Genomic DNA, 57,671 nt, shown 5'->3' on the forward strand with positions numbered 1-57,671 from the left:
CCCTGCCCCGGCCGTAACCGACCAACGTCGCCACGGCCTGCCCGTTCACCCCGCACGAAACGAAGAATCGGGCATCAGGTCTCATACCACCCTCTCAGGTCCGGTATGACGTGGTCGGCTCCTTCGGTGGCCAATTGCTCAGCCGCGGTCGTTCCCGAGGCAACACCGATGACTCTCGCGCCTCCCTCCAGTCCTGTACGGACGTCCTGCAGGGAGTCACCGATGATGACGGTGTTCTCGCGGCCGAAGATGTGGTCGTACACCGCCTCAGCTCTATTCTGTGCAATGCGCACGAGGGCAGGCCGATGGGAGTCGTCGGAAGCGTAGCCTCCGATACTCATGTCGAGGTAGTCCGCAAGGCAGAAGGCGGACAGTTTAATCTCTGCGCTCGCTTTGAGGTTGCCGGTCACAATCGTCGGGACGAGCAGTCGAGACTGGTGTACAGCCGCCAGAGCCCCAACGGCGCCGGGCATCAGATGTCCCTCGCGACGCAGTGCCTCACGGTGGCGATTCAGCTGGCCGGGGAGGCGGTCAACCATCAAGCGCGCGAGGTGATCGAATTCCGATTCGGGGACCGCATTGGCGGAGAGCAGTTCTCGCACGGCATGCGGCATGGTGACACCGGTTCCTCTGGCGGGCAGCGTCTGCGCGTCGCGGCCAACTATCTCGCGAAACACCTCGCGATACACCAAGCGGTCGGTCTCACCGACGTAGAGCAGAGGCCGGTCGACGTCCCATAGCACCAGAATCATGCGAGCGCTCGCTCCTTCAGAAGTTCCTGGCCCCGGTCGAGGAACATACGGACAGGGGCTGCGCTGCCGAACTGGCGCGCTTCGCGCAGCATCGAGCGCAGATGTTCGTCGAGCCGGGCGGACCGGATGCCGTCCACCATGGTGAGCACTTCGTGTCCGGTAGCGGCACCGGTGTCGGCGTCGCCCGCGCGCATCTGAGCCGTTGCTGCGCGGGTGAGGAACTGGGCCCTGGTCCGGGTTTCTTCACGGCTCAGGACGCCGCGAGCTGAAGCGAAGGCGGATGCGGCTTCGGCTGGACGGCCCAGCTCGAGGAAGCAGCTGCCTCGCTGGCCGAGGATCTCACCCGGATTGATCCAGTACAGCCAATGCGGCTCATCCTCACCGCGCCCCTTTGCACACAGGGCATCTGCTTCTTCGAGGGCTGCCAGAGCGTGCCGTTCTTCTCGCAGTCGAGCGTGACCTCGCGCTTGCCGCGTGAGGAGCATGGCGTGCAACGCCGGCACGTCCTGGTCGCTGATGCTCTGGCGTGCTGTCCGAGCAGCAGTGACTGCCTCGCGAGGATCGCCGACCGAGTAGCCGTGAATGGCCAGGAATGACAGTGCACCGGCGCGGAGCCTTGAGTCCCCTGACGCGTGAGCCGCACGCAGTGCACCCAGGAAGAGCCGTTGTGCTTCGTCGTGCTTGCCGCCGTCGAACGAGTACCACCCTGTCTGAATGGCGGTGTCCGCGGTCACTGCTGCGAGTCGGCGGCCTGTCCGCTCGTCGAAGGTTCCGGTCTTCATCAGACCCAGCAGGACCTGCAGGTGTTTCCTGGCGGTGCTGGCCAGGGTTCCGCTGCCGCTGCTCGCGTCCAGCTGCCTCAGTGCGTCAGTGGTGGTCTGCAGTGACGTGAGCAGAGGCATGGTCACCCGCGTTCCGTCGCGGGTGTCTGCGGCCAGCGCCTCCATAGGGGCGATGGCCGACTGCAGGACATATTGGGTGAGACCGGCTCCGCTCAAGGCGGTCAGCACGCTTCGGAGCTTCATGGGACCTCCGACAGCCACTTCAAGTGACGTCACCATACGATCCGCCGTCCACGGCATCGCCGGGTCCAGCGCCTCCGAGGCCGCTGTCTGGTCCCGGCCTGTAAAGGGTGTCAGGAGCAGTGGCCGCAGGTCAGTTGGAAGGCCGAGGCCGTTGAGGAGGTCGATGATGGCATCGCGACCCCCCAGCTGCTTGCGACCGTTTTCGAGGTCGGAGATGTACGACTGGGTAAGCCCGGTCAAGGCGCGTACGTCCATCTCGGACAGTCCCGACCGTCGACGTAACAACCGAAGCAAGTCACCGAACTCCCAGGAACCAAGGGCTCGTTGCACCTGTTCGTCACGCCATGCCCGGTCAGGAACCCTGAGCGCGGCGCTGGTACGTGAGCATGATGCGCACATGGGGTCGGGGTTGTACTGACTCAGCACGTTCCCGCACTTGCCGCACACCCGGATCGGCATCTTCATGACAGCACCCGGCGTACTGAGTTGAGCTCAACTTTCAGCTAGTTACAGGCTATGCGCAGATTGATATCGCGGTAGCGATATCGCCACGGCGATGCATGTCGATCTACGCCGACCCCAGACTCGTGCCACTGCCGCAGTACAACCAGGCAGCAGGCAGCGGCGCGGAGTCCGCCGACGCGTATTCGGAGGTGGCGTTGTGTTCGGGACCGTGACAGAGCACGCGCTGTCGGCCACGCATGCATTACGCGGCCATCTCAGTCCGGAGCTGCGACAGAGCTTCCCTGGCTGCGTCGTTGATCTCGGCCAGGGCGTGACCACCAGTTCGGTTGATGCGCTGCAGCTGATGCGGAAGTCGCTGGGCGCGTGCCTCGTTTACGGCTTGGGTGAGCAGCTCTGCAGCGCCGCGGGTATCTCCGCCGAGAAGACGGACCACAAGCCCCCAGGCGACGAGGCAACGTTCCTCTGCTACCGGCCTACTACGACCCTGACCCGCCGTCAACAAACCACCGCTAGTGGCACCGGCCATAATTGGAGCATGTGCAGCGAACGTCAGTAGTCGTCGCTCTTCCGGGGCGCCAGATGCCCAGGAGGAACCCACTGGGTGCGCCCCCCAGCCCAATCCACGCAACAGGGATCTCTGGCGGGCCGGTGGCTCTGTCCAATCTGCGGGCCATGCATACCGAGGTCGCGGGGATACCGTCTTCGCATCGTGAGCGCTGCAGCGGCCCCGGCCCGGACCGCGGATCGAGTGGATGGACAAGGCGCTGAGTGTCCCCCGGTTCTCTGAACCGGGGGACACTCAGCCCCATTGCCTGTCACGGGCAAAGGCGGCGAGGTATGCCTCAGGGCTGCGCAGAAAAGCGGCGCAGGCGAAGCGAATTGCCCACCACGGAAACCGACGAGAAGGCCATGGCGGCTCCGGCGATCATCGGGTTCAGCAGGCCCGCCGCGGCCAGCGGCAGGGCTGTCACGTTGTACAGGAAGGCCCAGAAGAGGTTTGAGTGGATGGTTCCGAGAGTCTTGCGTGACAGACGGATGGCATCCGCAGCCGTTCGCAAGTCACCTCGAACGAGGGTGAGATCGCTGGCCTCGATCGCCGCGTCTGTCCCTGTCCCCATGGCAAGGCCCAGGTCAGCCTGAGCGAGCGCAGCCGCGTCGTTGATGCCGTCGCCGACCATGGCAACGCTGCGCCCCTCCCCCTGAAGACGCTTGACCACATCCGCCTTGTCCTCGGGCATCACTTCGGCGATCACCTCGGTGATTCCGACTTCCGCCGCGACGGTGGCGGCAACCGTCTTGTTGTCGCCGGTGAGTAGGATCGGCGTGAGACCGAGCGCACGAAGCCGGCGGACGGCTTCAGGGCTGGACTCCTTGATCGCGTCTGCAACTTCCAGTACCGCGCGTGCCACGCCGTCCCACGCCACCAGAATGGCGGTTCGCCCTGCGGCCTCGGACTCCGTCCTGGCCCGCTCCATGTCGGCCGGCAAGCGGATTTCCCACTCGTCCAACAGCTTCTGGCGGCCCACGAGCACCGCATGCCCCTCGACGACTCCCTGGATGCCCAGACCGGCAACATTGGTGAAGTCCTCAGGGACCGGGAGCTCGCCGACCTTTTGCCTGGCGCCCTCGGCGACGGCGCGGGCAATCGGATGCTCGGACGCGTTCTCCAGCGAGCCTGCCAGCCGTAGGACCTCGGCCTCGTTCTCCTCCGTCCGCACGGCGATCAGCGTCATCTGCCCCGTCGTGACCGTGCCCGTCTTGTCCAGTACGACCGTGTCGACCTTGCGGGCCGTTTCAAGGGCTTCCGGCCCCTTGATCAGGATCCCCACCTGGGCACCGCGGCCGGTTCCCACCATCAAAGCCGTGGGGGTGGCCAGCCCAAGGGCGCACGGGCAGGCGATGATGAGGACGGCGACGGCAGCCGTGAACGCTGCCGACAATCCGGCACCGTTACCGAGCCAGAATCCGAACGTGCCGAGCGCAAGCGTGATCACTACAGGCACGAAGACAGCCGATATCCGGTCGGCGAGCCGCTGGGCGGCAGCCTTCCCGTTCTGAGCGTCCTCCACCAATTTGGCCATTCTGGCCAGTTGGGTGTCCGCGCCGACCCGGGTGGCCTCGACGACAAGCCGTCCGCTGGTGTTCAGCGTGGCACCGGAGACGCTGTCACCGACGACCACCTCCACCGGAACGGACTCCCCGGTGAGCATGGACGCGTCTACGGCGGACGAGCCCTCGACCACCGTTCCATCTGTGGCGATCTTCTCCCCCGGGCGCACCAGGAAGCGGTCACCGGTGTGGAGTGCGGCGATGGGGACCGTGGACTCACGGCCGTCCCGCAGTACCGTGACCTCCTTGGCGCCGAGTTCGAGGAGGGTCTTGAGCGCGGCGCCAGCCATCCGCTTGGAGCGCGCCTCGAAGTAGCGGCCTGCCAGAATAAATGCGGTGACACCGGCCGCGGCTTCCAGATAGATGTTGCCGGCACCGTCACTCCGGGCGATCGTCAGCTCGAAGGCGTGCGTCATGCCCGGGGTGCCCGCAGTGCCGAAGAACAGGGCCCAGAGCGACCACAGGAATGCGGCCGTGGTCCCGACCGAAATCAGGGTGTCCATGGTCGCGGCACCATGCCTGGCGTTGGTCCAGGCGGCACGGTGGAAGGGCCAGGCCGCATAGGTGACCACCGGGGCCGTCAGGGTGAGAGACAGCCACTGCCAGTACTCGAACTGGAACGCGGGGACCATGGCCATGGCGATCACCGGTACAGCCAGCACCACGGTCGTCACCAGGCGCTGGCGCAGCGACCGGAGCTGGTCGGGTTCCTCCGCGGTCCCGGCCTCCGCGGCGTTGTCCGCGCCGGCTGGAGTCGGCTCCACAGCGCTGTAGCCGGTCGCCTCCACCGTGGCGATCAGATCGCTGACGGCGACATCGTCACCTCGGTAGCTGACCTTGGCCTTCTCGGTCGCGTAGTTGACGGTGGCCTCGACCCCGTCCATCCGGTTGAGCTTCTTCTCGATCCGGGCTGCGCACGAGGCGCAGGTCATACCGCCGATGGCGAGTTCGACCTCGCTGACGTCGGTGAGCTTCGTCATCACTGCTCCTCAAAACGGGAGCTGGGCCCGCCCGGGGGAGGGCGCGGGCCCAGCAGCATGGTGAGCGTTCAGACGGCGCGGCCGGTGAGCGCGTAGCCCGCGTCGTCGATGGCCTTCGCGAATACGGCGTCCTCGGGCTGTGCACTGGTGGCGACGGCGACACGGCCGGCCTCGACGTCCACGTCGACACTCAGCACGCCCTCGATGCCGCTGACGGCCTCGGACACGGACTTCTTGCAATGGTCACAGGTCATGCCCGTCACCGTGTAGACCGTTGAGAAGCTGCCGGCCGTCGCGCTCTGCGTTGCACCGGTCGAGCAGCTGCCGTCGGGCGTGCAGCAGTCGGACATGGTTCCTCCTGGGAAAGAGTGACTGTGGTGATACCCCTTGGGGGTATCACCATGTATACCCCTCCCCTGTATCGCTGGCAAGCACTGAACCTCACCTTGCATATACCCCGGCGGGGTATATGCTCCTTGGGTAGACACCTTGATGACGCCTTGATGACGCCCGAGGAGACACCGATGAACACCCCTTTGCGCATCACCGCATTCGCCGCCGTGCTCGCCGCCGCCTTCGGAGCCGCATACGGAGTGGGGGACGTGGTCGACCCAATCGGCAGCTCGGCCGAACCCACCGCCCACGCGGGGCACGAAACCACGAAGACCCCGGACTCGGGAGAGGAGAGCGCCGAAGGCGGCCACGAGACACCGCCGGACGGACTACAGGTCTCGGAGAGCGGCTACAGCCTTGACCTCGAGACCCCCCGCGTCTCCACGGCGGAGAAGTCCGGGCTCCGCTTCGTCGTACGCGACAGCGCGGGCCGGATCGTCACCGCCTATCAGCGCGAGCACGGCAAGGAACTCCACCTGATCCTCGCCTCCCGGGACCTGGCCACCTACCGGCACCTGCACCCGATCCGTTCCGCCGACGGCACATGGGGCGTCGACGCGAAACTCCCCGCGGCGGGCGACTACCGCCTCTTCGCCGACTTCACACCCGCGGCGAAGGGTGCTGAGAATCTGACCCTCGGCGCGGATCTCGCCGTCTCCGGCACCTACCGCCCGGCGCCGCTGCCCCCGATCACGACCGTCGCCGAGGTCGAGGGCTACAAAGTCACACTCAAGGGCCGGCTGCGCCCGGGCGTCGCGGACCGGCTCGATCTGAACGTCAGCAAGAACGGGCGCCCCGTGACCGATCTCGAGCCGTATCTCGAGGCATACGGCCACCTGGTGGCCCTGCGCTCGGGCGATCTGGCATACCTGCACGTCCACCCCAACGGCGCCCCGGGTGACGGCAAGACCAAGCCGGGCCCCACGGTCTCCTTCACCACCACGGCACCGAGCTCCGGCTCATACCGGCTCTTCCTCGACTTCAAGCACAACGGCAAGGTGCGCACCGCAAGCTTCACCGTCGACGCCGGACGTGCGCCGCACGGCACCACGCCGAGCACAGCGCCTTCGAGCTCCGCCGAGCACCAGCACTGACCGACGCGCCGTGGTCGTTCAGCAGGCCTTCACGAACGCACCAACCGGGCGATCGCGTCGGAGGCTTCCTTGAGCTTCACTTCCCGCTCCTGACCGCCCTCGGCCACGGCGTGGCTCACACAGGTGGCCATGTGCTCGTCGAGCATCTGCAGAGCGAACGACTGCAGGGCGCGTGTGGTCGCGGACACCTGGGTGAGGATGTCGATGCAGTAGGTGTCCTGCTCCACCAGCCGCTGCAGGCCACGCACTTGGCCCTCGATACGGCGAAGCCGCATCAGCACGTCATCCTTGTGCGTCTTCTGATTCTGACCAGCCATGGCTCCGAGTCCTTCCTCCCCGGCCGGTGCCAGGCGCAGCGTCGACCTCCCCTTGAAAGATACCCTCACACCGTATGAAGCAGTGCCCCCGGACGAGCAAAATCCGGCGGGCCGTCGTCAGTTCACGTCGCTTGCGGGGTGCGGGACTGCCCATGAACGGGCGCCTCCCATCGGGCGAGTTCTTCGAACTCACCCGCCAGGAAGCCGCGTCGGACCATCCAGCGCTGCACCTTCCCGCTTGAGGTCTTGTGGATGGCGCGAGGGGGTATCAGGACGACCGCATACGGCGGGACGCTGAAATTGATGGACACCGCCCGGCGGATCCCGTCAATGACTTCCTGATACGGCCTCTCGGCTCCGGGGTCTATCTCGTAGACGAGGACGAGTCGCTCAGTGGCCAGGTGTTCGTCCTCGACCGAGAACGCGGCACCGCAATTGCGGCGGATTCCCGGAACCGAGTTCTCGCAGGACTGTTCTATGTCCACCGGGTGGTAGTTTCGACCGTTGATGACGATCAGATCCTTGATGCGGCCAGCGACGAACAGTTCGTCGTCAAGGGAGAATCCGAGATCGCCCGTGCGCAGGTACGAGCCGTCGCCGGCCGCCGTCCTCGCTCCGAATGTTGCGGCGGACTCCTCCGTTCGCTGCCAGTAGCCGCTGGCGACACTGGGTGAGTCGACCCATATCTCACCGACCCTGCCGCTGCCCAGCGGCTCATGAGTGCTCGGGTCGACGATCAGTACCCGGGTGTCGGGACCAGGCCGCCCGGAGCTCACCAGCATCCGCGACGGCTCGGCCGGGCCGGCCTGACGTGCGATGCCGTCGGACTCGAAGGGCGCGCTTGCGACCGGCATCGAGCGCCAGCCGTCGAGCGGGGTGCCGCCGGTCACGAAGAGGGTCGCTTCAGCAAGCCCGTAACACGGGTAGAACGACTTGGCCCGGAAGCCGCACGGGCCGAAGCGTTCGGCGAAGCGCCTCATGGTCTCGGCCCTCACCGGCTCAGCCCCCGTGAAGGTGAGCTCAATGCTGGACAGGTCCAGCTCTTCGACCTCTTCGTCCGTCGCACGCCGCAGGCACAACTCGTAGGCGAAGTTCGGGCCCCCGGTGATCGTCGAGCGATACCGCGAGACCATGCGCAGCCAGGACAGCGGCCGGCGAAGGAACGACACCGGTGACATGAGCGTCGCGGGTATGCCCGCGAACAGCGGGGTGAGGATTCCGCCGATCAGCCCCATGTCGTGATACGGAGGCAGCCAGAGGCCGCCCGAACTGTCTGAGTGCATGCCGAATCCGCGGGCGATTTCCCGGCAGTTGCCCATCAGCTGAGCATGGGTGAGTACGACACCGCGCGGGAGCGACGTCGACCCCGAGGTGTACTGCAGCAGCGCCGGAGAATCCTGGCGGATGGGCGGCAGGAGACCGCCTCCCTCATCCTTGAGCAGGTCGGTCGCGATCACTCGGGGCGCACGGCCCAGGGTCTCCTTGAGCCAGTCCTCGATGAGCGGTCTGATGTCCGTCGTGGTCAGTACGATGTCGGACCCGGCGTCCTCGATGATCGCCGCGAGGCGAGGCAGGGTACGCGCGAGACGTGTCGGATCGGGCGGGAACGCCGGGACCGCGGGAACGCCTGCGTAGAAGCAGCCGAACAGTCCGGCGAGATAGTCCAGGCCCGGCGCGAAGAGCAACAACGCGGGTGTCGTCCGCGTCGCGGCCGTCTCGATCAGCCCGGTCGCCACTGCCCGGGCGCGCGTATCGAGCTCGGCATAAGTGATTTCCTCGACCGACCCGTCGTCGGCAATGAAGCGAAAAGCGGTTGAGCCGGGGGACTGCTCGGCCCGTTCACGCAAGGCCTGCGCGAACGTTCCGGCGACCTGTGCCCGCGAATTGCTCAATCCTCTGCCTTTCATCGATGTTGTCCAGCCCTTCCGGCCGGGGATCCAGGGCGGAAGGGGCCTGTCTGGATGAGAGTCCGAAGCGGCGATGCGTCAGTCCTTGTGCGCATCCAGCGGTATCTCGATACGACGGTCGATACGGTCCTCGGTCCATGTGCGGGTGTCGATCAGCCACCAGCGATGGACCTCCACCAGGTAGAGGCGGTGCGCAGCGGGTGGCTGCAGCAGCATCGGGCGAAGCTGCCACTGCGCACGCTGCTGCGGTTCGGGGAACACGGTCTCGTAGAAGCGCGCGTAGTAGTCGTCGAGCCGGTCGGGGGGTATCTCTGTGCAGCGGCCGGTGAACTGGGCGCCGTCGACCGAGGCGATGTCCACACCGGCGCCGTCACTGCCGGTGATGAACAGGGAGCCGCTCACCTCCGGCCGCGCACGGAGATGGCGGCTGTGCCGGGAGGTGGTTGCCGAGCCGAAGACAAAACGCAGGGGGTCGGCGAACCATGCGTACTCCAGGGTCGCGACCCAGGGGTCTCCCTCCTCGGACGCGGTGGCCAGGTTCAGGTACCGGGCGGTGTCCAGGACCCGCTTCATCCTCTCGGCCAGATCGTCGACTGTCACCATGCGGACCTTTCGCTATCGTGTCGTGCGGTGGTCAGAGGGGCCGGCTCTGCTCAGGTGTGCCGCAGGTGGACCGGCAGGGCGACGATGTCGTTGCCGATGAAGGTCTGGCCGGGCTGGACGTCTTGCGGGGCGACGGCCAGGGCAAGGCCCGGAAAACGGTCGAACAGCGCGGGCAGGGCCACCCGGGCCTCGAGTCGTGCGAGGTGTGAGCCCGGGCAGAAGTGGGCGCCGAGCCCGAAGGCGAGATGGTCCTTGTTCTCGCGGTTGATGTCGAAGGTCTCGGGGTCCTTGTGGACGCCAGGGTCCCGGCCGTGGGCCCCGTAGCAGATCAGAATGGCGTCACCGCTGCGGATCACCACGCCCTCACCGAGGTCGATGTCCTCCGTTGCCCAGCGCATGGGGAGGTGCATGACCGGACAATGAGTGCGCAGGGACTCCTCGATCGCGTCGTCCCACCGTTCGGGGTCGGCGCGGAGAAGGTCGAGCTGGTCAGGACGGGCGAGGATCTCGCGGATCGTGTGATCAATGAGATTGATGGTCGTCTGACTTCCCCCGCCGATCATCAGCAGCAGAGTCGATATCAACTCGTGGCCGGTCAGGGGATCTTCGTCGGAGTCCCGTGCGGCGATCAGGAAGCTGGTCAGATCGTCACCCGGAGTCCTGCGTTTGGTGTCGATCAGGAGATGCATCGCCGTTTCGAGGTCGTTGTAGACGGCGACGGATTCCTCCTCGGGCACATCGGTCGTAGCCACGACGCGGAATGCGCGGAGGACCTCGGGGCGCTGATCGTCCGGAACTCCGAAGAGATCACATATCACCCGGGTAGGAACCTGGTAGGAGAACTCCGCGTGCAGGTCGATCGGTTCACGGCCGGGCAATTCCCCGAGGCCGTCGAGAAGGTCACCGACGATCGCCTCGACCTGGACGCGGAGCCTGTCCACCCGGCGGGGAGTGAAGGCCGGCGTGACCAGCTTCCGCAACCGCGCGTGTGCGCTGCCGTCCGTGGTGGCCATGGATTCCACGTCGACCCACGGGGACAGCCAGGGAACGGAACCGGGCACGTAGGCCGGAACCGTTTCCTTGAGATTCCGGGAAACACCCGGGTGTGTCAGCAGCCGTCTGACCACATCACCCCGTGACACCGACCATGCTCCGACACCCTCGGGGAGTCGCACGGGAACGGCCGGCCCCGAGTCCCGCAGCTTCGTGACCTGTTCGTACATGCACTGCCCACCGACGCTCTTGATGGTCTCGACGGTATCTGCACTGAAATCGATCACTGTGTGCCTCCTGTGAGTGCCGGTCACGACGGCTGGCGCGCCCTGGGAGCTGCCAGCCGTCGTGACCGGTATACGGCTCATTGATCTGTTGCTTCGATGCGTCCCTACTTCGAGCCGACACCCGGGGCCGCGGCCTCGTTGTCCGGCTCGCCGCGCTGCGAACCGGTTGCGACCGATCCGGTGGGGGGTACGTGGCGGAGCATGACAGCGGCGATGATCGCTCCGGCAGCTGCGATCACGGCTGCGATGCCCGATCCGACGTTGAGCCCGTGGGCGAAGGCATCCTTCGTCACGCGCAGCAGCGGATCGGCGAGATTGTCAGGAAGGTTCCGCGCGGCAGCGACTGCGCCGGAGAGGTTCTCCTCCGCGGCATGCTTGGCGTCCGAGGACAAGCCCTCGGGTAGCTTGCTTGCCAGTCCGTTGCTGTACACGGCCGTACCGATCGTGCCAATGATCGCGACGCCCAGCGAGATGCCCAGGTCGTTGACGGTCGAGGCCAGCCCACCAGCGGCTCCGGCCTTCTCCGGCGGAACCGAACCCACCACCAAGTCGGTGGTGAGCGCCATGGACGGGGACACGGCCGGATAGAGAACCACGAAGCCGGCGATGAGCAGCGGCAGACCGGTCGTGCTCTCCACCTGGGTGAACAGCAAGTAGCCGACCACCTGGACGGCCAGGCCGGTTGCAATGACGTACCCCGGGCGGATACGGCGGGCGATGATCGGCGAGAGGGTGGCGACAACGATCAGCACGAGGGCTGCCGGCAGGATGGAGAACCCGGTCCTGAGCGGAGAGAGGTCCTTCACCTGCTGCAGGAACTGGGTGAACATCAGGTAGACGCCGCCGAGAGCGGTGGACGCCAGGATGAACACACCGAGCGCGCCACCGACGGTCCGGTTGGCGAACAGGCGCACGTCCAGCAGGGGTGCGGTGGCGCGCAGTTGCCGGACCACGAACCAGACCGCGAAGGCCAGTCCGACCACGACAGCCGCGAGCGAGCGCATCGGCTCATCGTCCGTGGCGAAGGTCTTGATCCCGTAGATGAACGGCAGCAGACTGACGACCAGGAGCAACGCGCTGAACAGGTCGAGCTTGCTGCCCTGGGACGCTTGATGCCGGGGCAACAGCAGCGGCCCGCCGATCACCACGACCGCCATCACAGGAACCGCGACCAGGAACGTCGCCCGCCAGGTGAAGGCTTCGAGGAGAAGACCGGCCAGCAGCGGCCCCAGGGCGACACCGGCGGAGATCGCTGCCGCCCAGACACCGATGGCGACGCCACGCTGCTTCGCGTCCTGGAACATCGAGAAGATCAGGCCGAGCGTCGCGGGCATCTGCATGGCGGCCGCGATCCCGAGGACCGCACGCCAGACGATCATCATCACCGGCGAGTCCGTCATGGCGGCCACGACGGAGAAGACACCGAAGAGGGCGGCACCCACCACCAGAAGGTTCCGGTGGCCGAAGCGGTCGGCCACGGTCCCCATCAGGACCAGCAGGCTCGCCATCAGGAATCCGTAGATGTCCAGGATCCACAGGATCTCGGTGCCACTGGGCTCCAAGTCGGCTGCGAGATAGGGGCTGGCCAGGAACAGGATGGTCAGCATCATGAACAGGAGCAGTGCGGGCAGGGTCAACAGGCCTAGTGCCATCCACTCCTTACGTCCCGCGCGCGTCTGCGGTGGGTTTCCTGCCGAGGACATCGGCACTCCTCTCCTCGTCGGCGCCCGCGACACTGCGGCGCCTGAGGCATCGGGTTCATTGGGGAAAGTCGATACCCCTACGGGGTATTGGTAGCGAAAGATACGGGTAGGGGGTATCCCTGTCAAGTGAACCGTGCCTGGATCAGGGGTCTTTGGGCTCGTCAGAAGGCAAGGTCCCGAGCGAGGCAGTTCCAGAACTGACTCTCCAGGGAGTGCACTATCCGGGCGCACCGAACGGCAGCCGCCGGGTCGTCCCCGTCGGCCAGTCCGCTCTCGACCGTGGCCGCCGCCTGGTCCAGAAGGGACTGCGGAGTGTCGGCGAAGAACCGGAAGTGCGCCACCGCCGGCTCCTGGAAGCCGTACCGGGAGATCAGCGCGTCGGCCACACAGGAGTAGATCTCCCCGGACTCGCGCGCGTTCGCCAGTAGCCCGAGGGCGATGTCGCTGGAGGAGCCGAACTGAGCAGACTGCGACAAGCAGACCGGGTACGCCTGTGCCATGGGCTGCGGTTCGTAGTCACGGAGCTCCTGCTCGCCCATCCCGAGCTCGGCGGCGAAGTCCAGGAGGAGTCTCAGCGCCTCTTCCTCCCCCTCCACCATGGTCAGGTACAGATCCCGGGCCGGAGGAGAGGGGAACCGGGACGCGAGCATGGCAAAGCTGCGGCGGTCACTGCCCACCAGGCTGTACAGCTCCCCTGCCAGCCGGCCCAGCCGCTCCTTGGGAACCTGGCCGCATACGAGCAGGTCGACGAACCGATTGGGCTCGGTCTCCCTCGATATCTGCTGCCGCGCGGCGGTGAGGACATCGGTGACGGTGTTCATCGAGACTCCTGGGTGGTCTCCCCCGCCTTGTGACGGGGGCGGGTGTCGTCCGGGGATGCCGGACCGACAACTCGGCGCAGGTTCCGTCCGGTTGCGGGTCCCGGCTCGGTCTCGGCGATCCACGGGCCGTCGGTGGAGGGGTCGACCACCCTGTCCTCCAGCCAGGTGCAGTTGCCCGCCAGAACGCGTCCGGCCACCGCCCGGTCTCGCTCGTCGCTGTGGTTGTCGAGCCGGTTGAGCAGCTCTCCGACCCTGAGCCGGGCCTGGTGACAGAAGGCGTCGGCAAGCGCTGTCGCGGTGTCACCGACACCGTCGAGTGCCGCCGCATAGACGCAACTCGCGCTCATGGCGTACAGCTCGGCGCCGACGTCGACGATCCGGCCGAGATACCGCTGCCGTTCGAGTTCGGTGGGCGGCCCGGCGGCGACAACGGCCAACCGCTGCGCGAGTTGCTTCGCCGTTCGCTCGACGAACGCGACATGGGATGTCAGGGCATCGTTCTCGTGCGGCTGACCGCCGAGCGGCGCGGCCTCGTGACTATCCGTCGCGGAGTGGTGCAACTCGACCAGGTCGTGGGCGATGAAGCTGCGAAGCGCCTCGGTGGAACCGTCGAAGATGCGGCCTACCCGGACGTCGCGCAGCAACTGCTCCACCGGAATCCCTCGTTCGCCACGCGCGATGGCCGAATCCGCCGTCTCGTATCCGCGGCCGCCCCGTATCTGGACGAGTTCGTCCGCCACCGAGCACGCCATCTCGGACGCGAACAGCTTGGCGAGTTCCGCGTCGAGGCGGGTGTCGGTGTCTCCCCGCTCCGCCCGTCGGCCGGTGACTTCGACCATCGCTTCGAGGGCGAACGCCGTCGCCGCGATGTACGCCAGCTTGCCGGCGACCGCGTCGTGCTCCCCGATGGGCCGGTCCCACTGCACGCGAACCGCGGACCATTGGCGAGCCACCGACAGGCTCCACTTCGCAGCCGCGGCGCAGACGGCCGGAAGCGAAAGACGCCCCGTGTCCTGCGCGGCGAGAGCGATCTCAAGGCCCGCACCCACTTCGCCAATCCGATGGAACGAGGAGACTGCCACCTGGTGCAGGCGGATGCAGCCGTTCTCCAGACCACGCAGTCCGAGGAACGAGCTGCGATGTTCGACCGTCACCCCTGGCGCGTCGGCTTCGACGATGAACGCGGTCATCCCCCCGGCGTCACCCTCCGCAGGGTCCACGACAGCCATGACCACCAGCAGGTCGGCGATCGCACCGTTGGTAGTCCATGTCTTCACGCCGTCGAGAACGTAACGGTCCGTCTCCGGCTGATACACGGCCTTGGTGTGCATGCGGTAGGGATCGTTGCCGATATCGGCCTCCGTGAGGGCGAACCCCGCAATCTCCCGGACGCATCTGGGCAGAAACGCACGCTTCTGCTCGTCGGTTCCGAACAAGCTGATCGGCTGTACGAGACCGATGGCCTGGTGGGCCCCGAGCAGCTCACTCAGGGCCGGGTGGGTCGTGCTGGTGAGCATCAGAGCGCGGTGGTAGCACAGCGAGGACAGCCCTTGCCCGCCGTACCGCTCGGGGATCTTGATGCTCAGGGCTCCGAGGTCCTTGAGCCCCGCGATGACGTGGTCGGGGATGCGGTCCGTACGCTCGATCTCGCCGCTGTCGACTTCTTTCTCGCAGAAGTCGCGCAGCCGGGACAGGAACTGCTCCTCCACGGGATCCAGACGCCTCGGGTCGCCCCCGGGCAGGGTGAGGAGATCGGTCCTCACCCTGCCCAGGAACAGCTCTCCGGCGAACCCCGGCCGCTCCACCTGGCGGTCTACCACGTGTTCCGCCGCCATCAGGCGGACGCGGGGACGGCCTGAATGACCGACAGGGGGCCGGCGTCCCGGTCGCCGACCGCCTCCACCGTGAATCCCGTTTCCTCCAGCAGCGCCCGGAACTCGCTCTCCGTCCGCTCGCAGCCGCCGGTCGTCACCATCATGTTGGCGTCGGTGAGGAACATGACCGGCGCGGAGGTGTCGGCAGTCTCGGGTAGTACCGTTCCGACGATCAGCAGCGTGGCGGAGGCTGGCATGTGAGCGCGGCAGGTGCGCAGGATGGCGCGGGACTCCTCGTCTCCCCAGTCCTGGAAGACGCTCTTGATGATGTAGATGTCGCCATCGCCCGGGACGGACCGGAAGAAGTCGCCCGCCTGGACCTCACACCGGTCCGCAAGACCGGCCTTGCTCAGGGTGGCGGGGGCCTCCGCCACCCCGCTCGCGCTGTCGAAGACGATGCCTCGCAGCCCTGGACGGCTCCGCAGGATCGCGGTCAGGAGGGTGCCGTCGCCGCCGCCGAGGTCCACCAGCGTCCCGGTCGCCGGGAAGTCGTAGCCCGACGCGAGCTGTCCGGCCGAGTACCTGGACTCCTCGCTCATCGCCTCGTTGAACAGTGCGCTGGTTTCGGGGTGCTGGGCCAGGTGGTCGTAGACGCCCACGCCGTAGGCGTGGTCGAAGGCACGCTCGCCGCTGGAGAGAGTGTGGCGCAAGCCCTGCCACGAGGTGAGGAAGAGAGGGTCGCTGAACATGCGGGCGAAGTTCTTCAGCGAGCCGGGGGAATCCGCCCGCAGCTGGGAGCCGATCTCGGTGAGCGCGAAGTGCCCGGGCCGCGACTCCGTCGTGATCCCGCCGGCGACGAGCAGCCGCAGCAGCCGACGCAGTGACGGTTCGTGCGTCTGTGTCTCCTCGGCGAGTTCGCCGCTGGTACGGGTCCCCGTTCCGATGAGGTCGGCGAGACCGAGTTCGGCGGCAACGCCGATGGAGTGCGCGGTCATGTATCCGCCGATCCGCTCGATCAGCGCTGCTCGCAGATCCAGCTTGTCCGTCGAGGACACCTGGTGAGGAGTTGTGCTGCTCATGAGTCGTACTCCTTGATCGTCTGTACCGGTCGGGATACGGAGGAGGTGGTCAGTGACTCGGGTCGGTGAGGCGATGCCGGACCCACACGTTGGGTTCGACGTACACCGCGTAGTCGTGTTCGACGCTCACGGTCAGAGGCGTCAACGCACCGGGCACCGACACCGGTCCGCTGGTGTCGAGGGGAAGGCCGGTCCACTCACGCCACTGGGTGAGGCTTCCGGAGATGGTCATGGACGCCGGACACACCTTCAGCACTTCGCCGCCCGCCCTGACATGAATGCGCAGCCAGGGGTCCTGGGGCAGGCCGTCCGGCCGGAGCCGCGCGATGTACTCGTCCATCGGCAGTTCGGGGCTCTCGTGCTTGCGGCTGGGACGGACGGGGCCCACCAGATCGCGGAACCCTCGTGCGCGTGCGTGCTCGGTGAGGGCCTTCAGCGTGCGTGCGGACAGGTTCTGGGACTGGCGTCCGGGGGCGACGGCGATCTCGAGGGCGCACAGCGTGGTGAGTTCCCGGTCCGCGTACGTGTCGGACAGGCACTGTCGAAGCGCCTCGTCCCAACCGGTGTCGGGAAGGTGGCCGGGGTCGCCGTCCCAGGCAAGGGCGACGCCTGCGGCACGGGCGATGACCTGTTCCTCCTCGTCGATGACGACGAGCTGGTGCTCGGCATGACGGTCGAAGCCCCACTCCACGAGCAGCGGGTCGGGGCGGATGTAGGCGGGCCATGACGACTCCATCGAGATCATGGCGTCTTCCAGGTCAGGCCTCTCGGCGAGACTGACCACATGCAGATCCGTACGGGTGAGGGGCAAGGCGTGTCTCCCAGGAGCAGGGCGGACGTGGTGAGGTCACTCGGCCAGTCGGCCGGCGGGCAGTTTCCGCGTGACGAGGGGCCGGCTCTCATCGGGGACGGCCAGCAGATCGAGGTACTGGGACCTGGGTATCGGGCGGGCGCCGATGAGCCGGGCGTGCTCGCCGTCGCGCTGGACGTCGATCGCGAATCCGCCGGCCTCGGCGAAGCGGCGTGTCAGGTCGGCCACCGCGGTCTTCCCTGCCCCACTGCGGAGTGTGAACTGAGAGTCGGCACTGAACACGGCCCCGACCCGGATGCCGAAGGTCCCGCCGATCAGCTCGTCGCCGTCCCAGACCTCGACACTGTGGGCGTGGCCCTGCTGGTGCAGGAGCGACAGCCCCCGCAGTAGTTCGTCGGTGAGCCACCGCTGTGCCCGACCGGTCCGGCAGCGGCGGACCACCTCTTCGAAGCAGGCGTCTGCCGTCGTCGTCCAGTCCGTCCTGTTGCGCAGTTGCCGGCGCAGGCTGCGCTGGATCCGGGACTGGCCGACCAGTATCACGGGCCGCGGATCCGGGGACCACCAGGTGATCGTGAAGGGGTCCTCGCGGCCGGGGAGGACTTTCACACGTCCGGCCTCGACCTCCGCCTCGTAGGTCAGTTCATTGACGATCGCCGCTTCCGCCGTTTCGACCGGCAGCGGGTACAGGCCATGCCGGTAGGCGGAGAGAAGGGTCTGGGGTGCGAGGTCGCCCCCGAGGGCTATGGGCTGTTCAGCGGGACCTGCGCCGACATCCAGCGATTCCCACAAGGACTCGGTTCGGTCCTGTGTCCGGAACATTTCCACCTCACAGGAAGTCGATGGAGGTCAGATATCCGATGTAGCGGTCGAGCATCTCGCCGTCCACGGGCGGAATGTCGATACCGCTCCCCCGCAGGGCGGCCTGCACGTTGTCCTGCGAGAAGGTGGGAAAGGTTGTTTCCAGGTACATCTCGGCGACGCTCATGGTGCCGGTGGAGCACCGGTCGATGAAGAGCGGGGCGAAAGGTGTCATCGGGTGGTTCGGCTGCTCCACGGCGGTCGTGACGATGCGCTCCAGCCACTCGTCCCAGGGGACGTCGCGGATCGTGTGGCCGTGGGCGCGAAGCCGGTCCGCGAGGAGCGAGACGTTCGCCTTGCCGGGGTTGGTCAGGTGGAACACCTCTCCGGTGGGCAGGCGGCTGGCGGCGATGTGCACCAAGGCGGCCGCGTAGCAGTCCACCGGCGTGTAGTCCATGGGGAGCTCGGCGATCGGTGAGGTCCCCGTGTCGACGATGAACCGCTTCATCGCGCACATCTCGGTCGCGGTGTTCCAGGCACCGGTCGTCCGATCGCCGGAGATGTCGGCGGCACGGTAGACGGCGACGGGCAGGCCTTCCGCGGCGGCGTTCCGGAGAAGCGCTTCGGCGACCCACTTGCTCTCCACGTAGCCGACGGAGAGATGGTCGGCGTGGGCGAGCGGTGTCTCCTCGGTGACGTGCCGCACCCCCGCGGTTCCGAAGCCGGAGACGACCGCCATGGTGGAGACGTAGTGGACGGGGATGTTCCGGTAGCGGCCGGCCATCCGGATGATCTCGCGAGTGCCTTCGACGTTCGTCGGACGCATGTGGGAGTAGGGGTAGATGAAGTTGACCAGCCCGCCGGGATGGTAGATGACGTCGATGATCCTGGCGAAGTGGTCGAACTCCTCGTCCGGCAGACCGAACCGCGGCTTGTCGAGATCTCCGGGGACGGCCGAGATCCGCCCCTCGGCCCAGTACGGCTCCAGGCCGTCCTTCATGTAGTGCAACGCGTTGGCGGTGATGCGTTCCCGCGCCCGGTCGGCATCCGCGGCACGTACGAGGCAGTGAACGGTGGCGCTGGTGGTCGCCAGGAGTTCACGCAGCAGGTAGATGCCGAGGAATCCTGTCGCGCCGGTGAGGAACACGTGGGACGGATCCGCCCACGCCGTGGAACTGTGCCGCTGGATCGGGACGCCGACCACCGTGTCGGCCTCCAGGTCGATACGGGAGGTGCCCGCGGCGTCGCGCGTGCCGGCACGGGCGGACTCCACCGCGGCGGCGAAACTGCGCAGGGTCGCGTCATCGAGGAGCAGCCGGATGAGGGGGCGTACCTGTGTGATCAGAATGCCGAGCGAGGCCCGCACCTTGGCGAGCAGTTCGGCCGCCAGAATCGAGTTTCCACCGAGGTCGAAGAAGTTGTCGTCGGGTGCCACCGAGTCCACTTCGAGTACCTGGCACCACACGCCGGCGACAGCCCGCTCGACCATGCTGGCGGGCTGAGCGTCCTGGTCGGTCCTGAGCGTTGTGGGGTGTTCCCGCGACGGATCGGGCAGCGCCGCGAGGTCGATCTTGCCGTTCGTCGTCATCGGCATGCTGTCCAGCTGGACGAACTTCGCCGGGATCATGAACGTGGGCAGGCGGCCGGCGACGAAGGTGCGTAACTCACCGGGGGCGAGCCGGTGCACGGTGCCGCTTGCCGTGAAGTAGGCAGCCAGCTGCAACTCGCCCCCGACGCTGAAGGCCGTCACCGCGACGTCGTCGATGTCGGGGTGCGCCGACAGCGTTGCCTCGATCTCGACAGGTTCCACACGAAATCCGTGGATCTTGATCTGCCGGTCAGCCCGCCCGGTGACTTCGAGGTTGCCCTCGGCCGTCCAGCGGCCGAGGTCACCGGTGCGGTAGAAGCGCTTCGCACCGCCCGCCTGGTCCGGCAGGGAGACGAAGCGGTCCTTCGCCCGGGCCTCTTCCGCGAGGTATCCCTGAGCGACGCCGGGGCCGCCGATGTATATCTCGCCGTGTTCCTGGGGCGGGACCGGCCGCATCTCCTGATCCAGCACGAGAACGGCCGTGTGCGGCAGGGGGCGTCCGATAGGTGCCGGCCCCTGGGCAGGGAGCAGCTCCGGGCCCACCTCCATGGTGCACGACGTGATCGTCGTCTCGGTCAGCCCGTAGGCGTTGACGAGTCGGGAGTCCGGCATGAGGCGCAGTGCCGTTCGGCAGTCGGCGGCGTGCACGGCGCTGCCGCCGACGATCGTGAGCCGGATGGGCAACTCGGCGGGAGATCGCTCGAGTTCGGCGAGGAACGCGCGCCAGTAGGAGGGGGTGAGGTCCATGACGCTGACGTTCAGCGAGGTGAGCCTGTCCGACAGCTCGCTGGGGGCCCAGCTGTAGTCGGGCAGGACGAGAGTCGCTCCGTTGAGGAGCGTGTTGAGGATCTGCTCGATGGATGTGTCGAAGGAGAGCGCGGCGAACTGCAGGACGCGGTCGTCCGGGCCGATGCCGTACCGCTCGTTCACGTTCTGGCAGAGGTAGTCCAGGGATGCATGGCGGACCTGGACGCCCTTGGGTGTCCCGGAGGATCCCGAGGTGTAGACGATGTAGGCGGTGTCCGAGCCCTCAACGGTGACGTCCGGCGGGCCGGCATGCTCCCCGGCGGTGCTGCCACCATCGGTGAGAGTCGGCACCGGAAAACCTGCGAAGCGGTGCTCCAGACCGGGGTGGGTGACGACGGCGGCGCTGCGGGTCTCCTTGATGTACGTGGCGATCCGGTCGTCCGGAGCTCCGGGCTCCACCGGCAGGTACGTTGCCCCTGCCTTCAGGGTTGCGAGGAGCGACACGATCAGGTCGATGGAACGTCCGAGGTGAGTCATGACCACCGACCCACGCCCGACCCCGAGGTCCTGGAGCCTGTGCGCGAGCCGGTTCGCACGCTCCTCGAGCTCGCTGTAGCTGATGCGGTTCCCGTCGTGTTCCACCGCTATCGCCTCGTACCGTGCGGCCGCCACGGCCGCAAAGCGTTGGTGCACGAACAGCTTCCCGGTTGTGTCCATGAGTCCTCTCGTCCATTGCAGGTATGAAGAATGCCGCGGATCGTGAAGGGGATTTCGGGTGTGATGAAGTGCACTCCGGAGGCTGTGCAGGCAGCGGAGCGCCATAAGGGAACGGGGTCATTCGGCTAGGTGTTTCCAGCAATTGAGCTGAATACCTGACCCCGCCGGCCTGCCATCCGTGGGTTGCAGTCGCGACCTCAACCGCGCACTGACAAAACGGACCCGGCGGGAATATCAGCGTGGTCGCACAGTGAAGTGGTGTGCAGATTTCTGCGAGATTTCGACATGACTGAACCACACATAATCAACGTCTCCCCCATTGACCGGACCGGCTCTTCAGCCGCAAAACTGCGAAATCTGCCGACGGGCCGCTCTTCGGCAGTACGGCCTGCTCCGTACGGATGCTCCGACTGTTCCGACCGGCGGCCAACCGGGGGTGCGCTGCGCACTGTTCGCCTTGCAGTTGACTGTGACTATCGGTTCGAACGCCGTTGAGGAAACCCCATGGGGGTAGCCCCTGTCAATGGCATCAATCGCCTGCGGCATGTCGCGTCACCTACCGTGAAGGATCTGTGAGCGCAGCCCCTACGGAGGTAAGCCCGGGGGTCGTACGTCATGGCAACGGAAATTTTGAAGGGTGCGAAGCGGAACGGTCGGGTTGATGTCAACTGCCGCACGGAGGTAGGCCCGGAGCCGGCGGACAGGCCGTCTCTCCGGCGCGGCAATTGACCCTTTGCTTGTCCGATCTGGAGCGTCGCAATAAAAGGGAGCAGAGAGCTCCGCATGTGGAATCCACCCATAGCGGCGCACTTTGATAGTGAGGGACGCAAGGGTGGGGCGCACTTATGGCCAGAGCTTCACAGCCGACTCCCCCGAGTGCGGCCCGAAAGGGCCTTGCTTCCCGTAGGGGGTAGGGGTATACCTTGCCTCCGGTACATCCGCCCCCGACGCGCACCCATCCTGTGCGCGGACGGCCACAGCCGAGGTGAAACCTCCGCGTTCCTCACGAAGTCCCTGGCCCAACCTGCGGGCCGCTGCTGTCCGTTGTCGGAACGAACGGACATGGCCGGCGCCGAGCCCCCGCGTCCGCCCCGCCCGAGGCAGGGCGGGCGGGCGTCGACCGGACTGCCGAGCAGCGTGACACGAGAGCAACTACCGCCAGTACAGGAAAGGTCCAGGCAATGATCGTCAAGGTCAGAGGCGTGCTGCTTCGCTTCACCAACTACGAGAACGACATCGACGTGGGGGGCGCCACAGTCCGTGATGGCCTGATCGCTCTCACCGAGCGCTACCCCAATCTCGCCGAGGTGCTCCTGGACCGTGACGGCGACGTCCGTCCGACGCATCTCATCGCTCTCAACGGCGAACAGCTCTCCCGAAGCGAACTGGACCAGGAGGCGACCGGGGACGACCGGGTGGACATCGTCACCGCGATATCCGGGGGTTAGGTCTCGATGGCACGCAAGTCCACCTATGAAGTGGTGCTCGACGCGGGCATGTTCACCCCCATTCAGCTGCAGCCCACCGCCGTCGGCAGACTCGGGTTCCAGTCCGGCACACGCTGGGTGCGCGATCACGTGTGCAGTCACCGCCGGCTTGTGTCGGAGCACCGGGTCGGATTCGTCCTGTGGTCGTGGCAACTGGAGTACGAGAAGCCGCTGCGGTTCGATGATGCCGACGCGATCACCGTCGCCGTCGAAGCCCGGGTCCGCGGCCCGCGGTCCTCCCAGCTGGAGTTCGAGACGACGTTCTCCAGCAGCGCGGGTATGGCAGTGCGCACGCGCGCCACTTCGGTTCCGCTGCAACTCAGCGGCGACGCGGCTCTCTCCGGCACACCGGCCGTCCTCCCCGCCTCTCTCGTCTCCGCGTTCCAGGACGACGAAGTCGAGCGCACAGCGTCCCGCTCCCCTGTGCCGGCGCTGCGGGCCGCGTTCGAGCGGGACGGTGAACGACTGGCCTCGGACAGCGAGGACCTGCCGACCTTTCGCATTCACCGTCACCACTGCGAAGTGGCCGATCAGTGGTACTGGGCCGAGTCCCTCGGCTTCGCCGCAGGAGCACGGGAGGAGTTCGTCAGGCGGCACGGCGCAGCCATCCCTGAACTGCGCAGCGCCCTGTCCACCGGGTTCCGCCGGATCGACGCCACATGGCTGCGGACCGGCCAGCTGTGGGACCTGCTCCAGGTCCGCACCACCGCCTACCGATACGGCGAGTGCATCGCATTCGTCCATGAACTGGAGCTCGTCGGTGACGAAGACGGACCGTACGCGATCATTGTGGAGCGCACATGACCAGTGGTGAGACCTCCTTACCCTCCAACCCGCCCCTGTTCCAGGCAGCGGCCGAGCTCGAACAAGCGCTGGGCTGCCCGTTCGACCCCAGCACCGGCATGTCACTGGCCGGCGGAGTACGCGCGGACGAGTTCGAGGCGGAGCCCACCGCAGCATACGAGGCGGCCTGGGCGGCCGGCCTGCATCACCACATCGTGCCCGTTCCGGAGGGCGGCCGACTCGCCTCGTTCGAGTCGATGGTGGGCGTGGTGCGGGCAGCGTCACGCCGGGACCTGGCCGTCACTGTCGGACTCGGCTCCACGCTGCTCGCCGCCATGCCGATATGGGTGTGGGGCGACAAGCCGCAGCGCAACAGGGTTGCCGAGCTCATCCTGTCGGGGGCCTGGGGTACGGCCGCCATCAGCGAGGAGGCGGCCGGAAGTGACCTTCTGGCCACGGGAACCCGTGCCACAGCGACCGCCGGCGGTTATCTGCTGGACGGGAAGAAGTGGCTGGTCGGTAACGGGCGCCGGTCGTCCTTCGCCACGGTGCTCGCCGCCTCCGAACCGTCCTTCGGGCTGTTCCTGGTCGACTTCGCCGCCGTCGGCGAGAGCACCGTGCAGCGGCTGCCCAAGGTTCCCACCCACGGCCTGCGCGGACATGACCTGAGCGGATTCACCCTGAATGGCTGCCGGATAGGGGCCGCCGCCCTGCTCGGCCGTCAGGGACGCGGGATCGAAATGGTCACCGGCATGCTTCAGTTCACCCGGACGATGGTGGGCGCCACCAGCCTCGGTGCCGCCGACACCGCCCTGCGGATCGCCTTCCGCCACGCACGCACGCGCGTGCTGTACACCCGCGCGGCGCTGGAGATCGCGCCGGTGCGCTCGCTGCTGGCGCGCTCCTTCGCTGACCTGCTCGTCGCGGAATGCACCGAACTGGCCGCAGCCCGCGGGCTGGATGTGGCCCGGCGGCGGATGCCCCTGTGGTCCGCGGTGGCCAAGTACGTGGTCCCGTCCTTCTGCGTGGACGCGGTAAACAGCTGCGGGGAGGTGCTGAGCGCACGTGCCTATCTGCGCGAAGGCATCGCGCACGGCGTCTTCCAGAAGCTGTCGCGGGACATCGCCATCACCCCGGTGTTCGAGGGCACCGAACTGGTCCAACTGGACACCATCCGCAGCCAGCTGGTGAATGGGCTGCGGCGACGCTCGACGGGCGGAGCGCGTTCCGAGCTGCCCCTGGACCTGCTGTTCGGCTTCGGAGAGCAGGAACAGCCGCCGCCGGCGCCTCGCGACGAGCGCCCGCTGATCACCTACGGCGGTGTCGACGAGGTGACCGACTGCCTCGACGAAGCGGTCGAGGCACTGCACGACGACCCGGAACTCGCCGCGCTCGCCCGGCTGCTGTGCACGGCCCGGGACCAGAGCCGGGAGACCTTGCGCAGGGCCGGCACGGAGCGGACGGCCGAGGCGTACGAAGCAGCCCGCCGGCACTGCCTCGTACACGCGGGCGCCTGCTGTCTGCACACCTGGATCCAGCGCCGGGACGCACTCGGCGGCTTGGCCACCGACCGGGCCTGGCTCTCGGTGGCACTGCGTCGCGTGCTGATGCGGCTCGGCTCGCCCGTCGAACCCGACTGGGACGCAGAAGACCAGCTGGTGCGACGGCTCGCAGATCTCGACGACGACGACAAGGCGTTCTCTCTCGTTCCGCTGCGCCTCGCACCGCAGCACCGAGAGCCGACGCCAGCCTGAACCCAGGAGGACGCTATCAACACCGCAAACGGCACCACCGAGTCTGTCGGCAGCTGGCTCTCGATATTGATCGCGGACATGCTCGGCGCCCAGAAACACGAGATCCCCTTCGACCGGCCGCTCGGCGAGCTCGGCATGGACTCACTCACCGCGGCTCAGCTGTCGGCCGATCTCGAGGAGCGCTTCGGCGCCCTCGTCTCACTCGACCGCTTCCTCGGCGAGGAGACCCTCGACCAACTCGTGTCCAAGCTGAGCCGTGACGCCGAGGCCGGCCCCGCAGAGGAGTTCACGGCATGACGTCACGAGCACAACGGACCGACGCGTCGCCCCCGTGCAGCGACGGCCGTCCGACGCCGGAGGCGGAGGCCGAGCAGCTCCGCGGTGAGGCTCGGCGCCGCTTCGCAGGCTTCGTACGCGAAGCGGTCAACCCCGGCTCGTACTTCCGCGAACGCAGCCACCATGTGGTCGACAGGTCCGTCATCGAGCGGGCCGCCGGGATCGGACTGGTGCAGTTCTCGCTGCCGACCGAAGTCGGCGGCGAAGGACGTGACAAGTTCGAGTGGGGGCTGGTCGTCGAGGAACTCGCCCGCATCTCGCTCGACCCCGGCTTCTCCGTGCTGATCGACACGACGGTGGAGATCACCGAAGTGTTGCTGTCCAGCGGCAGGCGGGAGCTCATCGAGCGCTACGTCCCAGACCTCGTCACGGGACGGCGCTATGTAGCGCTGGGCGCCTACGAGAGCAGGGACCCGTACGACTACGAGACCACCGCCCGGCTGGAGGGCGAGGAGTGGGTCCTGCAGGGCACGAAACACTTCGTCACCGGCGGTCTTGTCGCCGACCTGTTCGTCATGTTCGTACGCGACGAGGCGTCCAACGACATCCTCGCATTCGTGGTGGAGAGGGACGACCCCGGCGTCACGGTTCTGCCGCTGGAGACCATGGGCCTGCAGAGCATGGCTCTGGCCCAGGTGGTCCTGCACGAGGTGCGCGTGCCCCAGTGGCGGCAGGTGTGGCGCGCGGACGCGCTGAGCGAGTTCAACGCGTACGCGCGCGGTCGTCGGATCATGACCGCGTGCGGCATCATCGGCGCGCTGGAAGGACTCGTCTCGAACTGTGTCGAGGCACTGTCCACACGCCGCCGAAGCGGGCGTCGCGTCCTCGACTACCCGAACGTCGAACGCTCCATCGGCGAGATGCGGATGCTGCTCGAAGCCTCCCGTGCGACCGTGCTGCGAGCACTGAGCGGCACCCGGTCACTGGACAGGGACGCGTATTTCGACGAGTTCGCCACCGTCGCCAAGCATCACGCCGCCGAGAGCGCACTGCGTATCGGCCAGCTCGTCATGAACCTCCAGGGAGGTGAGGGCTACATCAGCACCTTCCCGTGGGAGGGGTTCATGCGCAATGTGCTGGGGCTGATCGGCGGACAGGGTTCCCAGGAACTGCTGCTCATGCAGTTGGGACAGCGCACGATCGTCGGTCTGGAAGGCAAGCGCATACGCGAGAACGCCGCCGAGCTCGCCGTGGCCAAGCTGGCGGACTCCTGGTGGACCCTGCACGCGGCCGAATCCGTCGCGCGCGATCCCGCCGGCCGGTTCGCCCCGGCGGCACTGTCCGTGGCATCGGCAGCCGGACTCGATCCCGTCGGCACGGAGCCCGGTCAGCTCAGCGGACTTGTCGCGTTGCTCGACCGCGCTCACGCCTTGGTGGAGGCCGTCCGGGCCGGACGGGCACCCGATGCCATGCCGCAAGGGCCGGAGGGACAGTTCGTCGGACGCCTTGAGGACGTGGCCTTGAAGGCGTGGAACTGGCTTGCGTGCGCCATTGCCCAGGAAACCGGCATGCTTACGCGGCTGCTGCGGCCGTGCACGGTGAAGGAGGCCGCCGCGGGCCTCCCCGAGGACTTCACGCGTGACGTCCTCGAACTCCTGACGGGATCCGTCGTCCACAGGGGCGCCGAGGGTCGATACACCACCGATCAGCGCCTGGAACAGGCACTGATCAGTGGTCCCCGCACCTCGGCCTTCGTCGCGCGGCTGCGGCGTGCTCTGTCCCGCGGCGCGCAGTTGCGCACCGGCAGGCCGGTTGCCGGGCGGGAGTCTGCGGTCGGATGCGGCGGCGAGTCGCCGGCCCTCGCCGACGTCCTGGTCAACTCTCTGCTCGGAAGGCTCGAGGGGCTGCCACAACTGCTGTCCGGCCCCGGTGCGCGGGTCGGATGCGCCGCCGGTGACGGCGGCCGGTCCGCGGCCACACTGGCGCGGAACATCCCCTGCGCATCAGTGCTTGCCCTGGAGCCGGGGCAACTCGCCCCTAACGCCACCGCCGATGTCACGGTGGAGTCCCGGGCCTGCGACCTCGATGGATTCGAGGAGGACGACGGTCTCGCTCTCGCATGGCTGCCGGCCGCCGGGCTGCCGACCTCCGATCTGCGACGGGCCATCACGGCCTGCCGGGACGCATTGCTGCCCGGCGGCTGGATCGTTGTGCCGAACCCCCTCCCGCCGAGGCGCCCGGTGGGGGCGGCAGCAGCACGACTCGATGCCGAACTCGCGGGCGCGACCGGGCCCGTGGAGGAGGGCGGTGTCGAGGACCTGCTGACGGAGGCGGGGCTTGGACACGTAAGAACGATGTGGGAGGACGCCGCACTCGGCATCCGCCTCACCACGGCACGACGTCCGTAGTCACATCGCCCGAGGCCGGCAACCCGGCCTCTGAACTCGTAGACACATCATCCATGTGAGGGGTCCTGTATGTCCGCAGAGCGAGCGCCGTCACTCACGAGGTGGTGGACACTCGGAATCGTCGCGCTCGGCACGTTCATGCTGATGCTCGACCTCAGTGTGGTGGCTGTGGCGCTGCCCGCGATTCACGAGTCGCTGGACAGTAGCTTCGCGGACCTGCAATGGGTCTTCGACGCATACGCCCTCACTCTGGCGATCTTCCTCGTGGCCGCGGGCTCACTCGCGGACCGCCTCGGTCGCAAGAAGGTCTTCCAGGTGGGTTTCGCGGTCTTCACCATCGCCTCACTTGCCTGCGGCCTCGCCGGTGACGCCACGGCCTTGAGCGCCTTCCGCGCCGTTCAGGGCCTTGGCGCCGCCATCATGTTCGCGGTCGGCCCCGCCATGCTGAGCCACGAGTTCCATGGCAAGGAACGTGCCACGGCCTTCACCGTCTTCGGTGCCGCTGTCGGCCTCGCGGTCGCCACCGGCCCGCTGATCGGCGGTTCTCTGACCAGTTCCCTGTCCTGGCGCTGGATCTTCTACATCAACGTCCCCGTCGGCATCATCGCCCTCCTCATCGGCATGCTCCGCGTCCGCGAGTCGATGAACCGCAAGGCCCATCCCACCGACTGGCCCGGCCTCGTCACCTTCAGCATCGCCCTGGCCGCCTTGGTCTTCGCCACCATCCGAGCCCCCGAGGAGGGCTGGACCAGCGCCTTCACGCTGGCCCTCTACTCCGCGAGCGTCGTCTTCCTCGCTGTGTTCCTGGTCATCGAACGCCGCCTGGGCGAACGCGCGATGCTGGACCTCGCGTTCTTCCGCAATCCCACGTTCGTCGGTATCTCGCTCGTCGCCATGATCGGCAACGCCGGGGCCTTGCCCTCGATCTTCTTCGAGACGGGTTACCTGCAGAACATGCTCGGTATGGACGCCTGGCAAGCCGGCCTGCGCTTCCTGCCCTTGACCATCGCCATGTTCTTCGCGGGCGCCATCGGCGGCAGCCTGATCGGCAAGGTGCCCTTCCACTTCCTCCTCGGCGGCGCACCTGCCGTCATGGCAACAGGCCTGCTCTTCCTCAACATGACCGAAGCCGAATCGGCGTGGACTGTCCTCGTCCCCGCCTTCGTGGTCGCGGGCATCGGCATGGGCGTCTTCAACCCCGCTCGCGCCGCCCTCGCCATCGGAGTCGCCCCACCCGCCAAATCGGGCGTCGCCTCCGGCATCAACGAAACCTTCCAGCAGGTCGGCATCGCCGTGGGTATCGCGGGTGTCGGCGCCTTCTTCCAGAACCGCGTCACCTCCGGCTTCACCGGCTCCAAAGCCGGCGAGCAACTCGGCCACGGCCGAGCCGAAGAGGCCGCCCACGCCATCAGCTCGGGTTCCCTGGAAACCGTCGCCGACGGGAGCGGCGCGCTGCGCGAGCAGATGCTGCGCGCCGGACAGGACGCCTACATGGACGCCTTCCACAGCGCCATGAATATCTGTGCCGTCCTCGGCTTCGTCGCAGCGCTCATCGGCTTCCTCGTGATCCGCACCAAGGACCTCCACTACAGCGCCCTGTCCAACATCCCGCCGGACATGGACCACGGAATCCCCCTTCCCGAGGAAGACGCCTCAAGCCCCACCACCACAGCCGCCCCCTGACGCGACGCGCGCGAGGCCCGGCCGGGCAACAAGGGCCAGGTGCACACAGGCGTGTTCACCGGGCCCGCGATGCTGCCCCTGCTCACCGGACTGGCCGAGGGAGCCTGCTCCACCGGAGCCGTCACGCGCGAGCAGACGGACAACTGGGTCGCTGAGCAGCGCGTGCGGGCCGAGGCCGATCGCCTTCTCCTGGCAATGCCGATGTTCATGGCAACGGCGACCGCACCGCGGTGAGGCTGTGGCCAATGATCCGGGCCAAGCTGAGCGAAGAGACTGTCCTGTGGCGCAGCGCAATTGCGACTGCGGCCTCGTCACATGGCCCTGTGCCCACTCCCCCGATCCAGTGTCCGCCCGATGAAACGAGCGGACACTGATTCACGGGATCACTCACCTGGGCGCCTTGCAAGCACAGGATGTTGATGCCGCCACAGCACCAGGCTCCGCAAGGTGTGAGGCTGCGGCCCGAAGAAGCGCCGCGGCCGTGAGTCGGACGACGGGGTGGCGCGCTGTCCGACGCAGCAGTTCGGCCTGCTTGTTCACCGGGTCTCCCCGTCCGTCAGTTCGTAGCCCGCCTCGTCCACTGCGGCGGCGACAGCGCCGAGGTCGAGAGATTGCTCGCTGGTGACCGTCACCCTGCCTGTCGCCAGGTCCACCTGGACAGCTTCGACCCCCGCAAGGGCAGCGACCTCTGAACTGACCGCCTGAACCCAGTGTTCACAAGTCATTCCCTTCACCTCGTATACATGCTCCACCACGGAGATTCCTCCTTCCCGTGAGCCTCCAGCATACCCCTAGGGGGTAAAATGGGGGCTGTAGTGGCCTTCCAGGAGTGCCACAACCGGTCGCCCGGCCCAGCGTGACGACTGCCGCGCCCTCGGCGCCGCGACGCGGCTCGATGAGTGCGACGCAGATGGTCCACCGGTTGCCCACCTCGCGAAGAAGCGACCACGCTGCGGACGATCCGGCTTCTTGGCTGGCGAACTCAGCTACCCCATGGGTCCAGACGCCGGGTTCCACCGGGCCCCGGCGCCATCTCGTAGAGCTCACCCGCGTTCGCGACGACCTGGCAGCCCATGGGGTCGGTCAAGCGGGCGACACAGGGAGGGCAGTTGAGATTTCGGCCGGGCTGCGGCCAGCCGACTGCCCTGCGATCCGGCGCGTTGCACGGTCAGGATCAGATCTCACCTCTGCAGGAAACCTTGCATCCCCCTAGGGGGTATAGGTATAACTGGTGCCGCAGTCCGACGTGTGTGCCACCGGCCAAGTCGGCCGCATGCGCACTCGCCATGGCTGAACCACCACAACCCCTGGGGAGAATCCTGATGTCGTGCTGTTGCGCATGCGGCTATCGCCACACCGCCTCAGGAACCGATGGGTCCATAGCACCGCACCCCGTATTTCCGGGATGATCAGCGATCTTTGCGCAACTCCCTCTAGCCCGGATTGACGGCGCTGACATCGGCGATGCGCTGATCGTGAAAATGACCATCGCGATTTCCGTCCGTGGGCAGTCGGGCCGCCTGGTCGCGGCGCGCCAGCCCCAGAGGGGCTCTGAGGCGCATGGAGAGGCGGCCCCGGGATCCACATGCTCGTCTGCCTATCTCAAGCCCGCCGGACTGTTCCCGGTAGGCGGACCTCTGACGTCAAGCACCGATCCCACTCGTTGTTCGGCCGCACCTGGAGAACGCCATGAGTGACTCTCCGTCCTGGGACGGGCTGATCGAGGACCGCTTCCGCGAGCAGGTTCGGACCCGGCCCTCAAGTCCGGCATTGGTATCGAATGGCTCAGTTCTGACGTATCGCCAGCTTCATCGTCGGGCGGCGAAGGCCGCCGCCGGACTGCGACAGCAAGGAGTGGCGCGCGAGACCCTCGTCGGCCTGGCCTTCGACCGATCCGCCGACTCGATCGTGGCGCTGCTCGCCATCGTGCTCGCCGGCGGGGCCTATGTCCCCCTCGACCCGGCCTATCCAGAGCTCCGGCTCGGCCAGATCACCGAAGCGGCGCGTCTGCGACTGGTTATCTGCCCCGACGCGGTGCGCGAGCGGTTCACCGCACCCGAGCCGGCAGCAACGTACGGCCTGGGGGATCTACTGCGGCTCGCCGAGCGCGACGGGACGCCGGGCCCCGACACCGGGTCGCCCTCCGCACCCGCAGGGCGCTCGCCGCTGGCTTACGTGATGTTCACCTCCGGCAGCACGGGACGCCCCAAGGGGGTGATGATCGAACACCGCGGGGTACTACGGCTGGTCACGAACACGGATTACGTCGACTTCTCCCCGCAGCAGCGAGTGCTCCAAGCCGCATCGCTCGCCTTCGATGCTGCAACCTTCGAGATCTGGGGCGCGCTGTTGAACGGCGCGTCGCTCCACATCATCGACCACGAAACGGCAGTCGTACCGTGGCGTTTCGAACGAGCGATGCGGGAAGGGGGCATCACCCTGGCTTGGGTGACCGCCCCGCTCTTCCATCGCATCGCGCAGGAGTACCCGGCCGCCTTCGGCTCCCTCAACACGCTGCTGAGCGGCGGGGATGTCATCTCCCCCACCCATGTGGCGCGAGTCCGTCAGGCCTGCCCGGAACTCACCGTCGTCAACGGCTACGGGCCGACCGAGAACACTACGTTCACCACCACGTTCCCGATCTCCGACCGGATCGACGGCCCACTGCCGATCGGCCGTCCCATACCTGGCACCACGGTGCGGGTCTGCGACGAGCGAGGCTGCCCAGTCCCCCCGGGAACCGTAGGTGAGCTGTGCGTCGGCGGTGCCGGCCTCGCCCGCGGCTATTTGGCCGATCCCGCCCTGACCGCCCGCAAGTTCGTCACTTTGGACGGCCTGCGCCACTACCGAACCGGTGACCTGGCCCACGCCGACGATGACGGGCTGCTGCACTTCCACGGCCGCCAGGACGATCAGATCAAGATCCGCGGACACTTGGTGGAGCCGGCCGAGGTCAACACCGCACTGCTGGCGCTGCCGGGCGTGGTCGACGCGTACACCCGCGTCATGGGCGAGCCAGGCGAGGAACGGTTCCTGACTGCGTACGTGGTGGCGCCTCACGACGACGTGCCGGTGATCCGGCGCCGACTGCGCGAGCGGCTTCCCGGCTACCTGTGCCCCGACCGATTCGTCCGGCTGAACCGGCTGCCGCTGAACCCCAGCGGCAAGGTCGACTGGCGCGCGCTGCCCATCCCGGAACTCGAGCCCACACCGGAGGTGGACGGCCGTGAACTCACGGACGAGGAGCGGCGGCTGGCCGACCTGTGGGCAGACATCCTGGACCTGGAGCCCGCGGTCATCGGCCCCGATGCCAACTTCCTCGCGCTCGGTGGCAACTCCTTGCGCCTGGGCGTGCTGATCGGCCGACTGCACCGGGATGCCTCGGTACACCTGAGCTACGCCGACGCCTTCGCGGCGACGACGCTCGCCGCCATGGCGCGCGCGATTGCCGCGGCCGACGCCGCCCCGGTGCCGGCCCTCCCCCGGCCGGCACCGGGCGCGGTCCCTCTTCTCCCGCAGCAGCGAGGCCTGTTCGCCACGTGGCAGGCGGAGCCCGAGTCCCTGGCGTACAACATCCCCGTCAAGGTGGAACTGACCGGGCCGCTGGAACCGGAGCGTCTCCGGGCCGCACTCGACACGGTGGTGGGCCGCGAAGAGGCCCTGCGTCTGCAGTTCACCGCCGACGGCGACGGCGTACAACAGGAACCGGCCGCCCCCGCCGCACCGGAGTTCGTGTTCCTGCCCGCGCCTGACGAACGGGCCGTGACCGGCTTTGTTCGCCCCTTCCTGCCCCACCGGCCCGATGGCGCTCCGCTCCTGCGCGCCCTACTGGTGTGCACAGGTGCGGCCAGGCATGAGTTGTATCTGGACACCCATCACGTCGTCTTCGACGGTATCTCGCTGCGGTTACTCATCGAGCAACTGCTGACCTCGTACGGTGGCGAGCGACTGCGCGATCGGGCAGTCGGCTACCGCACCGCCGCTCAGTGGGCCCACGAGCGGGCCGGTCACGGCTCCGACGTGGACGACGAGACCTACTGGTTAAGGCAGTTGGAGGACGTCCCGACCACGCCGGTGCTTCCCGTGGACCGCCCTCGCGGGCAGCGCCGGGCCACCCGCGGTGCTGTGGTCAGCGCCATGCTGGACGCGGACCGCTGTGCGGAGGTGCGGGCAGCCGCGCGGAGGCACCGCACCACACCGTTCGCTGTACTGTTCGCCGCCTGGGCGGCCACTCTGGCGCGCCTGTCCGGATGCCAGGACTTCCTCGTGGGGACCCCCACCAGCGGTCGATCCCGACCGGAGTTCGCCGATGTCGTGGGCATGTTTGCTCATACTGCGTGCCTACGGGTGCGGCTGGCGCAGGACACCACGCTGGACGCGCTGGTGGCCCAGGCGGACCGACTTGCCCGCGAAGCGCTGTCGCACCAGGGGCCGCCGTTCCCGCAGCTGGCGCGTCGGCTCGGTGTGCCGGCCGACCCGGGCCGCAACCCGCTGTTCGATGTCATGTTCGCCCTTCAGGACATCGACTTCCACCTCGTCCACGCAGCAGGCCTGACCGCACGTACGGAGCTGCTGAACCCGGGTACCACCCGCTTCGACCTGAACCTCCAGGCGTACCTGCGACCGGACGAACTGCGGTTGGACCTGGAGTACGCCACCGACCTCTACGATCGCGCGTCCGTCGATCTGCTCCTCGGCGAGTACCTGACGGCACTCGCCGACCTGCTGGCGGACCCCATGGCCCCGGTTCGCCGGGCGTACACCGCAACGCCCGCCGCGCAACTGCCGGACTTCGACCTCTGACCGCCGCGACGACGCAGACGAAGGACATCATGACCACCACCTTCCAGCTCAGCCGAGCCTTGCAGTCTTTTCCCGAGCAGGCCGAGTACTGGCGGTCCCGCCTCGCCGCCTGGGAGGAGCCGACTCTCCTGCCGCGTGACTTCCTCGCCCACGCCTCCGAGCCGACCCACGACGAGATCGTCGTGCCGCTGTCCACCGAGTGCTCGGCCCGCTGCCGGGGCCTTACGCGAGACCAGCCCGCCCTGGCCCGCGTACTGAGCACCGCTGTCCTCGCGCTGCTGGGCGCACGCGCCACAGACGCCGAACAGATCCAGGTCGTGACCGGGCACCCGTCCCCCGGCACCGACCAGGTGGTCGCTCTCCCGTTGGGCGTGACCGTGGCACGGGACGGGACACTGCGCCAGTTACTCGCCGCCGCACGCGCGGCATATCAGGAAGCGGCCGGGCACCTCGACGTCCCGGTGGGGGACATCCTGCGAGCCGAGGGCGCCCACCCCACCGACCTCGCGGCCGGTGTCGACGGTGAGTTGTCCACTGCCGAGGCCGACCGCGCGGGGTGCGTGATCCAACTGAACGTGCAGCTGGCGACGGAGCCGCACCTGTCCCTGCGCTACCGGACGAACCTGTTCGCCACGGACACCGCGCACCGGCTGGCCCACACCTACGTCCGACTGCTGGACGCGACCACTCTGGAGCCGGACGCCCCCTTCGGCCGTCTCCTTGACGCCGATCCCGACGAACGCGAGGCAATCTCCCGCTTCAACGCCACCGAAGCGGCGGTCCCCACAGACCTCACGCTGCACCGTCTTCTGGCGGACCAAGCCGGACCGGAGTCCGTCGCGCATCGCCATCCGCGACGACGGCACCACTTACGCGGAACTCGACCGTCAGGCCAACCAGCTCGCCCACCGGCTGCGGGCAGCCGGGGTGGGGCCGAACACGGTCGTGGGTGTCTGCCTGCCCCGGTCCCCACTTGCCCTGATCACCATCTACGCGGTACTCAAGGCCGGCGGAGCCTACCTGCCCATTGACCCAACGCTGCCCGCCAACCGCAAGGCGTACATGCTGGAGCACAGCGAGGCCCGTGTCGTGGTCGGCGACTCGGCGGCCTGCGAAGCGCTCCCCCGCTGCGGAACGTTCGTCGACGCCACCGAGCCGGGCGTCCTCGACGGCGACGCGTCGGCGCCCGAGGGCGGCGCCGGTCCCCACGACCTGTGCTATGTCATCTACACCTCGGGCTCCACCGGCCGCCCCAAAGGGGTCATGCTGGAGCACCGCGCCGTCGTCAACCGGCTGGTGTGGATGCAGCGCGCATACCCGTTGGCAGCGGACGACGTGATCCTGCACAAGACACCGTTCACCTTCGACGTCTCCGTGTGGGAGATCTTCTGGTGGACACTCGCCGGAGCCGCCGTGTCCACCCTGCCCTCGGGCGCGGAGAAGGACCCCGCCGCCCTGATCGCCCGGATCGCCGAACACCGCGTCACCACCATGCACTTCGTGCCGTCCATGCTCCAGGTGTTCCTGCAGTACATGAAAGGGGACAGCGGCGACCTGGCCTCACTGCGCCAGGTCTTCACCAGCGGAGAGGCGTTGGGCACCGCCCATACGGTCCGCTTCGCGGAGCAGCTCACCGAGCCGCACGGCTCCTCACTCGTCAACCTGTACGGCCCGACTGAGGGCGCGGTCGATGTGACGCACTTCCCGTGTGCGGAGGTGGACCCGCGGCGCCCCGTCCCGCTCGGGCGGCCCATCGACAACCTGTTGCTGCGGGTACGCACCCGTGCAGGCACCACCGCCCCGATCGGTACACCCGGTGAGCTGTGCATCGGTGGGGCCGGCCTGGCACGTGGATACCTCAACTCGCCGGACCTGACCGCCGAGCGTTTCGTCGAAGACCCGGACTTCCCGGACGACCGTGGCTACCGCACCGGTGACAAGGCCCGGTGGCTCCCGGACGGGACGCTGGAGTACCTGGGACGGCTCGACACCCAGGTCAAGATTCGTGGCTACCGCATCGAGCCCGCGGAGGTCGAGCACGTCGCCGAAGGTACGCCGGGTGTCACCGCGTGCGCCGTTCTCGCGGTCGCCGACGACTCCGGCCACCGCAGCCTGTGCGCCTACGTCGTCCGCGGCGACGACTACGACGAGGCGCTGCTGCGCGACCGACTGCTTGCCGAGCTGCCCTCGTACATGGTCCCCCAGTTCGTTGTCCCCGTGTCTTCCATCCCCACCAACCACAACGGCAAGCGGGACGCAAAGGCGCTTCCACCGCCCCACCGGGCAGCCCACCACTCGGAGCGTCGCGCGCCCACCGGCGAGGTCGCCGTCCGCTTGGCGGAGATATGGGCGCGGGTACTGGGCGTCCAGGACATCGGCCTCGACGACAACTTCTTCGCCATGGGTGGTGACTCGATCACGATGGTGCGGGTGCTCGCCGAGGCGCGGCGGGCGGGGCTCGACTTCTCCTTCCAGGACCTGTTCGCCCACCCCACGCTCGCCAAGCTGGAACCGCGGGTACGGCGTGAGGGGCCGGACGACAGCGCGGCTCGCCCACTGAACCTGCTCGCCGCGGAAGACGTGCACCGCCTGCCACCGGACGCGCAAGACGCGTACCCGCTGTCCGCCCTGCAGACCGGTCTGCTGTACGAGGTCGAGCTGACGGGAGCCCGTTCAGGGCTCTACCACGACATCGTCAGCTTCCGCATCGGCGAGCCCGTAGACCTGAACGCGTTTCGCAGTGCCGCCGACATGGTGGCCGCCCGCCATCCGATGCTCCGAACCTCGCTCCATGTCTCCGGCTACAGCGAGCCGCTGCAGATCGTGCACAGCGAGAACCCGGACCTGGTCGGGGTCACTGACCTGTCGCGATTGGACAAGGCCGGGCAGGAACGCGAACTGGACAGCTACTACAAGCGCGAACACGCCCGCGGCTTCCGGCCGGAGACCGGCGGCCTGGTTCGCGTCCAGCTGCACCTGCTGGGCGAGCGCGGCTACCAATACAGCCTCAGCTACCACGCGGCAACGCTGGACGGCTGGAGCGTCAGTGTGGTGCACCACGACCTGTTCGCCGCCTATCTGGCGCTGCGCGAGGGCCGCACACCGAAGCTCGCACCGCTCGGCACCGGCTACCAGGACTTCGTGCAACTGGAGCGGGAAGCGGTCGACTCGGCGGCGAGCCAAACCTTCTGGCAGGACGTCCTGGACGGCCACGAGGGCAACCGACTGCCCCGCCTCCCCCTCGACCTGGTCGGAGACAGTGGGGTGGCCATGCACGACGTTCCACTGGCAGACGGCGTCCCGGTGGGGGTCACACGGGTGGCCGAGAGACTGAACGTGCCCGTGAAAACAGTACTCATGGCCGCCCACCTGGCCGTCCTCTCCCTGGTCACCGGCTCGGACGACGTACTCACAGGCTACGAGCACAGCGGCAGGCCCGAGGTCGCCGACGGGGACCGGGTCACCGGTCTCTTCCTCAACACCCTCCCGTTCCGGGCTCGCGTCGGCGGCGGCAGCTGGTCGGGCCTCATCCACGACGTCTACCGCGCGGAGACCGACCTGCTGCCGCACCGGCGATATCCCATGAGCGAGATGAGGCGGCAACGGCCCGTCCAGGGGCCGTTGTTCGAAGCCGTCTTCAACTTCACACACTTCCACGTGCTGGACGATTTGCGGCGCGAGCACGGGCTGCGGCTGGTGCGCAGCCGGGTTGCCAGCGAGACCGAGTTCCCCTTCAGGGCGGAATTCTGGCAGGACGCCTTCACGGGCGCGGTGGCACTGTCGCTGCACTACCACCGTGAGGAGTTCCCACCCGCGCAGATCCAGCGGATCGCCGGCTATTACCGAAGCGCGTTGGAACTGTTGGTCTCTGACCCCGACGCCGGTGTCAGAGACGTCAGCCTGCTGAGCGACGGGGAACGCGTGCTGCTGGCGGGGTTCGCCGGCCCGGCGCGCGAGCTGCCGAAGGGCGGAGTGCTCGCGTTGTTCGCAGCCCAGGTGGCTGCCCGGCCGCAGGCTGTCGCCGTCCGAAGTGGCCCTCACACGCTGGACTACCGCGGGCTGGACATCCGTTCCGAACGGCTGGCCTCCCGGCTGAGCGCGGCAGGGGTGCGCTCGCACGATGTGGTCGCCGTGCCGATGGATCGGGGTCTTGCGTGGGCGGTCACCGTACTCGCCGTGCTGAGGCTCGGCGCCGTCTATCTGCCGCTGGCTCCTGGTGACCCTGCCGCCCGGCTGCGCGCCGTGCTGACCCGGTCCGCATGCCGTCATGTGCTGACCACCCGCGAGCACCGGGACACGTTGGCGCGCGAACTCACCGCGGCGGGTGGGCCCGAGCCGGGGGTGCTGTGCTACGAGGAGCTCATGGAGGAGGACGGGCAACGAAGGGCGAAGGGCTCGACCCAGGGCAGCGGGTCGCCGTTGTCCGTCAGGCCTCCCGCACACACCTCGGCCCCTCACGACCCCGCCTACCTGATCTTCACCTCGGGCTCCACCGGCGAGCCCAAGGGAGCACTCGTCCATCACGAGGGCTTGCTCAACCACCTCCTCGCCAAGATCGACGCGCTGGCGATGACGGAGCACGACGTGGTCGCCCAAGTGGCCACCCAGTGTTTCGACATCTCCGTCTGGCAACTGCTGTCAGCATGGCTGGTCGGCGGCCGCACGGTGATCTACGGGGCCGACGTGGTCACGGATCTGCCGGCCTTCGCCCGTGCCTTGGAGGGCGACGGTGTCAGCGTGCTGGAGGTGGTGCCATCGTTCCTGGATGCCCTGCTCGGCGAACTCGACATCCGACCACGCGCCTTGGCTGCGCTGCGCTGGAATCTGGTGACCGGCGAGGCCTTTCCGCCCGCGCTCAGCCGTCGCTGGTTCGAGCGGTACGACGTACCGATGGTCAACGCCTACGGACCGACCGAGACATCCGACGACGTCACGCACCACACCCTCACGGCGCCAGCCACGGGTGATCGAGTGCCCGTGGGCCGGCCGATCGCCAACACCGGCATCCACATCGTCGGCACCGACGGGCGGCACACGCCGGTCGGAACCTACGGCGAGATCCTTGTGACGGGCGCGGCCGTGGGCCTCGGCTACCTCAACGACCCCGAGCGCACCGCCCAGTCGTTCGCACCGAACACACTCGATGCCGCGTCCGGTGTGCTGTACCGCACCGGCGACATCGGCCGCTGGCTCCCTGGCGGAGTGCTGGACTGCGCAGGCCGGCATGACCACCAGACCAAGGTGCGCGGACACCGGATCGAACTGAGCGAAGTTGAGGGCGCACTGGCCCGGGTTCCCGGCGTGGACCACGCCGTGGTGCTGCTGCGCCGCGAAGGTGGCCGTGACCTGCTGACGGCCTGGTACACGGGCACCGCCGAACCCCGGCCTGAGCTTCTGCGAGCCGAGTTGGCGCAGTCTCTTCCCCGGTACATGCTGCCGGATGCTTTCGAGCGCGTGGACGCGTTCGCAGTCACCCGCAATGGCAAGGTGGACCGCGCCGCCCTGCGCACCAGTCCGCTCGAAGCGCGCGCACGTCCTGACGGCGAAGCTCCGGAGAGCTGGGCAGAGGCCGAAATGGTGGCGGCCTTCGCAAAAACCCTCGGCCTGCCCCCGGACGCCGTCGGCGTCACGGACGACTTCTTCGATCTGGGCGGGCACTCCCTGGCCGCAATGAGCCTGGCGGCCCGGCTGCCCGGCGGCCTGACGCTCCGCGACCTGGTGGCCCACTCGACCGCCCGGGCCCTGGCCAGGCGGGTCGGCGACCCGACATCCGTGGGCCGAAGGGGCGTGACACTGACCGACCTGACCGCGTCCGCAGGGCTGCGGCCTGGAGGCGCCCCTGCCACAGTGGTGTGCTTCCCCTTCGCGGGCGGCACCCCGGTCAGTTACCTGGACTTCGCCCGGGCGCTGCACAAGACCGGCGCCCCGGTCCGTGTTCTGGCCGCCGACTACAGCGAGGCGGGGCCCTCGGAACTGGCGACCGCCCTCGCCGGCCAGGCCGAGGGGCCGGTCTTCCTACTCGGCCACTCGTCCGGAGCGGCCCCGGCCCTGGCAACGGCCTTCGCGCTGCGAAGGGCGGGCCGCGAACCCGCGCACGTGTTCGCTGTGGCGTCGCTCCCGCGCACCGACGCCATAGCGTACGAGCCACAGGAGCAACTAACTCGCACCGACGAGGAGGTCCTGAACTGGTTGGTGGAGAACACCGGTCTGGACGCGGCGTCCCTGTTCTCGCCGGACCAGCGGCACCGGCTCGCCGAGGCTTTCCGACGCGACGCGGCCGCCGCCGCGTGGTCCTGGGCGCAATTGCTGGCCCTGCCGCCGGACACCGTGCTGGACAGCCCGATCACGGTGCTGCTCGCGACCGACGACCCGCTCATGCGGGACCACGAACAGCATGTCCACCGCTGGGGCCGCTTCACCCGCGCATTCGCTCTGAGCGTCGCCGGGGACGGCGGCCACCACCTCAACGCGACCCGACCCGAATTCCTGGCGGAGCAGGTACGAAGGGTGGTACGGCCGTGAGAGCTCACTGGGCCTATGAAATGGGGTGGGGACACGCCTTCCTCGAACTCCCCGACTTCGTGCTCGGCTTCTCCACTCACGTGAAACTCGAAGGCCTCAACCCGACCGGCTCCATCAAGCTCAAGGCGGCTCGCGCGATGGTCGAGAACGCCGAGGCCGACGGAATACTCAAACCCGGCTCCAGGCTCATCGAGTCGACCTCCGGCAACCTCGGCATCGCACTCGCCTCGGTCTGTGCCGCCAAAGGCCACCGGCTCACCCTGGTCACCGATCCGAACGCCAATGAGTACAGCCTGCGCTTCATGCGGGCACTGGGCGCCGAGGTGATCACGGTCACCGCGCGGGATCCCAACGGGGGCTTCCTCCAGAGCCGAATCGACTTGATTCACGGGGTACTGGCCGAGGACCCGTCGGTCGTGTGGCTCAACCAGTACACCAACCCGGCCAACCCCGGGGCGCACCTGGACAGCACCGCCGTGGAGATCTTCCAAGGGTTCGGCGAGCCCGACTGGCTGTTCATCGGCGTGGGCACCAGCGGCACCCTGATGGGGGTGACCGAGTACGTGCGACGCACACGTGCGGCCACCCGGATCGTGGCCGTTGACACCTTGGGCTCGGTCACCTTCGGCGAAGCGCCCGGGCGACGGTGGATTCCTGGCCTGGGAGCCAGCAGACGGCCGGAGATCTTCGACGCTCACGGCGCCTTCGACAAGGTGCTGATCGAGGAGCGGGAGACGGTGCTGATGTGCCGTCACGTGGCCCGATCTTACGGCCTGCTTCTGGGCGGCTCCTCAGGCACCGTGCTGGCCGCGGTTCGGGCCATGCGCAACTCCATCGCGTCGGGCAGCACTGTCCTCGCCATCTCTCCCGACTTGGGAGACAGGTATCTGGACTCCGTCTACGACGACGACTGGGTCACGAGGCGCTTCGGGCCGACCGTCCGGACTCATGCGAACCGCGGCACGGACACCGACCCGACGAACACGGCGCTGACATGACGAACGACGAAAGGAATCCGATGACGACCTTCTCAGTCCTCACCGGCACGGTGATCACCGAGTTGCTGGCCGGACAGGAACGGGTCGTGATCGACCGCGTGCGGGAGGCCTACCTGGCGCACGACGAGGACGACAGTGTCAACCCGGACAGCTATTTTCTCCGCTTCCCCGCGAAGCCCGACTCTCGCATCATCGCTCTGCCCGCCTACCTAGGCGGTGACGTGAACACGGCCGGCATCAAGTGGATCAGCAGTTTCCCGGCCAACGTCACCAAGGGCGAGCCGCGCGCCTCGGCAGTACTGATCCTCAACGACTACGCCACCGGACGACCGTTCGCCCTGCTGGAGGGCGCCGGCATCAGCGCCGTACGCACCGCCGCCTCGGCCGCCCTCGCGGCTACCGCCCTCACCACGGCCCAGCCCGCCACAGTCGGTGTAGTGGGAGGCGGGGTGATCGCCCGCACGATCTGTCAGTACCTGTACGCGGCCGGCGTCGCGCCGGCGGAGATCCGTTGCCACGACATCGATCCCATGTCGGCCGCCGCGCTCACCAGCCACCTGCGAGAGCGGTACGCCGTCACCGCGCAGGAGACGGAGCTGCTCGCCGCCCTCGACTGTGATCTGGTGCTCTTCGCCACCACCGCACTCTCCCCCTACGTGCCGTCCGAATTCCGTTTCCGCGCCGGCCAGCTGGTGCTGAACATTTCGTTGCGCGACCTGGCGCCGCAGACGCTGCTCGCCGCCGACAACGTCTTCGACGACGTCGAGCACTGCATGAAGGCGAATACCTCCCCGCACCTGGCCGAACAGCTCACACGCGGGAGGGCGTTCGTCACCGGGACCCTAGCCGGGGTCCTGCGCGGCCGGGTGAGCCTGGCCCCGGACCGGCCCACCGTGTTCTCGCCCTTCGGCCTCGGCATCCTCGACCTGGCTGTGGGGCACTGGCTGTACGAGAGGGCGGTCCTGGATGACCGGCTGGTGCGGCTGCCCGACTTCTTCGGGGAGTCGCGCCGGTGGTGAGCAACAAGGACGCCGCGCTGCAGAAGGGCACGGTTCCCGGCGCGGGCGAACAGGCTTTCACCAGCCGCCAGCTGACCGCGCTGGTCGTGGCGCGCGCGACGAGCAGCGCGGGATTCTTCGCGGTACTGCCCTATCTCGGGCTCTGGCTGATGGACGACCGGGGGCTGTCCGGAGCCTCCGCCGGCCTTGTGGTGGGCGCGTCGATCCTGGCCAACAGGGCGGGCGGGTTGCTGCTGGTGCCGCTGATCCACCGGCTGGGGCTCAAGGCCTCGGTGGGGGTCGGCTATCTGGGAGCCGTCGTAGTGTTCGGCGTTCTCGGCATGGGCCTGCGGATGCCGACGTACGGGTGGCTGGTGCTCGCCGTACTCGTCGGCCTGTTCCTGGCGATGGCGACAACAGCGATGAAGGCTCAGGTCGCCGCGTTCTCGGCGGATCAGAGACTGCGAGGCTTCAGCTACCTCAACATGGCCGTCAACGCCGGCTCCGCGGTGGGACCGGTCATCGGAGGCCAGTTGCTGGAGTGGCACGCCGACCGGCTGCCCCTGTCAGCCGCATTGCTGGACCTGGTGGCGTTGGCCGTAGTGCCTGCGCTGCCGGGCAAGTGGCGGGCCTCCATCGGCGCCGGTGCGGCGACGTCGATCGGCGGAACAGGCCGCCGCCGGCTGCCCAGCCGGCGCTTCGTCACCTTCATCCTCCTGACCTGCGGCACCTGGGTGGCTTACGCACAGGTATTCGACGTGCTTCCGGCGTATCTAGGGGACGTGATCGATACCCGTAACGTGGGCTTGGTGTTCGCCCTGAACGCCCTATTGGTGGTAGCGCTACAGATACCGGTATCCGCTCTCTCGCGCCGGTTACTGAAGCGCCCACGAGTCGGCTTCGGTCTGCTGTGCCTGGCGGCGAACACGGTCCTCGCGCTCGCGGTCGTGATGTTCGGCCTCGGCCGCTCGGCCGGACTCGGCCTGGCCCTCGCGGCCATGGTGCTCTTCACGCTGTCCGAACTGGTGTGGAGTCCGTTGTACGACACCCAGGTCGGCGAACGCCGTGGGCAACTGTCCGCCACGGCCGCGTACGCGGTGGCTGGCGTTGCGTGGGGTACGGCGGAGTCGGTCGGCGCGTGGCTCGGCCTGCTCCTGGTCGTGCACCGCTCCGGAGACGGCGCGCTGCCCAGCGCGGCGGCGATGCCGTACTGGGGTGGTGCCGCGCTGGCCCTGCTCACTGGTCTGGCCCTGTCCTGGGGCGGCCGCACCAAATCGAAGGAACCGCTTCGCGGTCACGAAGGGAATGTCCATGACGTGGATGTGTCTGCTCGGGCCTAGCCCCGGGGGAACCAGGGCGATCGCGCTGCACGGTCACCGCGCAGTGGTGCTGGTGCCGCCCGGTACGGGTGTGCCCCCCGGGGTCGCGGCACACGCGGAACGCGTTGTCTTCTGCCCGATCACCGACTACGGCGCGGCTCGGGCTGCCGTGGACCGCCTGGTGGCCGAGATGGGCCCACCACGGCTGGTGGTCTCCTTCACGGAGTTCGCCCAGGAAGTCTGCGCTTGCATCGCCGCGAACCTCGGGCTGCCCTCGGTAGCCCCTGAGGCGGCGGCTCGTGCTCGCGACAAGGCCATGATGCGGGGCCTCCTCGCCGACACCCCGTATGCGTGGCCACATGCTGTCGGCGCTCCGCCCGAGGTTGCCGCTGCCGTGCGCGCAGAATCCGACGGCTTCCGCTGGATCATCAAGCCGAATGAGGGGGCGGGCAGCGCCGGCGTCACGGCACTGGAGTCGTACGCCGATCTCGACCGGTGGCTGACGAGGGTGGCCACCGAGGATGACGGGAACACGAAGCGCTACATCGTCGAACACGCCGCCGACGGACCAGAGTTCAGCGTGGAGTCTGTGAGCGGAGACGGAGAGCACACTGTTCTGGCGATCACGTCGAAGCGGACAACCGGCAGCCCCGGCTTCGTGGAGATCGGACACGTCGTGCCGGCCCCGCTGACCGAGTCCGACGCCGAGCGGCTCCAGGACGCGGCACGATGCGTCTTGGACCGGCTGGATATCCGCTACGGCGCGAGCCACACCGAACTGCGGCTCGACCCGGTACACGGTCCGGTCGTCATCGAGACGCACACCCGGGTCGGAGGCGACTGCATCCCGGAGCTCGTCGAACTCGCCACCGGCCAGGACCAGTACGAACGCGCGGTAGCCGCCCTCCTCGGCGCCGGTCCGGCGCTCCCGCCGACCCCGACCGCACCGGCTGCGGCAATCGGGTTCGTCATTCCCCCTGCCCCCGGCACGCTCACCGCCCTCTCCATCACCCCGGTGCAGGGCGTTCTTCGCTGGGACTTCGAACACGCCCCAGGCCATGACCTGACCGAACTCCGCAGCTCGGAGGACCGTATCGGCTACGTCATCGCCCTCGGCGCGACACCAGCAGACGTGGCGGAGACCATCGCCAAGGCCACTGCCGGTGTCCACCTCCAGGTCGCCCCGACCGCCCACTCGGAATGACGCGAAGCCAGGCAGCGGGCACCACGCGCACCAGCACATCCCAGGCAGGTCTGCCGTCGGCCTTCGCGGACCGGCCAGGCCGCGCCCGGCGGACACGTCTGGGCGAACGCGGATCCGCGCAGGACAAGCCATCCATGACTGGAGAGACAACCTATGTTCGACGACCTCGACGTCCACGCACTGTCCAATCGCCCAGGAGTCAAGTGGAACCGAGTCGAGCCGGACGTGCTTCCGGCGTGGATCGCGGAGATGGACTTCCCGCCCGCCCCCTGCGTGCGTGAGGCCTTGCTCCGGTGCGTGGAGAACGACCTCGGTTACCCCTCCTGGGACGGACGGCCTGCGGACAATCCCCTGCGGACCGCCTTCGCCGAGCGCATGCGACAACGCTACGGCTGGGCGCTGGACCCCTGTCACGTAAGGGAGTTCACCGACATCAACCAAGGCCTTCAGGCCGTACTGGGACTCGCCACACGGCCGGGGGACGGCATCGTGGTGCACACACCGACCTACCCACCGTTCCTGGAGACGATCACCAAAATGGGGCGGCGCCTCCACGCAGTTCCGTACACACCGGACAACGAGAGCTGGGCATTCGACGCTGACCGGCTGAACCGGGAACTGGAAGAGCGAGCTTCCAGGGTGCTACTGCTGGTGAATCCACATAATCCGACGGGGCGCGCACTGCATCGCGAAGAGCTGGAATCGGTGGCCCGGCTCGCGCTGCGCCACAACCTGCTGGTCATCGCAGACGAGATCCACTCTGATCTCGTCCACGCCCCCCACCGGCATATCCCGTTTGCCTCCCTATCGGCCGAGGTCGCCGCACGCACAGTGACCCTGACCTCGGCTACGAAGGCGTTCAACGTGCCGGGGGTACGCTGCGCCGTCGCCCATGTCGGTGCGGCCGAGGTGCGCGCGGCCCTGGCGAACCCCAGCCACCTGTACGGCGAGCCGAACACCTTCGGTGTCGCAGCCACGCTGGCCGCCTGGCGGGAAGGGGAGGCATGGCTGTCCCAGCTGCGGCCGGTTCTGGCGCGTAACGCCGATCTCGTACGGGAGGAACTCCCATCCGGTGTGCGTTACCGGACCCCTCAAGCCACATTCCTCGCCTGGCTGGACTGTCGCGACCTGGAACTGGACACCGACCCGCACACCTTCTTCCTGCACAAGGCCCGGGTCCTGCTCAACGACGGCCGCTCATTCGGACCCGGAGGCGAGGGCTTTGTACGACTCAACTTCGGGACATCACCGGATATTCTGCGGGAGATGCTGCGTCGCATGCGACGGGCCCTGGACTGACGCGCAGCCCGCGGGGCCGCACGCCACGGACTCCCGGCCCCCGCGGCCGTCATCTCCACTCAGCCCTCCCCGCTCGACGCCTGGGCCCGCCCCCTACGCGCCGACGCAACTTCGATACGCGCTCGCGGCGCCCTCACGCACCCGCAGCTCGCGATCGCCGCGCCCCACCTCCCGGCAAGCCTCGGGCCGGAGCGCATCCATGCCCGTGACGACCCTTTCATCACCCGCCGAACGTCGCCCCCGTGGCCCGCCCGCTCACTGATGCACCTCGCGCCGTTACAGCCACCCGCGCTTCACAGTCCGGAACAGCGAACCGGAACCGAGCAAACCTCGTCGACCACCACTCAACCGGGCCTACCCCCGAACGCAGAGACCCCCGCCGGAACGCGCCGACGGGGGCCCACAGCCCCTTTGAGCGGGGTCCTGGCCGCAACTGTCCGACCAGATGGAAGACCCCCGGGCCGCGTAGCGTTTGAGGCCAGGCCGACATTCTCACGAATCACAAATCGCGAAAGCGAACTGTCTGCCCCACGGTTCGGCCGTTCGTTCCGCACGCGTGCTGTCGCGAACGGTCCCCGGCTCTCCCTGAACCTCGGCCGCAGCAGGCTCGAACACTCCGCAGCTGGAACACGCTGTCAGCCCAGAACAGTCCGACGAGCATCGCCATCTCTCACGCGGTGTCACACGCATATCACCAACCCTGTAGACGCTCTCACACCGCAGGGCCCTGACCTGGACTTACGCTATTGTCCTGGACCAGCTGGACCCTTATGGGCGGTTTCTACGACATGTGCCAGGTGGGACCGTCACGGCCCAGGTCGGGCAGCCGTCTCACTATCAGTGGCCGGACGCAGTGCCTTCGCAGGGACGGGTACGCACAGGGCGGAGATTTTGGAGCCGAGATCACCCCTGGGATTCCGGCTGAGCGCCCGCTACAGTCACTCAGCGTGCCTGCGGCAGCGCCAAGTTTCGTCTCCCGCCGTCCGTCACTGCGGCCCTCCTTGGGGAGAATCTGGGGAGGATCAGCGCTGCTGGGGAGCGTCTGGGGAGAATCGACTACATAAGACGGCACGCCCCTGAAAGACCCTGAAAGATTCATCTGCGCTGGTCAGAGGCGACTGAAGCTGCATCGCTCCAGGTCAGCGCGACGTGGTAGACAACTTCATGACATAGGTGCCGAGGTCGTCGGCCTCGACGATTCCGGGCAGAGATCCGCCCTCCCGCAAGGGCGTGACGTAGCGGGTCGCTGTGACTTCGGTGAGCATTTTCCCAGGCTATCCGGCGCCCGGACACCACGAACCACGGCTCGGCCCGGGAGGCATCCCGCGCAGGCACGGGCAGGCGCGCCATCGCCGAGCCCGCGACCGGCCTTCGCCACGAGAGAGCGCGGCGAGCGCGGCAGCCGCCAGGTCATGCGCGATGTGACAGATACAGAGGATCCAGCCGGTGACGGCGATGTTCGCCTGGTTGCCGCGGATGCCGAACATCACGCAGGTGATCACTTCGCCGGGGGTGCCGGAGGCCGGGCCGAACACGGCCGGCAGGCCGACCGGCGCCCAGAACAGGTTGGCCACGAGGATCACTGCGAGGGCCTGCCAGAGACCGAGGCCCATGAGTATCAGTGCGCCACCGACCACCAGGTTCGGGTAGTTGACGTTCGCCGCCGCCCAGCCGGCGAACAGTCCCCGTGCCCGGCCGTTCCGTTCCGTTCACGCTCGGGAATGTGGTCGATGCCGTGGGCCTCGACGCGTCCGGCCTGATCGGAGACCGGCCCGATGGCGGATGCGTCGGTGTGCGGCTCGGGAATCGTGGAATCCATAGGGCCCCCGGGCGCTGGGCGTATCCCGCTTGCCTGCTTATTGGTCGCACACTTGAAAATGTCGTCGGTATGTCGTCCAGCATTCAGCGGAAGCGGATTCGGAAGTCGCCGTCGGCGGTGACGTGACGACCCACGCGGTGCACACCGCCGGCGAGATGTCCGTCGGCGGCGCGATCGCGGCCGAGGTCGTCTACGGCTACTACAACGACCGGACGCTCCAGGCGGGCACCGTCCGCGCCCGGCTGGTCATCGAGGACGAGCACTGCACGATCGCCGAGGTGCAGGCGGACACTCACTTCGATCTGGACGACTACCAGCAGGGGTACGGCGACAGCGTACAGGAGCAGTTGCGCGACCTGTTGGCGGACGAGGTGTTCGGCAACGAGGAGGACGAGGAGGAGCAGCTGGACCGGACACTCCTCTTCGCCCGCTTGCGCGCGGGCGAGCCGGTGTTCCGCGCGGGGGAGGCGACGGCCCACTGACGGGGCGTCGTCACCGCCCCGGCCGACCCGGCGACGTAACACCTACGAACGCAACGCTGCCAGCACTCGGCTGCGAAGAAGCTCGTACTCCGCACGGAGCCGCACGATCTCCGCAGGCCGTTCGATCACATCCCCGCCGACAACTGTCTCGTCGGGGCCGAACTGCTCGCGCGTGAGATCGACTTCGATCCCCATGCCCAGACGGTTCCACCAGTGGTAATCGACGCGCTCGCCGTCGACGTGGACCTCGCCGCGGATCAGCTCACCGCCCAACAGGTCGTGCACCAACAGGGCGGTGACACCGCATTGGTCGCGTGCCGGGTTGTCCGGGGTCCAGTGCGGACGGTGGGCCGGCGTCGTGGTGTCCGCGCCCCACCCGCCGCGAATGGCCTGCTCAAGGTCGTTGAAGTTGGTCAGCGTCATGCCGCTCAGCCTCGCAGACGCCTCTGACAATCACCCGCGACCGATCACACGTGACCCATCACACCCGACCGATCACACGTGACCTGTCACGCGCGGCGCCGGGTCTCCCGCCGGTCCGGGCCAGTGCCGGAACCGGGACCGAAGCCGGGCCGAAACCAGGGGCCGGTCCATCCGCATTCCGCCTGTCATGGTTTCTCCACGACGACACCGTTCGGAGAAATCGGTGTACGAAGACCGTCCGACGGCCGCTCCGGACGACCAGATCGACGTGCTTCACTCGGCTGCCGCGCAGTAGCCCGCGCTGAACCTGACGCGCGTCGCCTGCGCGGCCGGTCACTCAGCGGGTACCTCGCGGCCACCGCCGTGCTGCGCCGGCCGGAGGTCTTCCATGCGGCGGTCGCTGGTGCGGCGCCGACCGACCGACGGCTCCACGACACCCATTGGGAGGAACGGTTCCTCGGCCACCCGGATGTACTTCCGGAGAATTACGCGCGCAATTCACTGCTCCCGCAGGCGGCCGGGCTGACGCGCCCGCTCATGCTGGTGCACGGTCTTGCCGATGACAATGTGGCCGTCGCCCGCATGCTGCGGTTCTCCGCCGCGTTGCCGGTCGCACACGCTGCTGCCGTTGTCCGGGGCCGGCCATCTGGTCACCCAGGAGGAGACGGCGGGCAATCCGTTGCTGCTGGACCGGGACTTCCCCAAGGAGTCCCAGGCGCGTTGAACACGGGGGTCCCGCTGCACGTACCCCTGATCGGACACGGACGTTGTGAGCACCGAGGTCGTAAACACAGAAGTCGCGGAATCGACAGTCGCGAACATCTCAGAAGGGAATGCCGGAATGAGCGCATCGCAGGACCACGAGGTCCGTCCCGGACGTCGGGCCGTCGTCGCAGCGGTCGGGGCCGTCTCGGTGGCTGCCGTACTCACCGCGTGCGGAAATGAGAAGGGCTCGGGGGGTTCGGATGCGGTCAAACCGGCCGCCGGCGGAAGGGACGGCGGCGCCGCCGGCGGAAGGGACGGCGGCGGGGAGGCGCTGGCGAAGACCGCCGACATCCCGGAGGGCGGCGGAAAGATCTTCGCCGACCGGGGCGTCGTGGTGACGCAGCCCGAGGCCGGTGACTTCAAGGCGTTCTCGTCGAAGTGCACCCACCAGGGGTGCGCCGTGTCGAGCGTGTCGGACGGCACCATCAACTGTCATTGCCACGGCAGCAAATTCGACCTGAGGACGGGCAGCGTGACGGCGGGGCCGGCGCCCCGGCCGCTGCCCGCCAAGGCCATCACGGTCAAGGGCGATTCGATCACTCTCAAGTCCTAGTTGTATCGCCCCGTCCGGCCGCGATCCGCCGGACGGGCCCCGGTCCGCCCTCGGCTCAGCCAGCAGCCGAGCACATCATCAGTGGTCGTGATGGTGGCGACGAGGGCGAGTGTGTTGCGGATCATCGCGGGGGTGTAGTCGGCCGGCACCCCCGCGATGGCGTCGGACGGCACCACTGCCGTATAGCCGAGATTCACCGCGTCGAACACGGCGTTGGGGACGGCGACATTGGCCGAGACCCCGGTGACGACGAGCGTCCGGCAGCCGAGGTTACGGAGCAACGCGTCCACGTCCGTACCGGCGACGGGCGAGAGGCCGTGCAGCCGGCGCACGACGAGGTCCTCGTCCGCCACCTCGATGGGCGCGGCGATCCGTACCGCCGTGGTGCCCGAGTGCTGTTGTACGGGCAACCGGCCGGCGGCCCGGAACAGGCGGGCGTTGTTGTTGGCTCCCCGCCCGTCGGGGCGGCGTTCGGCCACCGCGTGCAGTACCTGGACCCCGGCCTCGTGGGCGGCCGCCACCAGCCGGGCGACTCGGTGGAGGGCCCCGGAGGACCTGGCCTCCTCGGCCAGCTCCGGCAGGGCGCTGTCGAGGCCCACGACACCTTGCTGGCATTCGACCGTCAGAAGCACGGTGGTGGCCGGATCGACCTGCTCGGCGAGCTGTTCCTTCGACGGCACGGCTGCCCCTTTCGGTGGCGGATCGGGCGCGCGAGGCTAACCGGCATTGCGTGACGAGGGAAGAGGCCCCATGCTTTCTGACACATAGTCAGCTACCGGGAGGGGCGTCCATGGCCGCCATTCAGCAACGGGGCCGTCCGATCATGATGACGGACGCGGAACGCGACACCTATCTCGCCGAGCAGCGGACCTGCCGGGTCGCCACCGTGTCCGCCGACGGCCGCCCGCACATCGGCGCCCTCTGGTTCGCCTGGGACGGCACCTCCCTCTGGCTGTACTCGATCACCCGCAGCCTGCGCTGGTCCCAGCTGCGCGACGACCCGAGGATCGCGGTGGTCGTGGACGACGGGGTGGAGTACGCGGATCTGCGGGGCATCGAACTCTCCGGCGAGGCCGTCCCGGTCGGCGAAGCACCCCGCGCCGGCGAGCCCTGCCCCGAACTCGACGTGCCGGAGCGGCTGTTCGCGGCGAAGTACTTCGGGATGCACACCATGCCGCACGACAGGCGGCACGCCTGGCTGCGGCTCACCCCGGAGGCCATCACCTCCTGGGACTTCCGGAAGCTCGCAGGGCTGTCCTCGACGTGAGCGACCTCGACAGGGGAACGTGAGCGGCCTCAAAAACGTGAGCGACGTCGACGGGAGAAAACCTGCGCCCCGGCCTACGCCGTCGGCGCATCCATCTCCCGGCCGGCCGCCCGCAGCGCCGTCACCGCCGCCCTGATCGACGGACGCCGGTCCGCGTCGGTGCGCCACACGGCATGGACGTGCCGTCGCATCTTCTGCCGTACGGGCACGAGCCGCACCCCGTCGGGCACCGGTCCACGGCCCAGCCGAGGCGCCACGCAGACCCCCATCCCAGCGGCGATCAGGGCGAGTTGGGTGTGATGCTCGCCCGCCAGATGCGCGATGCGTGGTTCGATGCCCTTCGAGCGCAGGGTGAACATCAGCCAGTCGTAGCAGAACTCGCCCTCGGGCCAGGACACCCAGTCGTCGTCGGCGAACTCCTCCAGATCCACCTCCGCCCGGTCCGCGAGGGGATGGCCGGCCGGCATCGCGACGTCCGGTGCGTCGTCCAGGAGTTCGGCCTTGGCCAAGCCACCGGGCACCGGCAGCCGCTTGTTGCTCCAGTCCAGCACGACCGCCAGGTCGATATCGCCTCTGATGACCGCACGGATTCCGTCCTCGGGCTCCAATTCCCGTGTCCGTACTCGCAGTTCGGGGTGGTCGGCGCGCAGCGCCTGCAGCGCCGCAGGGAAGAGCCCGCGCGCGGCGGTCGGAAAGGCGGAGAGCCGTATCTCGCCCACCACCTCCCCGCGCTGCGCCTCGATGTCGGACTGGGCCAGCTCGACCTGGGACAGGATCCGGGCCGCGTGGTCGGCGAGCAGCTGACCGGCGTCGGTGAGCCGGACCCCGCGGCCGTTCTTGGCGAGGAGCTGCTGGCCCACCTCCCGCTCCAGCTTCGACATCTGCTGGGAGACCGCCGATGTGGTGACATGCAGCCCCTCGGCGGCACCGCTGACCGAACCGTGCCGGGCGAGTGCGTCCAGGGTGCGCAGGCGCTCCAGATTCAACATGTAAGCAATACTACGCTGATTCCCGCACAAAATCTCACTTGTCCTACACTATTATTTTCGTCATCGTTGACCGCATGAGCGCGCCGGTCACACCGAGAACCCCTCCTCCCGCCAAATCCTCCGCCCCGTCCCGGCGTACCGGGACGGCCACCCCCGTCACCACCCCGGCACCCGCCACCCCGGCACCCCTCGCGACGTCCGCTTCGGCCCCGGCCGCGCGGCCGGGGCTGGACTGGCGGGTCCGCTTCGGAGCGCTCTCCCTCATCTGGGGCTTCAGCTTCCTTCTGATCAAGGTCGGAACCGAGGGGTACGCCCCGTTCCAGGTCACTCTCGGCCGCCTCCTGGCGGGCACGGCCGTGCTGGCCGTCGCGATGGCGGTACGGCGGGAGCGGCTGCCGCGCGGTGCCCGCACGTGGGGGCATCTGGCCGTCGCCGCGTTCTTCCTGAACGCGCTGCCGTTCTCGCTCTTCGCCTATGCCGAGCTGACCATCCCGTCCACCCTGGCCGGAATCTGCAATGCGACCTCGCCCCTGTGGGGCATGGCGCTGTCGCTCGTCGCACTCTCGGAGGACCGGCCGACCCGTCGCCGCGTCGCCGGACTCGGGCTCGGTTTCCTGGGTGTACTGACCGTGCTGGGCGCCTGGCAGGGCTTCTCCGGGCTGGACTTCAGCGGTACGGCCATGGCGCTGCTCGCCTCCCTCAGCTATCCGATCGGCTGGATCTACGTCCGCAGAACGCTGGCGGGCAGCGGTTCGTCCACGCTCTCCCTGACCGGCAGCCAGCTGTTTCTCGGTACGGTGCAGATCGCTCTGGTGACCCCGCTGTTCACCTCGGCCCCCGACGGATTCCCCCTGCTCCCCACCCTGGCCGTGGTCGCCCTGGGGGCGCTCGGTACGGGCCTCGCGGTGCTGGTCCAGTACGGCCTGGTGGAGGAGGTCGGACCCACGACCGCGCAGATGGTCACCTACTTCATTCCGGTCATCGCCACCGCGGCCGGAGTCCTCGTGCTCGGTGAGCGGCTGAGCTGGAACACCCCGGTCGGCGCCCTCGTGGTCCTGGCGGGCGCCGCCCTGACCCAGAGCAGGGGGCGCGGCGGCAGGACCAGGACCGGGACTCAGCCGTAGTTCAGCGGTTTCGCCGGTCCGGCCGCCGCCGCCACCGCATCGGCCAGCGGCCCGATGTCGCCCTCGGTGAGCGGCGAGACGGTGAGCCGGACACCCTGGGGCGCGGTCATCCGGAACCGCGCTCCGGGCGCCACCGCCCAGCCCGCGTGCAGCAGCCGTGCCACGGCCCCGGTCTCGTCGCTGACCGGTACCCACACGTTCATGCCGCTGCGTCCGTGCGCCTCCACGCCCCGCTCCTTCAGTGCCCGCACGAGTGCGTCCCGCCGCTTCGCGTACGCCCGCGCCACCTCGCCCGGGTCGACCGCGCCCGAGGCCCACAGATGCACCACGGCCCGTTGCAGCAGTCTGCTGACCCAACCGGGGCCGAGCCGCTGCCGGCCCGACACCCGGTCGACCGTGACCGGATCGCCGGTCAGCACGGCAACGCGCAGATCCGGCCCGTACGCCTTGGCCACGGACCGCACGAACGCCCACCGGTCCGTGGCGCCCGCCAGCGGGTACAGCGGGAGATCGACGATGCCGTGCCCGTGGTCGTCCTCGATCAGGAGCACTCCGCGGTGCCCGGCGAGGACGCCCCGTAGCTCGAAGGCACGCCCGCCGCTGATCGCGGCCCCGGTCGGATTCTGCGCCCGGTCGGTGACCACGAGCGCGCGGGCACCGGCGTTCAGCACGCGCTCCACGTCATCGGGCAGCGGCCCGTCGTCGTCAAGTGCGACGGGCACGGGGCGCAGTCCCAGCGCCGGTACGAGATCGAGCATGCTGCCCCACCCCGGGTCCTCGACGGCCACCGCGTCACCGGGTTTCAGATGCGCGACGAGTACCCGCTCGATCGCGTCCAGCGATCCGGAGGTCGCGACCACGGGTCCGCCCGGCACTCCGTCGGCATCCAGTGCGGCGCGCGCGAGTGCGGCGAACTCCGGGTCCACCGGCGGCTGTCCGTACATACCGGGGTGTCGCGCATACTCGCCCGTGGCCGCCGCGAACGCCTCCCCCAGCGCGGGCAGCAGCGTCGGATCGGGGTTCCCCTCCCCCAGGTCCCGCACCCCGGGCGGCGCCTCGACCCGGAGCGAACCGCGCGCCGTACTCGCTGGGCGCGGCCGCACCCTGCTGCCCCGGCGCCCGGCAGTCTCGATCACTCCACGCTCGCGCAGCGTGCGGTAGGCGGCCGCCACCGTGTTGGGATTCACCCCCAGCAGCTCCGCCAACTCCCGCATCGGCGGCAGCACTTGCCCCGGCGCGAGGTCTCCCGAGCCGACCCCGCGCTCCACACTGGCGGCAATTTCCGATGCGCGCCGCCCGACGATCCGATACTCTCCTAGCACAAACAAGATTATGCACTAGTGCAATGGAGTACGCAATGTCGGACACCGCATCGCCGCAGACCATGGGCCCGGACACCGCGGCCGCGTACCGGCCGACCGAGCGCACCGTCCCGACCCGTTCCCGCGATCGCGCGGCATACGACCGGGAACTGGTCCACTCGATACTCGACGAGGCGTACGTCTGCCACCTCGGCTTCGTCCGTGACGGCGCACCGGTCGTCCTGCCGACGCTTTTCGGCCGGGTCGGCGAGCGGCTCTACGTACACGGTTCGACCGGCTCCCGGCCGCTGTGGGAGACCGGCCGGACCGACCCCGGCCTGCCCGTCTGTCTGACGGTGACGCATGTCGACGGGCTGGTGCTGGCCCGCTCCGCCTTCCATCACTCGATCAACTACCGCTCCGTGGTGGTCCACGGCATCGCGCGCACGGTGACCGACCCGCAGGAGCGGCGGACCGCCCTCGACGCCATCGTCGACCATGTGGTGCCGGGCCGGTCCGCGGACTCGCGGCCCGCCGACGAGAAGGAACTGGCGGCGACAGCGGTGATCCGGCTGGACCTCCAGGAGGTCTCCGCCAAGATCCGCACCGGCGGCCCCAACGATGAACCCCGCGACCTCACGCTGCCTCACTGGGCGGGCGTCGTCCCGCTCGCCCACGGCTACGCGGCGCCGCTCCCCTCGAGCGACCTCGATCCCGCGATCGGGGTACCCGGCTACATCACCGCGCTCTGAACCGTCCCAGGGCCGGACGGGTCCGCCACCGTGGCTACGGGCCCGTCCGCCCCAGCGGTCAGGCCGGTACGGCCGCCCGGCGGCGGGCGTGCGCGGCGCTGCGCGCTTCGGCGAACGCCAGCCCCGTCACGGCCGCGAGGAGCAGCAGCGTCCCGCCGACGGTCGCCGCCGTGATCTGCTCGCGGAGCACCACGACGGCGATGACCGCCGCGCTGACCGGTTCGAGCAGCATGATCACGGACACCGTCGCGGCACGCACCACCGCGGCGCCCGCGAAGTAGAGCGCGTAAGCGAGCGCGGTCGGTACCGCCGCCACATACACCAGCAGCGTCACCACCTGCGCGGGCTGAGCGGTGTGCGGTACGAGCCCTTCGGCCGCAGCCATCGGAAGCAGCCCGACGGCTCCGATCCCGAAGGCCCAGGCGCTGGTGGCGAGTGAGTCGGTGGTGCCGCCGTCGCGGCCGAGCCACCGAGTCAGCAGGGTGATCGTCGCGTAGCCGGCCGCCGAGAGCAGCGCCAGGGCGACTCCGGCGGTCCGTACCGTGGCCCCGTCGCCCCCGAGCACCAGCACGGCGAGCCCGGCCAGCGCGCCCACCACCGCGGCCAGTCCGCCGCGCCCCAGCCGTTCTCCCATGGTCAGCCGCGCACCGACCGCGATGAGCACGGGGCCCGCCCCGAGGGTGACGACGGTCCCGACCGCGAGGCCGGTCGCCTCGACGGCCGCGAAGTACGCGCTCTGGAAGACGGTGAGGCCCACGCCGGTGCCGAGGACGCGCAGCAGCCGACGGCTGCGCGGTTCGGCGGGGGCGGCTGCCCGCCGGGGCCGTAGCGCCAGCACGGCGAGCAGCAGCACGAGGCCGCCCGCGCAGCGCCAGAACGACAGGGCGAGCGGGCCCAGATCGCTGACCTCGAAGATCAGCGAGGCGGCGGCCCCGGCAGTACCCCAGGCAACACCGGCGACAATCAGATAGATGAGGCTCCGCCCGATGGGCAGGCCGGAAGCAGGATTCGACACGTGGCTTCTCCGAATGAAGACAGGACGGTGGTCGCTCGGCTCCGCACACGGGCCGCGACGGACCGCTCGGGGACTGCCCGAGCCCGGTCTTCGTCAGGAGTGGCCGCCGCCCGTGTCAGGCGGCGGGCGGCGAAAGCACGGTCGAATACATGAGCGTCACATTACGTCGCGGCGCGGCCCGTGGACAACTCCCCCTCGGCGGCGGCGCGGCCTCCGTCCGCTCCGGCGATCTGCCCGCCGCCCGGCCCTGACGCGACGGGGCCGGAGGGCGTCCGCGGTGTCGCCGACTGGGCGATGAAGGCGCCGATCAGCACCAGGGAACCGCCGATGAGCTGCGGCGCCGACAGGTGCTCACCGAGCATCACCCAGGCGAGCACGGTCGCGATGACCGCCTCGAGACAGGCGACGACACCCGCGACCGCGGGCGAGAGCAGCCGTACGGAGATCACGCCGGTGACGTAGGCGAGCACCGTCGCCAACAGCACGATCCAGAGGAGCAGAAGCCATGCCGGTACGTCCGTGCCGTCCATGCCCGCACTGCCGCCCAGAACCGACCAGTCCATGGTCCACGGCCGCGCGACCACGGTGAGAACGACCGTGCCGATCAGCAGCCCGTACGCGATGACACCGACCGGATGCGGCGG

At 68.4% G+C, this 57,671-nt stretch carries 45 protein-coding genes and 1 pseudogene (1 of these 46 running past the window's edge); 22 read left to right on the forward strand and 24 right to left on the reverse strand.

The genetic code is table 11. The annotated features are described in order from the left end of the window. Positions 1-74: 74 nt before the first annotated feature. Both ACFVV1_RS36305 and ACFVV1_RS36310 read right to left on the reverse strand, forming a co-directional pair. Positions 75-752, reverse strand: a complete 678-nt coding sequence (locus ACFVV1_RS36305; RefSeq protein WP_389998548.1) for an HAD hydrolase-like protein — start codon at positions 750-752, stop codon at positions 75-77. Then, positions 749-2,242: a helix-turn-helix domain-containing protein gene (locus ACFVV1_RS36310; RefSeq protein WP_389998551.1), complete on the reverse strand. Its 1,494-nt coding sequence runs from the start codon at positions 2,240-2,242 to the stop codon at positions 749-751. Before ACFVV1_RS36310 ends, ACFVV1_RS36305 begins: the two co-directional genes overlap by 4 nt. A gap of 208 nt (positions 2,243-2,450) precedes the next feature. On the opposite strand from ACFVV1_RS36310, the gene ACFVV1_RS36315 reads away from it, so the two are divergent. Continuing rightward, positions 2,451-2,798 carry a hypothetical protein gene (locus ACFVV1_RS36315; RefSeq protein WP_389998554.1) on the forward strand — a complete coding sequence of 116 codons (348 nt, stop codon included), beginning with the start codon at positions 2,451-2,453 and terminating at the stop codon, positions 2,796-2,798. 286 nt (positions 2,799-3,084) lie between these two features. Here ACFVV1_RS36315 and ACFVV1_RS36320 read toward each other — a convergent pair whose 3' ends face one another. Together ACFVV1_RS36320 and ACFVV1_RS36325 are read right to left on the reverse strand one after the other, a co-directional pair. After that, a complete protein-coding gene (locus ACFVV1_RS36320; protein WP_389998557.1) occupies positions 3,085-5,331 on the reverse strand; it encodes a heavy metal translocating P-type ATPase in 2,247 nt (748 codons plus the stop codon). A gap of 68 nt (positions 5,332-5,399) precedes the next feature. Continuing rightward, positions 5,400-5,783 carry a heavy-metal-associated domain-containing protein gene (locus ACFVV1_RS36325; protein WP_389998560.1) on the reverse strand — a complete coding sequence of 128 codons (384 nt, stop codon included), beginning with the start codon at positions 5,781-5,783 and terminating at the stop codon, positions 5,400-5,402. 72 nt (positions 5,784-5,855) lie between these two features. Between ACFVV1_RS36325 and ACFVV1_RS36330 the strand changes: the two genes are divergently transcribed. Beyond that, the gene (locus ACFVV1_RS36330; protein WP_389998563.1) at positions 5,856-6,818 is read left to right on the forward strand and encodes a hypothetical protein; all 963 of its coding nucleotides are present in this window, start codon (positions 5,856-5,858) and stop codon (positions 6,816-6,818) included. A gap of 29 nt (positions 6,819-6,847) precedes the next feature. Here ACFVV1_RS36330 and ACFVV1_RS36335 read toward each other — a convergent pair whose 3' ends face one another. The 11 genes from ACFVV1_RS36335 to ACFVV1_RS36385 form a co-directional block, all read right to left on the reverse strand. Then, positions 6,848-7,135: a metal-sensitive transcriptional regulator gene (locus ACFVV1_RS36335; protein ID WP_389998566.1), complete on the reverse strand. Its 288-nt coding sequence runs from the start codon at positions 7,133-7,135 to the stop codon at positions 6,848-6,850. Positions 7,136-7,257: 122 nt separating this feature from the next. Continuing rightward, positions 7,258-9,027 (reverse strand): fatty acyl-AMP ligase, encoded by a 1,770-nt coding sequence (locus tag ACFVV1_RS36340; protein WP_389998569.1) that lies wholly within the window; start codon positions 9,025-9,027, stop codon positions 7,258-7,260. 93 nt (positions 9,028-9,120) lie between these two features. Continuing rightward, positions 9,121-9,645 carry a pyridoxamine 5'-phosphate oxidase family protein gene (locus ACFVV1_RS36345; RefSeq protein WP_389998572.1) on the reverse strand — a complete coding sequence of 175 codons (525 nt, stop codon included), beginning with the start codon at positions 9,643-9,645 and terminating at the stop codon, positions 9,121-9,123. Positions 9,646-9,695: 50 nt separating this feature from the next. Next, positions 9,696-10,925, reverse strand: a complete 1,230-nt coding sequence (locus tag ACFVV1_RS36350; protein WP_389998575.1) for a cytochrome P450 — start codon at positions 10,923-10,925, stop codon at positions 9,696-9,698. A 104-nt stretch (positions 10,926-11,029) separates the two neighbouring features. After that, complete coding sequence (locus ACFVV1_RS36355; RefSeq protein WP_389998578.1) at positions 11,030-12,577, reverse strand: MFS transporter; 1,548 nt, start codon at positions 12,575-12,577, stop codon at positions 11,030-11,032. A 212-nt stretch (positions 12,578-12,789) separates the two neighbouring features. Then, on the reverse strand, positions 12,790-13,449 hold the full coding sequence (locus ACFVV1_RS36360; RefSeq protein ID WP_389998581.1) for a hypothetical protein: 660 nt from the start codon (positions 13,447-13,449) through the stop codon (positions 12,790-12,792). Then, the gene (locus ACFVV1_RS36365) at positions 13,446-15,284 is read right to left on the reverse strand and encodes an acyl-CoA dehydrogenase family protein (RefSeq protein WP_389998584.1); all 1,839 of its coding nucleotides are present in this window, start codon (positions 15,282-15,284) and stop codon (positions 13,446-13,448) included. Before ACFVV1_RS36365 ends, ACFVV1_RS36360 begins: the two co-directional genes overlap by 4 nt. Beyond that, positions 15,284-16,342 carry a methyltransferase gene (locus ACFVV1_RS36370; RefSeq protein ID WP_389998587.1) on the reverse strand — a complete coding sequence of 353 codons (1,059 nt, stop codon included), beginning with the start codon at positions 16,340-16,342 and terminating at the stop codon, positions 15,284-15,286. Before ACFVV1_RS36370 ends, ACFVV1_RS36365 begins: the two co-directional genes overlap by 1 nt. A 49-nt stretch (positions 16,343-16,391) precedes the next feature. Further along, positions 16,392-17,087 (reverse strand): N-acetyltransferase, encoded by a 696-nt coding sequence (locus ACFVV1_RS36375; RefSeq protein WP_389998729.1) that lies wholly within the window; start codon positions 17,085-17,087, stop codon positions 16,392-16,394. Between the two features lie 102 nt (positions 17,088-17,189). Beyond that, positions 17,190-17,972, reverse strand: a complete 783-nt coding sequence (locus ACFVV1_RS36380) for a leucyl/phenylalanyl-tRNA--protein transferase (RefSeq protein WP_389998590.1) — start codon at positions 17,970-17,972, stop codon at positions 17,190-17,192. Positions 17,973-17,979: 7 nt separating this feature from the next. After that, a complete protein-coding gene (locus ACFVV1_RS36385; protein ID WP_389998593.1) occupies positions 17,980-21,003 on the reverse strand; it encodes an amino acid adenylation domain-containing protein in 3,024 nt (1,007 codons plus the stop codon). A gap of 1,181 nt (positions 21,004-22,184) precedes the next feature. Here ACFVV1_RS36385 and ACFVV1_RS36390 point away from each other — a divergent pair. The 7 genes from ACFVV1_RS36390 (at position 22,185) to ACFVV1_RS36420 (ending at position 29,628) form a co-directional block, all read left to right on the forward strand. Continuing rightward, a complete protein-coding gene (locus ACFVV1_RS36390) occupies positions 22,185-22,451 on the forward strand; it encodes a MoaD/ThiS family protein (RefSeq protein ID WP_389998596.1) in 267 nt (88 codons plus the stop codon). Positions 22,452-22,457: 6 nt separating this feature from the next. Next, complete coding sequence (locus ACFVV1_RS36395; RefSeq protein ID WP_389998599.1) at positions 22,458-23,294, forward strand: acyl-CoA thioesterase; 837 nt, start codon at positions 22,458-22,460, stop codon at positions 23,292-23,294. Further along, positions 23,291-25,027, forward strand: coding sequence for an acyl-CoA dehydrogenase (locus tag ACFVV1_RS36400; RefSeq protein WP_389998602.1), 1,737 nt, complete (start codon positions 23,291-23,293; stop codon positions 25,025-25,027). Before ACFVV1_RS36395 ends, ACFVV1_RS36400 begins: the two co-directional genes overlap by 4 nt. A 66-nt stretch (positions 25,028-25,093) precedes the next feature. Next, positions 25,094-25,324, forward strand: coding sequence for an acyl carrier protein (locus tag ACFVV1_RS36405; RefSeq protein ID WP_389998605.1), 231 nt, complete (start codon positions 25,094-25,096; stop codon positions 25,322-25,324). Then, positions 25,321-27,711, forward strand: coding sequence for an acyl-CoA dehydrogenase family protein (locus ACFVV1_RS36410; RefSeq protein WP_389998608.1), 2,391 nt, complete (start codon positions 25,321-25,323; stop codon positions 27,709-27,711). Before ACFVV1_RS36405 ends, ACFVV1_RS36410 begins: the two co-directional genes overlap by 4 nt. 69 nt (positions 27,712-27,780) lie before the next feature. Continuing rightward, the gene (locus ACFVV1_RS36415) at positions 27,781-29,394 is read left to right on the forward strand and encodes an MFS transporter (RefSeq protein ID WP_389998610.1); all 1,614 of its coding nucleotides are present in this window, start codon (positions 27,781-27,783) and stop codon (positions 29,392-29,394) included. Positions 29,395-29,445: 51 nt separating this feature from the next. Beyond that, positions 29,446-29,628: a hypothetical protein gene (locus tag ACFVV1_RS36420; RefSeq protein WP_389998613.1), complete on the forward strand. Its 183-nt coding sequence runs from the start codon at positions 29,446-29,448 to the stop codon at positions 29,626-29,628. A 302-nt stretch (positions 29,629-29,930) separates the two neighbouring features. Here ACFVV1_RS36420 and ACFVV1_RS36425 read toward each other — a convergent pair whose 3' ends face one another. Next, positions 29,931-30,149 (reverse strand): heavy-metal-associated domain-containing protein, encoded by a 219-nt coding sequence (locus tag ACFVV1_RS36425; RefSeq protein ID WP_389998616.1) that lies wholly within the window; start codon positions 30,147-30,149, stop codon positions 29,931-29,933. A 934-nt stretch (positions 30,150-31,083) separates the two neighbouring features. On the opposite strand from ACFVV1_RS36425, the gene ACFVV1_RS36430 reads away from it, so the two are divergent. From ACFVV1_RS36430 to ACFVV1_RS36460, 7 genes are all read left to right on the forward strand, one after another. Then, entirely contained in the window at positions 31,084-34,197 is a 3,114-nt protein-coding gene (locus ACFVV1_RS36430) for an amino acid adenylation domain-containing protein (RefSeq protein WP_389998619.1), read from the forward strand. Between the two features lie 720 nt (positions 34,198-34,917). After that, the gene (locus ACFVV1_RS36435; RefSeq protein WP_389998622.1) at positions 34,918-40,719 is read left to right on the forward strand and encodes an amino acid adenylation domain-containing protein; all 5,802 of its coding nucleotides are present in this window, start codon (positions 34,918-34,920) and stop codon (positions 40,717-40,719) included. Continuing rightward, on the forward strand, positions 40,716-41,717 hold the full coding sequence (gene sbnA / locus ACFVV1_RS36440) for a 2,3-diaminopropionate biosynthesis protein SbnA (protein ID WP_389998625.1): 1,002 nt from the start codon (positions 40,716-40,718) through the stop codon (positions 41,715-41,717). The genes ACFVV1_RS36435 and sbnA overlap by 4 nt, the downstream gene beginning before the upstream one ends. A gap of 20 nt (positions 41,718-41,737) precedes the next feature. Continuing rightward, positions 41,738-42,736, forward strand: a complete 999-nt coding sequence (gene sbnB / locus ACFVV1_RS36445) for a 2,3-diaminopropionate biosynthesis protein SbnB (protein WP_389998628.1) — start codon at positions 41,738-41,740, stop codon at positions 42,734-42,736. Next, the gene (locus ACFVV1_RS36450; RefSeq protein WP_389998631.1) at positions 42,733-44,055 is read left to right on the forward strand and encodes an MFS transporter; all 1,323 of its coding nucleotides are present in this window, start codon (positions 42,733-42,735) and stop codon (positions 44,053-44,055) included. The genes sbnB and ACFVV1_RS36450 overlap by 4 nt, the downstream gene beginning before the upstream one ends. Then, positions 44,027-45,238: an ATP-grasp domain-containing protein gene (locus ACFVV1_RS36455; protein ID WP_389998634.1), complete on the forward strand. Its 1,212-nt coding sequence runs from the start codon at positions 44,027-44,029 to the stop codon at positions 45,236-45,238. Before ACFVV1_RS36450 ends, ACFVV1_RS36455 begins: the two co-directional genes overlap by 29 nt. A 153-nt stretch (positions 45,239-45,391) precedes the next feature. After that, positions 45,392-46,537: a MalY/PatB family protein gene (locus ACFVV1_RS36460; protein ID WP_389998637.1), complete on the forward strand. Its 1,146-nt coding sequence runs from the start codon at positions 45,392-45,394 to the stop codon at positions 46,535-46,537. A 1,139-nt stretch (positions 46,538-47,676) separates the two neighbouring features. Here ACFVV1_RS36460 and ACFVV1_RS36465 read toward each other — a convergent pair. After that, the gene (locus tag ACFVV1_RS36465; RefSeq protein WP_351073232.1) at positions 47,677-47,802 is read right to left on the reverse strand and encodes a hypothetical protein; all 126 of its coding nucleotides are present in this window, start codon (positions 47,800-47,802) and stop codon (positions 47,677-47,679) included. Positions 47,803-47,811: 9 nt separating this feature from the next. Beyond that, positions 47,812-48,219 carry a cytosine permease gene (locus tag ACFVV1_RS36470; protein ID WP_389998732.1) on the reverse strand — a complete coding sequence of 136 codons (408 nt, stop codon included), beginning with the start codon at positions 48,217-48,219 and terminating at the stop codon, positions 47,812-47,814. A gap of 259 nt (positions 48,220-48,478) precedes the next feature. Here ACFVV1_RS36470 and ACFVV1_RS36475 point away from each other — a divergent pair, with 259 nt between their 5' ends. Beyond that, entirely contained in the window at positions 48,479-48,838 is a 360-nt protein-coding gene (locus ACFVV1_RS36475) for a hypothetical protein (protein ID WP_389998639.1), read from the forward strand. A gap of 42 nt (positions 48,839-48,880) precedes the next feature. Here ACFVV1_RS36475 and ACFVV1_RS36480 read toward each other — a convergent pair whose 3' ends face one another. Then, the gene (locus ACFVV1_RS36480) at positions 48,881-49,261 is read right to left on the reverse strand and encodes a hypothetical protein (protein WP_389998642.1); all 381 of its coding nucleotides are present in this window, start codon (positions 49,259-49,261) and stop codon (positions 48,881-48,883) included. A gap of 363 nt (positions 49,262-49,624) precedes the next feature. Between ACFVV1_RS36480 and ACFVV1_RS36485 the strand changes: the two are divergent. Then, positions 49,625-49,813, forward strand: a pseudogene (locus ACFVV1_RS36485) (alpha/beta hydrolase family protein); the annotation flags it as partial. 289 nt (positions 49,814-50,102) lie between these two features. After that, positions 50,103-50,579, forward strand: coding sequence for a Rieske (2Fe-2S) protein (locus tag ACFVV1_RS36490; protein ID WP_389998645.1), 477 nt, complete (start codon positions 50,103-50,105; stop codon positions 50,577-50,579). Here ACFVV1_RS36490 and ACFVV1_RS36495 read toward each other — a convergent pair. Next, a complete protein-coding gene (locus tag ACFVV1_RS36495) occupies positions 50,576-51,259 on the reverse strand; it encodes a cysteine hydrolase (protein WP_389998648.1) in 684 nt (227 codons plus the stop codon). The genes ACFVV1_RS36490 and ACFVV1_RS36495 overlap by 4 nt on opposite strands. 110 nt (positions 51,260-51,369) lie before the next feature. Between ACFVV1_RS36495 and ACFVV1_RS36500 the strand changes: the two genes are divergently transcribed. After that, on the forward strand, positions 51,370-51,846 hold the full coding sequence (locus tag ACFVV1_RS36500; RefSeq protein WP_389998651.1) for a pyridoxamine 5'-phosphate oxidase family protein: 477 nt from the start codon (positions 51,370-51,372) through the stop codon (positions 51,844-51,846). Between the two features lie 74 nt (positions 51,847-51,920). On the opposite strand, the gene ACFVV1_RS36505 is transcribed toward ACFVV1_RS36500, so the two are convergent. Then, positions 51,921-52,835: a LysR family transcriptional regulator gene (locus tag ACFVV1_RS36505; RefSeq protein WP_389998654.1), complete on the reverse strand. Its 915-nt coding sequence runs from the start codon at positions 52,833-52,835 to the stop codon at positions 51,921-51,923. A 74-nt stretch (positions 52,836-52,909) separates the two neighbouring features. Between ACFVV1_RS36505 and ACFVV1_RS36510 the strand changes: the two genes are divergently transcribed. Beyond that, positions 52,910-53,959, forward strand: coding sequence for a DMT family transporter (locus ACFVV1_RS36510; RefSeq protein WP_389998657.1), 1,050 nt, complete (start codon positions 52,910-52,912; stop codon positions 53,957-53,959). Here ACFVV1_RS36510 and ACFVV1_RS36515 read toward each other — a convergent pair. Beyond that, entirely contained in the window at positions 53,950-55,281 is a 1,332-nt protein-coding gene (locus ACFVV1_RS36515) for an aminotransferase class I/II-fold pyridoxal phosphate-dependent enzyme (RefSeq protein ID WP_389998660.1), read from the reverse strand. The genes ACFVV1_RS36510 and ACFVV1_RS36515 overlap by 10 nt on opposite strands. Before the next feature lie 35 nt (positions 55,282-55,316). On the opposite strand from ACFVV1_RS36515, the gene ACFVV1_RS36520 reads away from it, so the two are divergent. Then, on the forward strand, positions 55,317-56,012 hold the full coding sequence (locus ACFVV1_RS36520) for a pyridoxamine 5'-phosphate oxidase family protein (protein WP_389998663.1): 696 nt from the start codon (positions 55,317-55,319) through the stop codon (positions 56,010-56,012). Between the two features lie 58 nt (positions 56,013-56,070). On the opposite strand, the gene ACFVV1_RS36525 is transcribed toward ACFVV1_RS36520, so the two are convergent. Both ACFVV1_RS36525 and ACFVV1_RS36530 read right to left on the reverse strand, forming a co-directional pair. Then, positions 56,071-57,027, reverse strand: coding sequence for a DMT family transporter (locus tag ACFVV1_RS36525; RefSeq protein WP_389998667.1), 957 nt, complete (start codon positions 57,025-57,027; stop codon positions 56,071-56,073). Positions 57,028-57,188: 161 nt separating this feature from the next. Further along, positions 57,189-57,671 carry the 3' portion of a DMT family transporter gene (locus tag ACFVV1_RS36530; protein WP_389998669.1) on the reverse strand. It continues 546 nt past the right edge of the window, so 483 of the gene's 1,029 nt are visible here — the last part of the coding sequence; its start codon lies beyond the right edge, outside the window; the stop codon is at positions 57,189-57,191.

The organism is Streptomyces sp. NPDC058092, assembly GCF_042884935.1.
In the GTDB taxonomy this organism is placed as follows: domain Bacteria; phylum Actinomycetota; class Actinomycetes; order Streptomycetales; family Streptomycetaceae; genus Streptomyces.

Bases quoted from the DNA above. Each gene is read 5' to 3' on its own strand.
- ACFVV1_RS36480 (WP_389998642.1), bottom strand. From the start codon at position 49,261: ATGACGCTGACCAACTTCAACGACCTTGAGCAGGCCATTCGCGGCGGG.
- ACFVV1_RS36395 (WP_389998599.1), top strand. From the start codon at position 22,458: ATGGCACGCAAGTCCACCTATGAAGTGGTGCTCGACGCGGGCATGTTC.
- ACFVV1_RS36505 (WP_389998654.1), bottom strand. From the start codon at position 52,835: ATGTTGAATCTGGAGCGCCTGCGCACCCTGGACGCACTCGCCCGGCAC.
- ACFVV1_RS36520 (WP_389998663.1), top strand. From the start codon at position 55,317: ATGTCGGACACCGCATCGCCGCAGACCATGGGCCCGGACACCGCGGCC.
- ACFVV1_RS36510 (WP_389998657.1), top strand. From the start codon at position 52,910: ATGAGCGCGCCGGTCACACCGAGAACCCCTCCTCCCGCCAAATCCTCC.
- ACFVV1_RS36430 (WP_389998619.1), top strand. From the start codon at position 31,084: ATGAGTGACTCTCCGTCCTGGGACGGGCTGATCGAGGACCGCTTCCGC.
- ACFVV1_RS36365 (WP_389998584.1), bottom strand. From the start codon at position 15,284: ATGGCGGCGGAACACGTGGTAGACCGCCAGGTGGAGCGGCCGGGGTTC.
- ACFVV1_RS36390 (WP_389998596.1), top strand. From the start codon at position 22,185: ATGATCGTCAAGGTCAGAGGCGTGCTGCTTCGCTTCACCAACTACGAG.
- ACFVV1_RS36465 (WP_351073232.1), bottom strand. From the start codon at position 47,802: ATGCTCACCGAAGTCACAGCGACCCGCTACGTCACGCCCTTGCGGGAG.
- ACFVV1_RS36500 (WP_389998651.1), top strand. From the start codon at position 51,370: ATGGCCGCCATTCAGCAACGGGGCCGTCCGATCATGATGACGGACGCG.
- ACFVV1_RS36360 (WP_389998581.1), bottom strand. From the start codon at position 13,449: ATGAACACCGTCACCGATGTCCTCACCGCCGCGCGGCAGCAGATATCG.
- ACFVV1_RS36460 (WP_389998637.1), top strand. From the start codon at position 45,392: ATGTTCGACGACCTCGACGTCCACGCACTGTCCAATCGCCCAGGAGTC.
- ACFVV1_RS36385 (WP_389998593.1), bottom strand. From the start codon at position 21,003: ATGGACACAACCGGGAAGCTGTTCGTGCACCAACGCTTTGCGGCCGTG.
- ACFVV1_RS36305 (WP_389998548.1), bottom strand. From the start codon at position 752: ATGATTCTGGTGCTATGGGACGTCGACCGGCCTCTGCTCTACGTCGGT.
- ACFVV1_RS36410 (WP_389998608.1), top strand. From the start codon at position 25,321: ATGACGTCACGAGCACAACGGACCGACGCGTCGCCCCCGTGCAGCGAC.
- ACFVV1_RS36400 (WP_389998602.1), top strand. From the start codon at position 23,291: ATGACCAGTGGTGAGACCTCCTTACCCTCCAACCCGCCCCTGTTCCAG.
- ACFVV1_RS36330 (WP_389998563.1), top strand. From the start codon at position 5,856: ATGAACACCCCTTTGCGCATCACCGCATTCGCCGCCGTGCTCGCCGCC.
- ACFVV1_RS36355 (WP_389998578.1), bottom strand. From the start codon at position 12,577: ATGGCACTAGGCCTGTTGACCCTGCCCGCACTGCTCCTGTTCATGATG.
- ACFVV1_RS36455 (WP_389998634.1), top strand. From the start codon at position 44,027: ATGACGTGGATGTGTCTGCTCGGGCCTAGCCCCGGGGGAACCAGGGCG.
- ACFVV1_RS36320 (WP_389998557.1), bottom strand. From the start codon at position 5,331: ATGACGAAGCTCACCGACGTCAGCGAGGTCGAACTCGCCATCGGCGGT.
- ACFVV1_RS36380 (WP_389998590.1), bottom strand. From the start codon at position 17,972: ATGTTCCGGACACAGGACCGAACCGAGTCCTTGTGGGAATCGCTGGAT.
- ACFVV1_RS36375 (WP_389998729.1), bottom strand. From the start codon at position 17,087: ATGATCTCGATGGAGTCGTCATGGCCCGCCTACATCCGCCCCGACCCG.
- ACFVV1_RS36345 (WP_389998572.1), bottom strand. From the start codon at position 9,645: ATGGTGACAGTCGACGATCTGGCCGAGAGGATGAAGCGGGTCCTGGAC.
- ACFVV1_RS36370 (WP_389998587.1), bottom strand. From the start codon at position 16,342: ATGAGCAGCACAACTCCTCACCAGGTGTCCTCGACGGACAAGCTGGAT.
- ACFVV1_RS36310 (WP_389998551.1), bottom strand. From the start codon at position 2,242: ATGAAGATGCCGATCCGGGTGTGCGGCAAGTGCGGGAACGTGCTGAGT.
- ACFVV1_RS36325 (WP_389998560.1), bottom strand. From the start codon at position 5,783: ATGCAAGGTGAGGTTCAGTGCTTGCCAGCGATACAGGGGAGGGGTATA.
- ACFVV1_RS36415 (WP_389998610.1), top strand. From the start codon at position 27,781: ATGTCCGCAGAGCGAGCGCCGTCACTCACGAGGTGGTGGACACTCGGA.
- sbnB (WP_389998628.1), top strand. From the start codon at position 41,738: ATGACGACCTTCTCAGTCCTCACCGGCACGGTGATCACCGAGTTGCTG.
- ACFVV1_RS36490 (WP_389998645.1), top strand. From the start codon at position 50,103: ATGAGCGCATCGCAGGACCACGAGGTCCGTCCCGGACGTCGGGCCGTC.
- ACFVV1_RS36335 (WP_389998566.1), bottom strand. From the start codon at position 7,135: ATGGCTGGTCAGAATCAGAAGACGCACAAGGATGACGTGCTGATGCGG.